The sequence below is a fragment of the Methylobacterium hispanicum genome (genome assembly GCF_022179285.1).
Classification (GTDB): domain Bacteria; phylum Pseudomonadota; class Alphaproteobacteria; order Rhizobiales; family Beijerinckiaceae; genus Methylobacterium; species Methylobacterium hispanicum.
Map to the genome: position 1 here is coordinate 55,173 of NZ_BPQO01000011.1, position 55,372 is coordinate 110,544.

At 67.4% G+C, this 55,372-nt stretch carries 57 protein-coding genes and 1 tRNA gene (1 of these 58 running past the window's edge); 35 read left to right on the top strand and 23 right to left on the bottom strand.

Going from position 1 to position 55,372, the window contains the following annotated elements; translation table 11 throughout:
* Positions 1-97: 97 nt before the first annotated feature.
* The 3 genes from MFF56_RS14215 to MFF56_RS14225 all read left to right on the top strand — a co-directional run bounded on the left by MFF56_RS14215 (position 98) and on the right by MFF56_RS14225 (position 3,028).
* Positions 98-1,120: a zinc-binding dehydrogenase gene (locus tag MFF56_RS14215; protein WP_108038936.1), complete on the top strand. Its 1,023-nt coding sequence runs from the start codon at positions 98-100 to the stop codon at positions 1,118-1,120.
* A gap of 92 nt (positions 1,121-1,212) precedes the next feature.
* Positions 1,213-2,250 (top strand): lipid A biosynthesis lauroyl acyltransferase, encoded by a 1,038-nt coding sequence (locus MFF56_RS14220; RefSeq protein WP_238230186.1) that lies wholly within the window; start codon positions 1,213-1,215, stop codon positions 2,248-2,250.
* Between the two features lie 4 nt (positions 2,251-2,254).
* On the top strand, positions 2,255-3,028 hold the full coding sequence (locus tag MFF56_RS14225; protein WP_108038932.1) for a DUF1223 domain-containing protein: 774 nt from the start codon (positions 2,255-2,257) through the stop codon (positions 3,026-3,028).
* Between the two features lie 167 nt (positions 3,029-3,195).
* Here the strand turns inward: MFF56_RS14225 and MFF56_RS14230 are convergent, their stop codons facing one another.
* The 4 genes from MFF56_RS14230 to MFF56_RS14245 all read right to left on the bottom strand — a co-directional run bounded on the left by MFF56_RS14230 (position 3,196) and on the right by MFF56_RS14245 (position 7,936).
* The gene (locus tag MFF56_RS14230) at positions 3,196-4,071 is read right to left on the bottom strand and encodes an outer membrane protein (protein ID WP_238230187.1); all 876 of its coding nucleotides are present in this window, start codon (positions 4,069-4,071) and stop codon (positions 3,196-3,198) included.
* A gap of 395 nt (positions 4,072-4,466) precedes the next feature.
* On the bottom strand, positions 4,467-5,762 hold the full coding sequence (locus tag MFF56_RS14235; RefSeq protein ID WP_108038928.1) for an aminopeptidase: 1,296 nt from the start codon (positions 5,760-5,762) through the stop codon (positions 4,467-4,469).
* 108 nt (positions 5,763-5,870) lie between these two features.
* Positions 5,871-6,164 (bottom strand): DUF2218 domain-containing protein, encoded by a 294-nt coding sequence (locus MFF56_RS14240; protein WP_056468938.1) that lies wholly within the window; start codon positions 6,162-6,164, stop codon positions 5,871-5,873.
* A 233-nt stretch (positions 6,165-6,397) separates the two neighbouring features.
* A complete protein-coding gene (locus MFF56_RS14245; protein ID WP_238230188.1) occupies positions 6,398-7,936 on the bottom strand; it encodes an FAD-binding oxidoreductase in 1,539 nt (512 codons plus the stop codon).
* 147 nt (positions 7,937-8,083) lie between these two features.
* Between MFF56_RS14245 and MFF56_RS14250 the strand changes: the two genes are divergently transcribed.
* From MFF56_RS14250 to MFF56_RS14285, 8 genes are all read left to right on the top strand, one after another.
* A complete protein-coding gene (locus tag MFF56_RS14250; RefSeq protein ID WP_238230189.1) occupies positions 8,084-8,782 on the top strand; it encodes a fumarylacetoacetate hydrolase family protein in 699 nt (232 codons plus the stop codon).
* Between the two features lie 5 nt (positions 8,783-8,787).
* The gene (locus MFF56_RS14255; RefSeq protein ID WP_238230190.1) at positions 8,788-9,264 is read left to right on the top strand and encodes an NUDIX domain-containing protein; all 477 of its coding nucleotides are present in this window, start codon (positions 8,788-8,790) and stop codon (positions 9,262-9,264) included.
* A 135-nt stretch (positions 9,265-9,399) separates the two neighbouring features.
* Positions 9,400-9,474: transfer RNA gene (locus tag MFF56_RS14260), tRNA-Gly, on the top strand.
* A gap of 1,155 nt (positions 9,475-10,629) precedes the next feature.
* Positions 10,630-10,968: a hypothetical protein gene (locus MFF56_RS14265; RefSeq protein WP_051975900.1), complete on the top strand. Its 339-nt coding sequence runs from the start codon at positions 10,630-10,632 to the stop codon at positions 10,966-10,968.
* Complete coding sequence (locus tag MFF56_RS14270) at positions 10,965-11,339, top strand: helix-turn-helix domain-containing protein (protein ID WP_043378444.1); 375 nt, start codon at positions 10,965-10,967, stop codon at positions 11,337-11,339. Before MFF56_RS14265 ends, MFF56_RS14270 begins: the two co-directional genes overlap by 4 nt.
* Before the next feature lie 3 nt (positions 11,340-11,342).
* Entirely contained in the window at positions 11,343-12,356 is a 1,014-nt protein-coding gene (locus tag MFF56_RS14275; protein ID WP_081948541.1) for an ImmA/IrrE family metallo-endopeptidase, read from the top strand.
* The gene (locus MFF56_RS14280) at positions 12,353-13,039 is read left to right on the top strand and encodes a C1 family peptidase (RefSeq protein ID WP_043378441.1); all 687 of its coding nucleotides are present in this window, start codon (positions 12,353-12,355) and stop codon (positions 13,037-13,039) included. Before MFF56_RS14275 ends, MFF56_RS14280 begins: the two co-directional genes overlap by 4 nt.
* Positions 13,040-13,070: 31 nt before the next feature.
* Entirely contained in the window at positions 13,071-13,793 is a 723-nt protein-coding gene (locus MFF56_RS14285; RefSeq protein ID WP_206406839.1) for a hypothetical protein, read from the top strand.
* A gap of 102 nt (positions 13,794-13,895) precedes the next feature.
* On the opposite strand, the gene MFF56_RS14290 is transcribed toward MFF56_RS14285, so the two are convergent.
* From MFF56_RS14290 to MFF56_RS14300, 3 genes are all read right to left on the bottom strand, one after another.
* Positions 13,896-14,462 carry a uracil-DNA glycosylase gene (locus tag MFF56_RS14290; protein ID WP_230365902.1) on the bottom strand — a complete coding sequence of 189 codons (567 nt, stop codon included), beginning with the start codon at positions 14,460-14,462 and terminating at the stop codon, positions 13,896-13,898.
* A gap of 107 nt (positions 14,463-14,569) precedes the next feature.
* A complete protein-coding gene (locus tag MFF56_RS14295) occupies positions 14,570-15,724 on the bottom strand; it encodes a nucleoside triphosphate pyrophosphohydrolase family protein (protein ID WP_230365903.1) in 1,155 nt (384 codons plus the stop codon).
* Between the two features lie 173 nt (positions 15,725-15,897).
* Positions 15,898-16,140 (bottom strand): helix-turn-helix domain-containing protein, encoded by a 243-nt coding sequence (locus MFF56_RS14300; RefSeq protein WP_043378430.1) that lies wholly within the window; start codon positions 16,138-16,140, stop codon positions 15,898-15,900.
* A 122-nt stretch (positions 16,141-16,262) separates the two neighbouring features.
* Here MFF56_RS14300 and MFF56_RS14305 point away from each other — a divergent pair, with 122 nt between their 5' ends.
* From MFF56_RS14305 to MFF56_RS14325, 5 genes are all read left to right on the top strand, one after another.
* Positions 16,263-16,778, top strand: a complete 516-nt coding sequence (locus tag MFF56_RS14305) for a metallophosphoesterase (protein WP_043378427.1) — start codon at positions 16,263-16,265, stop codon at positions 16,776-16,778.
* A 149-nt stretch (positions 16,779-16,927) separates the two neighbouring features.
* On the top strand, positions 16,928-17,950 hold the full coding sequence (locus tag MFF56_RS14310; protein ID WP_043378424.1) for an IS110 family RNA-guided transposase: 1,023 nt from the start codon (positions 16,928-16,930) through the stop codon (positions 17,948-17,950).
* Between the two features lie 1,043 nt (positions 17,951-18,993).
* Entirely contained in the window at positions 18,994-19,914 is a 921-nt protein-coding gene (locus MFF56_RS14315) for a restriction endonuclease (RefSeq protein WP_043378421.1), read from the top strand.
* 53 nt (positions 19,915-19,967) lie between these two features.
* A complete protein-coding gene (locus MFF56_RS14320) occupies positions 19,968-21,752 on the top strand; it encodes an ATP-dependent nuclease (RefSeq protein WP_043378416.1) in 1,785 nt (594 codons plus the stop codon).
* Positions 21,718-23,547, top strand: coding sequence for an ATP-dependent helicase (locus tag MFF56_RS14325; RefSeq protein WP_043378413.1), 1,830 nt, complete (start codon positions 21,718-21,720; stop codon positions 23,545-23,547). The genes MFF56_RS14320 and MFF56_RS14325 overlap by 35 nt, the downstream gene beginning before the upstream one ends.
* Positions 23,548-23,873: 326 nt before the next feature.
* Here MFF56_RS14325 and MFF56_RS14330 read toward each other — a convergent pair whose 3' ends face one another.
* Both MFF56_RS14330 and MFF56_RS14335 read right to left on the bottom strand, forming a co-directional pair.
* Positions 23,874-24,317 (bottom strand): TetR/AcrR family transcriptional regulator C-terminal domain-containing protein, encoded by a 444-nt coding sequence (locus MFF56_RS14330; protein ID WP_051975898.1) that lies wholly within the window; start codon positions 24,315-24,317, stop codon positions 23,874-23,876.
* A gap of 470 nt (positions 24,318-24,787) precedes the next feature.
* Complete coding sequence (locus MFF56_RS14335) at positions 24,788-25,366, bottom strand: helix-turn-helix domain-containing protein (RefSeq protein WP_179239979.1); 579 nt, start codon at positions 25,364-25,366, stop codon at positions 24,788-24,790.
* Here MFF56_RS14335 and MFF56_RS14340 point away from each other — a divergent pair.
* From MFF56_RS14340 to MFF56_RS14385, 10 genes are all read left to right on the top strand, one after another.
* Complete coding sequence (locus MFF56_RS14340; protein WP_043378410.1) at positions 25,350-25,778, top strand: hypothetical protein; 429 nt, start codon at positions 25,350-25,352, stop codon at positions 25,776-25,778. The two genes, MFF56_RS14335 and MFF56_RS14340, sit on opposite strands and share 17 nt — an antisense overlap.
* 163 nt (positions 25,779-25,941) lie before the next feature.
* On the top strand, positions 25,942-26,676 hold the full coding sequence (locus MFF56_RS14345; RefSeq protein ID WP_043378406.1) for a hypothetical protein: 735 nt from the start codon (positions 25,942-25,944) through the stop codon (positions 26,674-26,676).
* Entirely contained in the window at positions 26,673-28,718 is a 2,046-nt protein-coding gene (locus MFF56_RS14350; protein WP_051975897.1) for an AAA family ATPase, read from the top strand. Before MFF56_RS14345 ends, MFF56_RS14350 begins: the two co-directional genes overlap by 4 nt.
* 272 nt (positions 28,719-28,990) lie before the next feature.
* Positions 28,991-29,758, top strand: a complete 768-nt coding sequence (locus MFF56_RS14355) for a GIY-YIG nuclease family protein (RefSeq protein WP_139239451.1) — start codon at positions 28,991-28,993, stop codon at positions 29,756-29,758.
* Between the two features lie 630 nt (positions 29,759-30,388).
* Positions 30,389-31,795 carry a tyrosine-type recombinase/integrase gene (locus tag MFF56_RS14360; RefSeq protein WP_081948537.1) on the top strand — a complete coding sequence of 469 codons (1,407 nt, stop codon included), beginning with the start codon at positions 30,389-30,391 and terminating at the stop codon, positions 31,793-31,795.
* A complete protein-coding gene (locus MFF56_RS14365) occupies positions 31,792-32,547 on the top strand; it encodes a tyrosine-type recombinase/integrase (protein WP_158713260.1) in 756 nt (251 codons plus the stop codon). Before MFF56_RS14360 ends, MFF56_RS14365 begins: the two co-directional genes overlap by 4 nt.
* A gap of 328 nt (positions 32,548-32,875) precedes the next feature.
* Positions 32,876-33,196 carry a DUF6634 family protein gene (locus MFF56_RS14370; protein ID WP_081948535.1) on the top strand — a complete coding sequence of 107 codons (321 nt, stop codon included), beginning with the start codon at positions 32,876-32,878 and terminating at the stop codon, positions 33,194-33,196.
* 498 nt (positions 33,197-33,694) lie between these two features.
* A complete protein-coding gene (locus tag MFF56_RS14375; RefSeq protein WP_238230191.1) occupies positions 33,695-34,717 on the top strand; it encodes a hypothetical protein in 1,023 nt (340 codons plus the stop codon).
* A gap of 362 nt (positions 34,718-35,079) precedes the next feature.
* Positions 35,080-36,102: a class I SAM-dependent methyltransferase gene (locus MFF56_RS14380; protein WP_238230192.1), complete on the top strand. Its 1,023-nt coding sequence runs from the start codon at positions 35,080-35,082 to the stop codon at positions 36,100-36,102.
* Between the two features lie 110 nt (positions 36,103-36,212).
* Complete coding sequence (locus MFF56_RS14385) at positions 36,213-37,385, top strand: hypothetical protein (RefSeq protein WP_238230193.1); 1,173 nt, start codon at positions 36,213-36,215, stop codon at positions 37,383-37,385.
* Between the two features lie 6 nt (positions 37,386-37,391).
* Here MFF56_RS14385 and MFF56_RS14390 read toward each other — a convergent pair whose 3' ends face one another.
* The 6 genes from MFF56_RS14390 to MFF56_RS14415 form a co-directional block, all read right to left on the bottom strand.
* Positions 37,392-37,541: a hypothetical protein gene (locus MFF56_RS14390; protein WP_238230194.1), complete on the bottom strand. Its 150-nt coding sequence runs from the start codon at positions 37,539-37,541 to the stop codon at positions 37,392-37,394.
* Between the two features lie 360 nt (positions 37,542-37,901).
* Complete coding sequence (locus MFF56_RS14395) at positions 37,902-38,438, bottom strand: hypothetical protein (protein WP_238230195.1); 537 nt, start codon at positions 38,436-38,438, stop codon at positions 37,902-37,904.
* Between the two features lie 24 nt (positions 38,439-38,462).
* Entirely contained in the window at positions 38,463-38,870 is a 408-nt protein-coding gene (locus MFF56_RS14400; RefSeq protein ID WP_238230196.1) for a hypothetical protein, read from the bottom strand.
* 108 nt (positions 38,871-38,978) lie between these two features.
* Positions 38,979-39,599: an acyl-homoserine-lactone synthase gene (locus MFF56_RS14405; RefSeq protein ID WP_238230197.1), complete on the bottom strand. Its 621-nt coding sequence runs from the start codon at positions 39,597-39,599 to the stop codon at positions 38,979-38,981.
* 163 nt (positions 39,600-39,762) lie between these two features.
* Entirely contained in the window at positions 39,763-40,500 is a 738-nt protein-coding gene (locus MFF56_RS14410; protein WP_238230198.1) for a helix-turn-helix transcriptional regulator, read from the bottom strand.
* 145 nt (positions 40,501-40,645) lie between these two features.
* The gene (locus tag MFF56_RS14415) at positions 40,646-41,239 is read right to left on the bottom strand and encodes a hypothetical protein (protein ID WP_238230199.1); all 594 of its coding nucleotides are present in this window, start codon (positions 41,237-41,239) and stop codon (positions 40,646-40,648) included.
* A 158-nt stretch (positions 41,240-41,397) separates the two neighbouring features.
* Here MFF56_RS14415 and MFF56_RS14420 point away from each other — a divergent pair, with 158 nt between their 5' ends.
* Entirely contained in the window at positions 41,398-41,655 is a 258-nt protein-coding gene (locus MFF56_RS14420; protein WP_238230200.1) for a hypothetical protein, read from the top strand.
* A 4-nt stretch (positions 41,656-41,659) separates the two neighbouring features.
* Here MFF56_RS14420 and ctrA read toward each other — a convergent pair whose 3' ends face one another.
* The 7 genes from ctrA to MFF56_RS14455 form a co-directional block, all read right to left on the bottom strand.
* The gene (gene ctrA / locus MFF56_RS14425) at positions 41,660-42,355 is read right to left on the bottom strand and encodes a response regulator transcription factor CtrA (RefSeq protein ID WP_238230201.1); all 696 of its coding nucleotides are present in this window, start codon (positions 42,353-42,355) and stop codon (positions 41,660-41,662) included.
* Positions 42,356-42,459: 104 nt separating this feature from the next.
* Complete coding sequence (locus MFF56_RS14430; RefSeq protein ID WP_238230202.1) at positions 42,460-44,097, bottom strand: hypothetical protein; 1,638 nt, start codon at positions 44,095-44,097, stop codon at positions 42,460-42,462.
* A 178-nt stretch (positions 44,098-44,275) separates the two neighbouring features.
* The gene (locus tag MFF56_RS14435) at positions 44,276-45,940 is read right to left on the bottom strand and encodes a hypothetical protein (protein WP_238230203.1); all 1,665 of its coding nucleotides are present in this window, start codon (positions 45,938-45,940) and stop codon (positions 44,276-44,278) included.
* A gap of 55 nt (positions 45,941-45,995) precedes the next feature.
* Entirely contained in the window at positions 45,996-46,229 is a 234-nt protein-coding gene (locus MFF56_RS14440) for a hypothetical protein (RefSeq protein ID WP_238230204.1), read from the bottom strand.
* Between the two features lie 154 nt (positions 46,230-46,383).
* Positions 46,384-46,782: a hypothetical protein gene (locus tag MFF56_RS14445; protein WP_238230205.1), complete on the bottom strand. Its 399-nt coding sequence runs from the start codon at positions 46,780-46,782 to the stop codon at positions 46,384-46,386.
* 110 nt (positions 46,783-46,892) lie between these two features.
* Positions 46,893-47,522, bottom strand: a complete 630-nt coding sequence (locus MFF56_RS14450; protein ID WP_238230206.1) for a hypothetical protein — start codon at positions 47,520-47,522, stop codon at positions 46,893-46,895.
* Between the two features lie 12 nt (positions 47,523-47,534).
* A complete protein-coding gene (locus MFF56_RS14455; protein WP_238230207.1) occupies positions 47,535-47,822 on the bottom strand; it encodes a hypothetical protein in 288 nt (95 codons plus the stop codon).
* 135 nt (positions 47,823-47,957) lie between these two features.
* Here MFF56_RS14455 and MFF56_RS14460 point away from each other — a divergent pair, with 135 nt between their 5' ends.
* From MFF56_RS14460 to MFF56_RS14490, 8 genes are all read left to right on the top strand, one after another.
* On the top strand, positions 47,958-48,764 hold the full coding sequence (locus tag MFF56_RS14460) for a DUF7693 family protein (protein ID WP_238230208.1): 807 nt from the start codon (positions 47,958-47,960) through the stop codon (positions 48,762-48,764).
* Between the two features lie 108 nt (positions 48,765-48,872).
* Positions 48,873-49,280 carry a DUF4031 domain-containing protein gene (locus MFF56_RS14465; RefSeq protein WP_238230209.1) on the top strand — a complete coding sequence of 136 codons (408 nt, stop codon included), beginning with the start codon at positions 48,873-48,875 and terminating at the stop codon, positions 49,278-49,280.
* A 190-nt stretch (positions 49,281-49,470) separates the two neighbouring features.
* Entirely contained in the window at positions 49,471-49,785 is a 315-nt protein-coding gene (locus tag MFF56_RS14470; protein WP_238230210.1) for an SWIB/MDM2 domain-containing protein, read from the top strand.
* Positions 49,786-50,426: 641 nt separating this feature from the next.
* Positions 50,427-51,041, top strand: a complete 615-nt coding sequence (locus MFF56_RS14475; RefSeq protein WP_238230211.1) for a hypothetical protein — start codon at positions 50,427-50,429, stop codon at positions 51,039-51,041.
* A 167-nt stretch (positions 51,042-51,208) separates the two neighbouring features.
* Positions 51,209-51,493: a zinc ribbon domain-containing protein gene (locus MFF56_RS32295; RefSeq protein ID WP_373324080.1), complete on the top strand. Its 285-nt coding sequence runs from the start codon at positions 51,209-51,211 to the stop codon at positions 51,491-51,493.
* A 72-nt stretch (positions 51,494-51,565) separates the two neighbouring features.
* Complete coding sequence (locus MFF56_RS14480) at positions 51,566-51,979, top strand: hypothetical protein (RefSeq protein ID WP_238230212.1); 414 nt, start codon at positions 51,566-51,568, stop codon at positions 51,977-51,979.
* 3 nt (positions 51,980-51,982) lie between these two features.
* Positions 51,983-53,896: a hypothetical protein gene (locus MFF56_RS14485; protein ID WP_238230213.1), complete on the top strand. Its 1,914-nt coding sequence runs from the start codon at positions 51,983-51,985 to the stop codon at positions 53,894-53,896.
* A complete protein-coding gene (locus MFF56_RS14490; RefSeq protein WP_238230214.1) occupies positions 53,893-54,933 on the top strand; it encodes a hypothetical protein in 1,041 nt (346 codons plus the stop codon). Before MFF56_RS14485 ends, MFF56_RS14490 begins: the two co-directional genes overlap by 4 nt.
* Positions 54,934-54,945: 12 nt before the next feature.
* Here the strand turns inward: MFF56_RS14490 and MFF56_RS14495 are convergent, their stop codons facing one another.
* Positions 54,946-55,372 carry the 3' portion of a hypothetical protein gene (locus MFF56_RS14495; protein WP_238230215.1) on the bottom strand. 536 nt of this gene lie beyond the right edge of the window, so 427 of the gene's 963 nt are visible here — the last part of the coding sequence; its start codon lies beyond the right edge, outside the window; its stop codon occupies positions 54,946-54,948.

The following is a 55,372-nucleotide window of genomic DNA, read 5'->3' on the forward strand; positions in this document are numbered from 1 at the left end:
GGGTTGATGCCTGGTCCCGCGGAGGCTAGCGAGGGGCGCATGAACGCCCAGTCCCCGCGGGGGCATCCGCGGCGCCCCGCGAACGGAAGCGAACCCCATGCAATCCCTCCAGCTCCACGGTGACCGCGACCTGCGCCTCGAGGATGTCGCGGAGCCCGCGGCCCCCGGCCCCGGCGAGGTCCAGATCCGCGTGCGCGCGGTGGGCCTGAACTTCATCGACGTCTGGGGCTTCCGCGGCATGGCCTTCGCCAAGCGCAAGCTGCCCCTGGCGGTCGGGGCCGAGGCCTCGGGCGAGATCGTCTGCGTCGGGGAGGGCGTCACGGGCCTGGCCGCGGGCGACCGGGTGGCGATGTACGGCGCCCAGACCTGCGGCCGGTGCAAGGCCTGTCGGGACGGCCGCGACAACCTCTGCGAGGACGTCTCCGGCGTGATGGGCTTCCACATCGACGGGTTCGCCCGCGAGCGGGTGACGATGCCGGCGCGCCTCGTCATCAGGATGCCGGACGGCGTCAGCTTCACCGATGCGGCCTGCGCCCCCGTGGCCTTCGGCACCGTGCAGCACATGCTGTTCGACAATGCCCGCCTGGAGCCGGGCGAGAGCATTCTCGTCCATGCCGGCGGGTCGGGCATTGGCACGGCGGCGATCAAGATGGCCAAGGCCATCGGCTGCACGGTCTTTACCACGGTGGGCGACGACGCCAAGGGCGAGAAGGCCAAGGCGCTCGGGGCCGACCACGTCATCAACTACCGCGAGGAGCGCTTCGAGGGCGAGGTCCGCCGCCTGACCAAGCGCAAGGGCGTCGACGTAGTCTTCGAGCATGTCGGCCCCGACACCTGGAACGGCTCGCTCCTCTGCCTCAAGCGCGGGGGACGGCTCGTCACCTGCGGCTCCACCTCGGGCGTCTCGACCAGCATGAACCTGATGCAGCTGTTCCAACAACAGTACCGCATCACCGGCTCGTTCGGCTGCTCGATGGCCAATATCCGCGACGCCATGGCCAAGATGGCCCAAGGCATCACTCCCGTGGTGGACACGGTTCTACCGTTGGCCGATTTCGCGCAGGGGCTGGAGCGCCTGGAATCCCGGAAGGTGTTCGGCAAGATTCTCGTGACGCTCTGAGTTGCAGCGCATGCGGGTGCCCTCCCGGGCTAAAATGAATTATGCCAGGGGCCAGGGTCGTCGCCGGAACGCCCCGCGTCACGGGATTCGTTTTGCTTCGCCTTGCCCTCGTCCTGAAGCGTAACCTGCCGCGGCTGGCCGGCCTCGCCATGATTCCCCTGATCCGGGGGCTGTTCTGGCTGGCGCGCCTCCTCGGCGCCGAGCGGGCAAGCCGGGTCGGCGGCTGGATCACCCGGACGATCGGTCCCTTCCTGCCGGCGCACCGCATCGCGACGGCCAACCTGCGCGCGGCCTTCCCCGAGCGGGACGAGGCCGCGATCCATGCCCTCGCCCTCGAAGCCTGGGACAATCTCGGCCGGACGGGCGCGGAATACGCCCATCTCCACACGCTGTTCGATCTCGACCCGGCGGATCTCTCGGCCAGCGGCCGGATCACGGTGGCGGGCGAGACCCATTTCGCCGACCTGCGCGACGACGGGAAACCGGGCCTGATCTTCTCCGCCCACCTGGCGAACTGGGAATTGCCGGCGATCTGCGCGGCCCAGTTCGGCCTCGACGCCACCGCGATCTTCCGCCCGCCCAACGACGCGGCCTCCGCGCGCCTCGTCCAGGAGGTCAGGCGCCAGACCATGGGCGGCCTGGCGGCGGCCGGGCAGGGCGCGGTCTTCGCCATGCAGGGCGTGGTGGAGCGCGGCGGCCATCTCGGCCAGCTCATCGACCAGCATTTCACCCGGGGCGTCGTGGTGGAGTTCTTCGGCAAGCCGGTGCTGGTCAATCCGCTCCTGGGCAAGCTCGCCCGCCACTACGAATGTCCCGTCCACGGCGCCCGGGTGGTCCGCCGCGACGGCACGCGCTTCCACCTCGAGCTCACCCCACCCCTCGACCTGCCGCGGGACGCCTCCGGCGCCATCGACGTGCAGGGGGCGATGCAGGCGATGACCCGGGTGATCGAGGGCTGGATCCGGGAGAATCCCGGCCAGTGGCTCTGGATGCACCGGCGCTGGCGTCCCGCGATGCTGCCGAAGCCCAAGCCCGCGCCGGCCCCGGCTCCGTGCACGGCGGCCCCGGCCGGCGCGCCGGAGGATCGAGCGACCGTGATGACGGGGAATGATCGGGCGACGGTATCCTGACCCCATGAGTCGCGCCGCCCCGTCCCTTCCGCGCCGAACCGTCGGCCTGCGCCTCGCCCTCCTGGTCGCCGCCGGCGCCCTGTTGGCCGGTGCGACCCAGGTCCGGGCGGGCGAGCGCACCCCGGTGGTGATCGAGCTCTACACGAGCCAGGGCTGCGCCTCCTGCCAGCCGGCCTCGCGGGTGCTCGGGGAGTTCTCCCGGGAGCCCGGCGTGATCGCCCTGACCTTCCCGATCACCTACTGGGACTATCTCGGCTGGAAGGATGCCTATGCCCAGCCCGCCTTCACGGCGCGGCAGCGGGCCTACGCCTCCCTGCGCGGCGAGCGCCAGGTCTTCACGCCCCAGGCCATCGTCAACGGCGAGCCCTCAATGATCCGCTCGGATCGCAACTCCCTGGAACGGGCCCTGCGCCGGGCCCGGGCGACCAGCCCGATCCAGGTGCCGATCCGGAGCTGGGAGGAGGGCGATCGGATCTGCGTCGATGTCGGCGCGAGCACGGGGCCGGACGCCAAGGCCGAACTCTGGCTGCTGCCGGTGATGCGCCGGCGGCGCATCGCCATCGGCGGCGGCGAGAACAAGGGACAGGTGTTCGACTACATCAACGTCGTGCGCGGGATGCATCGCATCGGCCCCTGGACGGGCCATGCGGCCCACTTCGAGGTGCCCCGCCACGCCGCCCAGGTCGCCGATGCCGATTCCTACGTCGTCGTGCTCCAGGGCGGCAACGAGGGCCGTCCCACCCGCATCCTCGGCGCCGCCAAGGCACCGGGCTTCTAAAAGGCACCGGGCTTCTAAAAGGCACCGGGCTTCTAAAAGGCACTGGTCTTCTGACGCGTGCCAGGCTTCTGGCGGCGCCCCGGGATCGCTCCCGGGGCACCGTTTGACCGAGCGGCCAGTCTGATCGGGCTGGGGAGGCTCAGGCCAAAAGCGGGTCCGGCGACGGCTCAGTACGTCCCGAACTTGTAGTTCAGGCCGGCGCGGACGACGGCGAACTCGTCGGAGCGTCGGCTGGCATAGCCGGTCGTGGCTGCATAACCCGTGCCGGAAACGCTGTACTGGGCGCCCGTCGAGTTCGAATAGGCGAACACGCCGTTGGTGCTGTTGCGGTCGAGGCTGACGTAGAGGCCCTCGACCTTCACGGTCACGGCGGAAGACTTGAAGAAGTTCAGGAACGAGTCGGTGGGCAGGGCGTACTCGATGCCGCCGCCCGCGGCCCAGCCCGTGCGGAACGTGTCGCTGCTGCTGTTGGGCAAGCCGAAGCTGGAGCCGCCCCCGCCGCCATAGGCGAAGCCGCCGGTGCCGTAGACCAGGGTCCGGTCGAAGGCGTAGCCGAGGCGGCCGCGCACGGTGCCGAAATAATCGAGGTTCGAGAGGCCGTTCGGATTGACGAAGGTCAGGTCCGCGTTGGGCGTGCCGACGAAGGACGCCGTGTTGCGGTTGGCGCCGAAGCCGAGATACTGCGCATCCGCCTCGACGCCGACCACCACGCCGGAGCCCGGCGTGAACTGGTAGTTGTAGCCGATCTGGCCGCCCCCGGTGAAGCCGTTGTTGGCGTTGCGGTTGCTGAAGGCCACGAGGCCCGGATCGGCGCCGTTGGCGATGACGCCCGAGGCGGCCGTCGTGCCGATCACGGTGGCACCGCTGCTGCTGTTGGCATCGAAGCCGTAGCCGGCGTTGAGACCCGCATAGAACCCGGTCCAGCTGAAGACCGGAACCGTGGTGAAGACCGGCGGCGCGACGCGGCGCGGAAGGTCGGCGGCGGAGGCCGCGCCGGCGAGCAGGACAGCCATCGGGCCGGCCAGGAGAAGGGGCTTGGTCATGAGATCCTCGTTGTCTCCCTGGGGAGATGGCGAACCCGAACGACGGTTCCAACCCGCAGACCGGTGCCGGACACCCCGGGCGGAAACCCGCGGGTGCCCGGGCGTCTCCGAGACGAGGCCGGTCCCGATCTCCGCATCCGTGCGCCGGCAGACACGGGTGCAAGGGAATCGGGCGGTCGTCTGCGCCTGCCGAACCCGCCCGAGGGCGGCGGCAGATCTGTACGGACGTCCGTTCGAATGTCCGTGGCCGGTGCGACCACGTCCGGACCATGCGTGGGAAAATTACCCACGTCAATTCGAGAGCCGTCATGCGCGTGCGCCTCCACACGGGGGAGGGGGCGCGCGAACGGATGGCGTGTCGGCTCAGGCCAGCGGGCGACGCCGCGGCAAGGACGTCAGTCGACCCACTCGCCGGCGCGCATCACCGGGACCGCCCGGCCCTCGGCGGAGAGCCCGTCGACGTCGATCCGGTCGGAGCCGATCATCCAGTCGATGTGGATCAGGCTGCGGTTGGCGCCCCGGGCCGCGAGGTCGTCCTCGCTGTAGTCCGCGCCGCCGTTGCGGAAGCACTTGCTGTAGGCTTGGCCCAGGGCGATGTGGCTCGCGGCGTTCTCGTCGTAGAGGGTGTTGTAGAACAGGAGTCCCGAGGCGGAGATCGCCGAAGAGGCCGGTACCAGGGCGACCTCCCCGAGGCGGCGCGCGCCCTCGTCCGTCTCCAGCACCTTGGCGAGCACGTCGCCGCCGGTGCGGGCCTTGGCCTCGACGATGCGGCCTCCCTCGAAGCGCACCTGGATGCCGTCGATCAGGGTGCCCTGGTAGGAGAGCGGCTTGGTGCTGGTGACGGTGCCGTCCACCCGGTCCTTGTGCGGGGTGGTGAACACCTCCTCGGTGGGGATGTTGGCGTTGCAGACGATGCCGCTGCGGGAGGCCGAGGCGCCGCCGCACCACTCGTGGTCGTCGGCGAGGCCCACGGTGAGGTCCGTGCCGGGCCCGAAGAAGCGCAGGGCCGCGAAGCGATGGGTGTTGAGCGCGTCCATCCGGGCGTGCAGGGCGGCGTTGTGCGCCTCCCAGGCCGCCACCGGGTCGGGGCCGTCCACCCGGGAGGCCGCGAAGATCGCGTCCCACAGGCGGGACACGGCCTCGGCCTCCGGCAGGTCGGGAAACACCGTGCGGGCCCAGGGCGTCGTCGCCGCCGAGACGATGGTCCAGTTGGTGGAGAAGTTGGCGATGAGTTCCAGGGCGGGGACGTAGGCCTTCGACCGGGCCCGGTTGGCGCGGGCCACCTTGGCCGAATCCTGGCCGGCCAGGAGGGAAGGATCGTCACCCGCGATGGCGAGACGGGCCGCGCCGTTGCGGTAGGCCTCGGCCATGCCGCTGTAGAGCCAACCGGCGGCGGTGTCGAAGGCCGCCTCGGGGGCGTGGGTGAAGCGCGCCAGGGTGGCGGCGTCGTCCGTGTAGAAGGTGGTGACCAGGGAGGCTCCGGCCTTGTAGGCCTGCTCGGTGATGCGGCGGGCCAGCGGCACCGTCTCCAGGGGCGCGGTGATCACGAGTTCCTGCCCGGGTCGGAGACCCAGGCCGACCTTCACGGCGACTTCGGCAAGGCGCTCCAGGCGCTCGGCATGCTGCGCCTCATACGGCGACGCGGCCCCGGTCGGTGTGGACCCAGCAATTGTCTGCGCGATCCCGTCCATGCCTGTCTCCCGATGCTGCCTTCAGCGACGTGCGCTCAAGATCAGGTCTCGGGACGGCAGGTCAACCCTCGGCGGACGCAGGCCTGGCGGCCCGACCGCGGCGGGAACTCAGGCGGCGCGGGACCAGGTGATCTCGCCGAGGTTCTCGCGGAAGGCGAAGCGCAGGAGATGGTCGGAGACCACGTTCTCCAGGCGCGTCAGGGCGGCCGGATCGGGCGTCGCGACCCGCATCAGCAGGGCGTCGGGACCCGCCTCGAAAGTGCAGACCCGGTCCTCGCCGAAGGGGACGCGGCCGGCATCCTCGGTGGCTTCCACCGGAAACTTGTGGCTCCAGTGGCGGCAGAGCTGCTTGAGGTAGCGGCTCGCCTCGGCCGTCGGGACTCTCGCCTGGGAAGTCGGCATCGAACGTGTCTCCTGCTCAGTCTTCGATCGCGACGGCTGATCTGTTCTCTCTCAAGAGAGGGCGGAAGGGTTAAGACCGGGCTAACCCACCGCACTGCAACCAGCCATCCGCCGTTGTCGTGCAACCTCTTCCGCCCGCAGCGGAGCCGATTTATGGCGCATTGCCGTCGACAATCTGGCAAGGCTTTGTGCGGCGCACAACAACAATCCGGCGGGGGCCGGTCCGGTTCCGACTAAATTTTTGTTGAGGCTTCGGAAACGCCGCACGACGCCGCCGCGCCGGCGCCCCCGTCGGGCAGGACCTTGCCCGAGTTGAGGACCTTGCCCGGGTTGAGGACCTTGCCCGGGTTGAGGACCTTGCCCGGGTTGAGGACCTTGCCCGGGTTCAGGATGTTTCCCGGGTCCAGGGCGGCCTTGAGGCTGCGCATCAGGTCGAGGGCCACGGGATCGGCGTAGCGCGCGAGCTCGTCGCGCTTCAGCAGGCCCACGCCGTGCTCGGCCGCGATCGAGCCGTCGAGCCCGGCGACGATGTCGTGGACGATCCGGTTGAAGCGCTCCCAGGCAGCGAGGAACGCGGCGCGGTCCATGCCCACGGGCTGGCTCAGGTTGAAGTGAATGTTGCCGTCGCCGAAATGCCCGAAGGCGCAGACCCGCAGGCCGGGCATCGCCGCCTCGCAGGCGCGCGTCGCCTCGGCCAGGAAGGCGGGCAGGCGGGAGAGCGGCACCGAGACATCGTGCTTGATCGAGGCGCCCTCGGCCTTCTGCACCTCGGATAGGCTCTCCCGCAGGTCCCAGAAGGCGTTCGCCTGCGCCTCGCTCGCCGCCAGGGCCGCGTCCGCGAGGAGGCCCGCTGCCTGCGCCCGGGCGAGCAGCCCCTCCATCAGGGTGCCGGCCTCCTCGTCGGAGCGGGTGGTGGAGACCTCCACCAGGGCGTAGGCCGCGTGCGCCCCGGCCAGGGGCCGCCGGGCCCCGGCCCGGTGGCGCAGCACGATCTCCAGGCCGAAGGGTACGATGTACTCGAAGGCGGTGAGGGCCGGGCCGGCCTCCGCCCGCAGGGTCCGGAACAGGGCGAGGGCGGCCTCGGCCGAGGCGAGGCCGACGAAGGCCACAGCCCGCGAGACCGGCCGGGGATAGAGCTTCAGCACTGCCGCGGTGATCAGCCCGAGGGTCCCCTCCGAACCGAGGAACAGGTGCTTGAGGTCGTAGCCCGCATTGTCCTTGCGCAGGCCCTTCAGCCCGTTCCAGACCCGGCCGTCGGCCAGCACCACCTCCAGTCCGAGGACGAGGTCCCGGGCGTTGCCGTAGGCGAGGACCGCCGTGCCGCCCGCATTGGTGGAGAGGTTGCCGCCGATGCGGCAGGAGCCTTCGGAGGCCAGGGAGAGCGGGAACAGCATTCCGGCCTCCGAGGCGGCGGCCTGCACGTCGGCCAGCACCATCCCGGCCTCCACCGTGATGCTGGCATTGACGGGATCGACCGCCCGCAGGCGGTTCAGGCGCGCCAGGGAGAGGACGATGCCCCCCTGCGGCAGGCCGCCGCCGACATGCCCGGTATTGCCACCCTGCGCCACCACCGGCACCCCCGCCTCGGCACAGGCGCGCACCACGAAGGCGACCCCCTCGGTATCGGCGGGCCGCACCACCGCGTGGGTGTGGCCGCGGCGCAATCCTCGGGTCTCGGTGAGGTGGGGGGCGAGGTCGACCGGATCGGTGAGGACGTGGGCGGCGCCGAGATGCGCGGCGAGGTGTGCCAGCAGGCGGGAAGGATCGGTCACCACGGCACTCGCAACGGCAGGCCTCGGCACGCGGCGGGATGGCGCGGCTTGGCCTGCCGCCTATGATAGGGATGGCGCGGCGTCCTGTGCAGGGCGAGCGACCGGGCGCCGCGCCGCATCCGCCCAGAAACGAGGTTGGAGAGACCCATGCTGTCCGTGATCCCGAACCCGCCCCGCATCGCCCTTCCGATCGTCGGCAGCGACGACCTCTTCCCGGTCCGCCGGGTCTACTGCGTCGGCCGCAACTATGCCGCCCATGCCCGCGAGATGGGCAAGGACCCCGATCGCGAGCCGCCGTTCTTCTTCATGAAACCCGCCGACACCCTGCAGATCGTGACCGGCACGGAAGCGGTGGACCATCCCTACCCGCCGCGCACCGAGAACTACCATTTCGAGGTCGAGATGGTGGCGGCCCTCGGCCTGGGCGGCCGCGACATCCCGGAAGCCTCCGCCCTCGACCACGTCTACGGCTACGCCGTCGGCCTCGATATGACCCGGCGCGACGTCCAGGACGAGGCCAAGCGCCTGGCGCGCCCCTGGGACCTCGCCAAGTCCGCCGACGCCTCGGCGCCAATCGGGCCGCTGCACCCGGCCTCGGCCATCGGCCACCCGGTCCAGGGCGCCGTCACCCTGGCGGTGGACGCGGGCGAGCGCCAGCGCGGCGACCTCTCCGAGATGATCTGGTCGATCCCCGAGCAGGTCGCTCTGCTCTCGACCTATTTCGAGCTGCACCCGGGCGACCTCATCTTCACCGGCACGCCCTCGGGCGTCGGCGCCGTCCGGCGCGGCGAGACGATGACGGCCGCCATCGACGGCCTCGGCGCCATCCGCCTGCGCGTCGTCTGAACCGCATGCTCCTGCAACGCCCCTGGATGCGGCGCCTGATCCACTACGGCGCCCTGGCGACGCGCGGCATGACCCTGGGCGTGCGCGGCGTCGCCATCGACGCCGCGGGCCGGGTCTGCCTCGTCCGCCACACCTACGTGTCGGGCTGGCACCTGCCCGGCGGCGGCATCGAGGCAGGCGAGAGCGCGGTGGTGGCCATGGCCCGGGAGTTCCGCGAGGAGGCCGAGATCGTCGTCGATCCCGGCCACTCCCTGCGGCTGCACGGCTTCTACCACAGCCGCGCGGGGGCCGGGCGCGACCACGTCGCCCTCTACGTGGCGGCCGCCTTCGCGGTGCGGGCACCGAAGCAGCCCGACCGCGAGATCGCCGCCTGCGGCTTCTTCCCCCTCGATGCGCTGCCGGCCGAGACCACAGCCGCCACCCGCGCGCGCCTGCGTGAAATCCGCGAGGGCCTGCCTCCGTCCGCGCAGTGGCAGCCCTGAGGGACGGTGCGATGCCGGCAAACGGCCGACGTGGCGAGCGCCTGGATTCAGCGCTTGCAACGCCCGGCGGAATGGTGTTTAGAGACGCCGTCCGGGGCCGCCGGCGGGTCTTTCCCACCAGCGGCGCGGTTGTGAGCGGGTGTAGCTCAGGGGTAGAGCACAACCTTGCCAAGGTTGGGGTCGAGGGTTCGAATCCCTTCGCCCGCTCCAAAACTTCAATTATTGCAAGTACTTGCAGGATCGTTGCAACACCTCACCCCGGCGTTGCAGCTTTCCAGGCAGCACCAAGGCGGCACCGGGTATGCCACGCTGCGGGACCCGCGTGTGGGTCCGCTCCCGAAGGAATGGGCAAGCGACGGCTCACTCCGATTTTCCGGTTTCGGCCGCGCTGGATCTCCCGACGCCTTAGGCGCCTTCGTAGCTCGATCTCGACCTAGGTGCGGGACACGGGACCTGCGCATTCCTTCCGACCTGCTCAGAAATCCACTGCCTTCGGTCCAGGCGGGTGTGCCGCTCGTCGATCGGCGATATCCAGGGTCGGAGGCGTTCGACGTTCCAGACGTCGTCCGCGGCTATGCCGATCCAGGGTACGCTGGTTCCTTCGGTGCTCCGCGGTCCATGCGGGCGCCTCCTCCGCCCGACGGCGAACGCGGTTCAAAAGTGGGCCGGTGCTTCCTATGCACTCGACACGGGCACATCGGCGGCCGAGATCGCGCGCCGGGCGCGGTCACTCGGTGGGACATCGAGGAGGTCCTGCCGTTCTTACGCGCACGAGGTCGCCGTCGGCCCACGAAAAAATCGAAACACCCTTTTGATGGGGGTGCCTTCTCGGCTCACGTGCGGATCGGGTCGATCCACCAACGGGCCGAAGCGTCGCACGGCGTCCTTCGCCCGCATCCGGATCTCGCATCGCGTATCGACCTGCCGCTCGTCGCGAGGCGGGCCGGGTGTGCGATGCGTCGCCTGAGGCAGCACCGTCGACCGAGATCGGTCGTCGTGCCATCGCCGCGGTCAGCAGGGCGGGACACGGCGCGACCAGTTGCAGGGCCGCGTGGCGTTCTAGTCCCGAGGCCGGATGATCGCGGGTTCGGCACGTCGGGTGACTGATCCGTTCGGGCTTGGGTCCGGCGTCTTCCTTGTCCGTAACTTCCTCGGCAACCTATCGCGAGGCCATGGAAGGTACGGATCGGCGTCGTGCCACCGGTCCGAAATCGGATGCGGCATTTCCGATACGCTTGGCCGCGATCGGTCGTCCAACGCTTTTGCAGGGCGTCCGCAGCCGTTTCAGGTCGCATCCTGATCGCCGCTTGCATGTCGAAAAATTCGACATTATTGTTCTTGGAAAGTCACGGATTTCGACAGGCCATGACGCTCGCCACGTTCCCCGCTCCATCCGTGTCGTCCTTCCCGACGGCCGAAGTCGAGAAGTGCCTACGCGACGAGCTGATCGAGGCGGTCAAATCGGAGGCGGCCGTGAAAGGCGACGCCCTGCCGCCCACGCCGGCGGCGATCGCCACGACGAAGTTTCAGATCGACTCCCTGGTGGTCGTCTCGCTGCTCACGGCGGTCGAAAGTGTCGTCGGCTGCAACCTGCCGGATACCGTCGTACGCGCGGGTGGCTTCACGTCGGTGGAGCAGGCGTTGGAACAGCTTGTTCCACGGATCGAGAAGCACTGGGCCAAGATCAACGGAGTGAAGACGTGAACCAAGCCTCGAGCCCTCCGGGCAGCGACGAGGAGGAACGCAGGAAGCTGGGCGATCGGCTGAAAGAGGCCAGGAAGTATCTCGGTCTGAAGCAGGAGGAGGTGGCGAACTACCTCAAGATCCCGCGCACTGCCTTGACCGATATCGAGAGTGGCCAGCGCCGTGTGGAAGCCATCGAGCTGACGCGTTTGGCCAGACTCTACCGCCAACCTGTGGGCTACTTCACCGGAGAAGACGAGGCCTCCTCACAACTGCCGATCGACGTCGCCCACTTGGCGCGGCAGGCGGCGGCGCTCTCGGAGAAGGACAGAGAGGAGCTCGGTCGCTTCGCGGAGTACCTGCGGGTCAGAGCGCGGCCGGATCGAGGCTGAGCGATGGTCGCGACAACCTACGCAGGAGCGGTCCGGGCCGGTACACAGGCCGCCGCGCGGCTTCATCGGGATCTCGGCATACGATCACGGGTCGAAGCGCATGGGGGCAATGTCGACGTATTCGGATCGATCGGAGCGCTCGACCTGCCACTCCTTCTGCGTCCTCTGCAGGGACTCCTCGGAGCCTATCTGAACGATCCGGCTCCGGGAATCCTCGTGACCACACAGCGCGCCATGAGCATCCAGCGCTTCACGGCAGCCCACGAGCTCGGGCACTTCTCCCTTGGGCACGAGCCCAGTCTCGACGACGAGGGAATTCTGCGGCGCATGCCGATGGCTGGTGAGAGGGCGCCGAAATTCCAGGAGGTCGAAGCGGATGCCTTCGCGGTCGAGTTCATGATGCCGCGTTGGCTCTTCTTCGCACACGCATCGCGTCAGGGCTGGACGGCGAGGGACTTCGTCCGACCCGATCGCGTCTACCAGCTTTCTCTGCGTCTGGGCGCCAGCTACGCGGCGACCTGCTACACGCTCGCGAGGCATCGTCTGATCACCTCCGGACACGTCGACGCGCTCCTCGAGACGAAACCGCGGGAACTCAAGGCCGAGCTTCTGGATCCCTACCGCCCAGACGACTATCGAGGCGACGTCTGGCTTCTCACGGAACGCGACGCCGGAACCCGCATCGATGGAAGCCGCAACGACATCTTCGTGCTCCGCCTGAAGGAGCACAGCGGCGGCGGATATCTGTGGGACATCGATCAGCTCAAAGACAGCGGCTTCGCGATCGTCGGGGACGAATTGTCGGAGCCACCCGAAGACAGCGTCGGCGACAACGTGCTTCGGCGCGTCACGGCCGCGCCGCCGGACGACTTCCGCGGACTGATCGAACTCGCCGAGTTTCGGCCCTGGGATCCCGACGCGCTCCTAACCAAATTGGACGTCGAGATGGACCTGACCGGCCCCGAGGAGGAAGGCCTCTCTCGTGCCGAGCGGCGGAGCTTGCTTGAGGCGGCATGAGCGGCGTCGAGGTTTTCGTAGACCTGCGGCCGCGCTTCGGTCATGCGCGCGATCAGGGCCCCCGGCCGACCTGTCTCGCGTTTGCTGCGAGCGACACCCATGCCGGGGTTCGGCCCGGATGGCTCCCCCTTTCGTCCGAGTACGCGTTTCATCGGGCTCAGACGCGCATGGGTTTCGGTCCGGATGAAGGAGCGACGCTGGCGTCCATGCTGGACGTACTGCGTGAGGACGGGCAGCCGGAGGAGGGCGGTTGGCCCTACCTTCCGGCGACGCCGGTCGATGCTGCGTCCTGGGTCCCGCCGGGCGACGTCGGCCTTCTGTTCAGACGCGGATCCGAACGTCGCCCGGTCGCCTTCGACATCATCGTGGGCGAGATCGAGCGCGGCCAGCCGGTCATCGTCCTGATCCAGCTTTCCCGCTCCTTCTTTCGACCGGATGCGGACGGCATGATCCATCCCGCCACCGGCGAAACGCCGGAGCCGCAGCGCCGTCACGCCGTGGTCGCCGTCGGCCACGGAAAGGCCGGCGGCCATCGTGCGATCCTGGTGCGGAACAGCTGGGGCGCGAAGTGGGGCAAGCGAGGCCACGCTTGGCTCACCGAGACGTTTATCGCCCCGCGCATCTACGCTGCCGCGAAACTGACGGAGGATGTCGTTGTATCTCCCGATCCCCCAGCAGCCTGACTGCATCAGCGCTTGGCGCGAGGCCGTACGGATGGTCGAAGCGCAGCCGAGCCACTGCGCCTACAACGTCGTCCTCGACATCGCGGACCCGACGAGGAACACGACGCTGCAGGATCCAGGCGTCGCTCTGGTCGATGACTTCCTCCGCCAACAGGGTCAACAGGCGGTCGGGACCGTGGCGAACACGATCTTCCCTGCCAGTCTTTACCACCGATACGGTGCCCCGGCCTTCTTCGACGTCTTCCAGGAACGGGTGTTGAGAAGGGTTCGGCGCAACGAGCGGTGGTCTGGCTACTACTTCGAGCGGATGATCGACGTTTCGGTGCCGGAAGGGAAGAGCCCGAATCAGCTTTGGGATATCGTCGGACGGATCAACGACAAAAAAGTCAAATCCCTCAACAAATTCGAGCTTCCATTGTTCGATGCGGCACGCGACGTCGACAATTCACCCTACGGAGGACAATGTCTCAGCTTCCTGAGTTTCAAGGTGGTGCCCGGAGCGAAGAACAGCGGAAAGAAGCTTGGGCTTACGGCGATGTATCGTAACCACTTCTACGTTGAAAAATTGCTCGGAAACCTCATCGGCCTTGGGCGTCTGATGGATTTCGTCTGCCGTGAGACGGGCCTCGATCTCGGCGAACTCACGATCGTCTCCACGCGTGCTGAGGTCGATTTGCCGAAGGGCACCCGTCGCAACGACATCAAGACCCTTCTAAGCCGAGTCCGGGATGCCGGCCAGAAATACGCGGCCTGACCGATGCCGGATCGAGGGGGCGCCGCGACCACGTTCGTCCCGTCGCCGCCGATCGTCTCGGACGGAGTCGCCGGAGCCCTTCCGCAAGGCCCGCATGCGTGTTCAGAAGGGCAGGCTCGCAGGCGTCGGCCGCTCCTTGGTCGTCTGGGCGACACCGTAGAGCGAATGCACGCCAGAGATGAACTCCGCCTGTCCGCCGTAGCTCGGGTGGCGGACGACTGAGAGCGGGATGTCGATACCAGAAAGAGCCAGAGCCGCATCGCGCCCGATCGCGACGATGCGCTTGGGCGCGACCATCGCGATCAAGGCCTCCATGAGGCACCACGTGGCGTCGCGCTCGGCGCGGGTGTGGCATCGGTTCGAGAACGGGTTCTTCGGCTCGTGTGGGTGGAGCGGGAAGACGTTCCATAGGATCGCAGGCTCGCCTATCCGGGCGAGAACACGCCAGATGATCGCCGCGGTGCGCTCGGCGACGACGGGACCGCGGGTGGCGCGCTTGAGGTCGATGCCGCCCATAAGGGCGCCGGCCGGCTCGAGATGGACCTCGTCCGTCAGGGGCAATCCGGTCCGGCGGCCGCCGCGATATCCGAGGTCGCGGGCGATCCAGATCGTATCGACGTTGGCGTCGAGCGCCGCTTCCAGGCAGCGCGTGAGATTGCGTCGACGCACGGTGGCGGCATCGGCGCGATCATGTTCCGGGCAGACGTCTCCGTACGGATTGAAGACCGAGGGCAGCCGAACTTCGGCGAGCGCTGCAGCGAAGGATGCGGGCGTTCTCAAAGCAGGTGCTCGATCGAGAGGCGGTGGTTGACCATGTCGATGTGGATACGCCCGCGCCGATGTTCGCGCAGGAAGCGGAAAGCCGCATAGCCCTGAAGAATGGCTTCTTCCCACATCCAAAGCGGGCAGCGCTCCGCCTCGTAGCCCGCCGCGAACTGGCGGACGTGCTTCAGGAGGTCGAACGGGATGTCGCCGGGCCGAGCGCCGGCGAACAATTCCAGGTCCACTGCCTGCCCGAAGATCCAGGTCGTGATCCCCTCCTCGATCAGGATCGCCCGTGCGCCGTCCTGCGCTTCGTCCACTTTCGGCGCGCTCTTGCGCTTCACCCGGAGCAGGGCCCGGACGACCGGCGACCAGCCGAGCACGGCGACGTAGGCGTAGTGGAAGACGTCGTGGAAGCGGTAGTCGTCCTGAAGCATGGCGTTGTCCGTCAGCCGGTCGCCGATGTTGATGCCGTTGCAACGCTGGTAGACGAATTTGCGCTCGCGGACGTCGCGCTCGAAGATGTCGACGTACAGGTCTCGCGGCAGCTGCTCCGCCGGATCGGACTGCGCATCGAGGGGCACCGGATAGATGCGCTCGTGCGGCCACCTGTCGAAGATCTTCTCCAGGTTCTTCACTGCCGCCGCCTCGAGCGTCACTCCCGCTTCGGTGGCGGCCTCGACCAGGGACCGTGTGATCGATCTCAACCGATCCGCAAGCAGATCGCCTTGTCCGAGCCGCTCCTCGTGCTGGTCGGCGAGCAGCACACCGACCTCGCTGGCAAGCTGGAGAAGCGTCCTTTCGAAAGCCGCGTTCGGCGCGTCCTGATGCGGCATGATCGCGGGCTGGAGGGATGCGAAGGTCGCCGCACCGGTCTGGGTCGGGCTTGCGAAGATCTCCTCCAATCGGAGTCCGCCGCGTGAAGCGACCGCGGTCACGTACCAGAGGACATCGCCGAGTTCTTCGACGACGGCGCTGGCGTATCCGAGATACGAGGCCCGATCACGTTGCTTCTTTTTGACTTCGCTGAGAAGGCTGCCCGTTTCCCCGAAGAGCCCGAGCAGAGGGAACGCCAGCGAGCCACCGTCGCTTCGCTGGTCGGTGGACGAGGCGAGCGAGGCGTAGCCTGCGATCGTGAGAGGTGAGAATTCATCCATCGGCGCAGTCATGGAGAGGATCCTAGCCGTGCGGCCGTAGCCTGTCGCCAGCTACAATGACGGAATCCGCGATGGGCGCTGGTGCCGTCGCAGCGACCGTCGCAATCGATACGATCGCTGCAAACCCGAGCCGCCCTTCGCCGGCCTGGGGTTCCTCGACGAGGATTGGTCGGGCTGAACCGACGTCAGGGGGAGATCGCGCGAACTGCCTTCAGGACCACCGTCGCGTCGATTTCCAACGCGTCCGCGATCTCGAGAAACTCGACCAGATCGATCCGCCTTCCCCCTCCTTCGATCGCGGCGACGACCGATTGATATCGGCCAAGTCGCGAGGCGAGCTCGCTTTGAGTCAGGCCTGATCGCTCACGAGCTTCGACGAGCAGTTCGATCAATCTTCGATGACGTGCGCTTCTGAGGGTCTTGGGCATTGGCCCGTCGGCGGGATCGAGAAAGCCGACCAGCCAGCTAGACCGGATGGAAGATTATCAGAAAATCTGGTTTTCTAAGTGGGCGCCGATCGCGACTCAGCAGGCGCATGGGGGAGGGAGCCATGACCCTCTGGTTCACGGCAGATCACCATTTCGGCCACGCCAACATCATCCGCTTCTGCCATCGTCCATTCGCCGACGTGGCCGAGATGGACGAGGCGATGATCGAACGCTGGAACGCCGTCGTCGAGGACCGCGACGAAGTCTGGCATCTGGGCGACTTCGCCTACCGCTGTGGTCCCAATCGGCAGGCGGAGATCTTCGGTCGCCTACACGGTCGGGCGATCCATCTGGTGCGCGGCAACCACGACCGTGGAAGAACCCTGGCGCTGCCTTGGGCTTCGGTGCAGCACTACGCCGAGATCGACGCGAATGGCCGCCTGCTGGTCCTGTTCCATTACGCATTGCGCGGGTGGAGGGGATCCCGCCGCGGATCTCTGGCTTTGCATGGACATAGCCACGGAGCCTTGCCGAACCTGCCAGCCACCTGCGACGTCGGAGTGGACGTTTGGAATTTCAGGCCGGTTTCGTTGCCCGAAATTCTCCGGAAGATCGAATCCGCTTCGCCACCTTCGTGAGGCGGCGCGGGTGCACGTGGAGCCGCTCTCCGGCCGATCTCGCGGTCGAAGCGGGTCCTTGCCGTTCCCGGGAGCGTTGGGGTGGACGCCCCCTGACGGCATCGGCGTGCCAGAGTGGAGGTGTTGTGACACCACTGCAGGAGGCGTCCATGGGCGAGGTTAGCACGGTCGGAATCGATCTGGCCAAATCGGTTTTCCAAGTTCACGGCTCCGGTCCGAGTGGCGCAGTCGTGTTCCGCAAGAAGCTGCGGCGTGATCAGGTGCTGGCGTTCTTCTCGACACTTCCGCGATGCGTGGTCGCGATGGAGGCGTGCGCCAGTGCTCATTACTGGGCGCGCGAGATAGCCGTGGCAGGTCACGACACGCGGCTCATCCCACCAGCCTACGTGAAGCCGTTTGTGAAGCGGCAGAAGAACGACATGGCCGACGCGGAAGCGATTTGCGAGGCGGCGCAGCGCCCGACGATGCGGTTCGTCCAGGGCAAGAGCGCGCAGGCTCAAGCTGCGGCAGTGGTGTTCCGTACGCGCGACCTGCTCGTGCGTCAGCGGACCCAGTTGATCAACGCGCTGCGCGGGCACCTCACCGAGTTTGGATACGTCGTTCGCCAGGGGGCCGGGCACGTTGGCCAGCTCGTCGCGATCGTCCGCGACCCCACATCTGACGTTCCGGCCGAGGCACGGCCGGTCCTGGCCGTCATCGCGGACAGCCTGCAAGCGCTCCAAGCGCAGATCGCGCGCCTCGACCGCGCGATCGCCCAGCGTGCGAAGGACGATGCCGTGGCTAAGCGGCTGATGACGGTACCGGGTATCGGCCCGGTGGTCGCGACCGCACTGGTGGCACTGGCACCGGCCGCCAGTACCTTCCGCCGCGGGCGCGACTTTGCGGCCTGGCTCGGCCTCGTCCCGCGGCAGCACTCCAGCGGCGGCAAGGAGCGGCTGGGGCGAACGACTAAGATGGGCGAGCGCAGCTTGCGACGGTTGCTGATCCTGGGCGCGAGTTCTGCGACCAAGGTCGCGGCGCGCGCTCCCGACAAAGCTGGGGCGTGGTTGGCCGGTATGCTGTCGCGCAAGCCGCGCATGCTGATCACCGTCGCCCTGGCGAACAAGATGGCGAGGATCGTCTGGGCGTTGATGGCCCGCGGCGGCTCCTACAGAGCTCCGGCCACGGCGTGACCGCCACGGCCTGAGGCGTCAGGGAGGCAGGGAAGGTCAGGCGAGAGGTATGGCGCAACGGTCAGAAGACGGGGTCGGGAAAACCAGTGAACGTCCAAGCGCCTCGAGCGCGCCAAAGCGACTTGGACCCGATCCGCGATCTCCATACAGGCCAGCAGCCGTGAGGATGGCTGCATCGAAAGGCCGGACACACGGAAGCACCTGAACCTGCGCGCACAGATCTCTCAAACACCCCCTTGAATCCGATGGGGCGTCCACACACGGACGTTCAGGCGCATCTTGCCAACTCGCGTAGCCGGCGCATCCAGCGAGTTCGTTGGCGCAGTATGCTAGTTTGTCGCCGCGAGGTCGGGTCCATTGTGATGAGGCGCTGGCACACGAGATCGAAGTGGCAGGTGTCGCGAACTCCGAGCTGCATTGGCCGTATAGCGCGAACTGAACACCTTTCGTCATCGGTGCGGGCCGAATTCGGAGCCTGTGCCACTCCGCCGTGTCTCGCGATTTCTGCCCCCTCATCGCGAGACGTCGGGCAGGGACCGGGCCGGAAATCTTTTCGGAGGCTGACAGCGCCCGGTCCGTTGTCGGATTTTGACAATCCGCTTTCCCGACTTCCGCTGGTAGCCGGGCCGGCCGATGAACTGCGCGGTACCGAACGCGTGGCCCTGCCGCTCGCGCGATCTCATGCGAGGCGAGGCAGTCCGAAGGCAGGTTCGGAGCGGCTCATGCATTCCACGCAGAAATCCGGAGAGCGGTAGAACGCGCCTCGCTCGACCAGGCTTCCGGGATGTACGTCGGAGCGGGCGCCGCCCGTCGGGAGGCGGAAGCGACACTCCTTGTGCACCGCTCGCGTCGGAGGCTCGCTTCGGGGTCTCGAACCCTTTGCGCCGCAAGCTCGTCAGGTTACGCGGTGTGCCACCCGAATCCGCGTCTGCGGCCGAAGCGCGTCGCCCGGCCGTTCGCACAGGCTCGGACGCAGCAAGGAGGTCCCGCGAACAGCGCGGAACGGAGCAGGGCTGCACACGAACATGCGGATAGTCGAACGGATGGAGCAGCTTCGACCAATCGAACTAATTCTCGTCGACGAGCTGTTCGGCATGAGCTCGGGCTACGTGGTTGATTTTACCAACAACACTTTCGCGGATTTCTTCAACCGGGAGGTCGGGGTCGATATCGATGATGGCGCCTACGCGATCTATGGCGGCAGCAAGGGTAAACGCCTCCGCGCATTCTTGACGGTCGGGCAACCGCGGGCGATCGTAAGAGCACTGGCCGCGTTATGGGAATACTGTGAGACGAAGCGAGTCGCTAGCCAGCAGATCGAGATGGCCGTCGATGCACATCGGCGTCTAAGCCTAATCGTGGAGCGATTGGGCGGACCTCTACTTCCAGATTACGAAATCGTTCGGAGCGGCGTCGATCCGAATCCGCCGAACACTCGGAAAGCACTACGTTCGAACGAGCAGGAGTTGCGACGACTTGAGGAGCGCTTTCTTGCTCTTCACGAATTGTCGGATGATCCTCAGGCCCGAGGGCGCCATTTCGAGCGGCTACTTACGGACCTCTACAACGCATGGGACATGGATGCGCGCGGAGGTTTCACCGTTGTCGGCGAGCAGATCGACGGTTCGTTCCAGTTGAATGGCAACACGTATCTGCTCGAGGCGAAGTGGCACCGCGTGAAGACCGACGCCAGTACTTTGCGCGGTTTTCAAGGTAAGGTGAACGAACGTCCGAAATGGACGCGCGGTCTTTTCGTTAGCTTCGCGGGATTCACCGAAGTCGGTCTGCAGGCGTTCACAGTCAGGAAGATCATTCTCGCAGACGGAATGGATATCTACGAAGCGCTGGCCCGGCGCCTCTCGATCCCGGATATCATCGCAGCAAAGATCAGGCACGCGTCGGAAACCCGAAGGTATTTCAAGCGGGTCCGTGGTCTTTTCCTATTGTGGAAGCGACTGCTCTAGGTTACTGATCTTACTCTTGAATTATTTCACTTTAGAGAATCGGATCTAAGCGGATGCTGTTGAGTAATTTCAGCATAAGAAATTTCAGAAATTTTCTACAGGTCGATATCCCTCTCTCGGGAAACATCGTTATCCTGGGGGAAAACCGCATCGGAAAGAGCAATCTCCTGTTCGCGATACGCTTGGTTCTCGATCCTACGCTTCCGGACTCGGCGCGTCAGCTCAAGATGTCGGACTTCTGGGATGGTGCGGCGCCCGACTACGGCAGTCCGATCGAAATCCATCTGGATTTCGCGGAATTCACGACCGATTTCGGTCTGCTCGCCTTATTGACGGAGTATCGTGTCGCCGGCGATCCGACGATTGCGCGACTCAGCTACATCTTCCGGAAGAAGGCCGACGTCGCTGGAATTCCGCAGTCGAGCGACGACTTCGAATTTGTCGTGTTCGGCGGCGGCGAGGAGTCCCGGCCGGTGCCCAGCAAGGTTCGACGCCGGATCGCAATCGACGTGCTCGACGCGTTGCGCGATGCCGAAGGGCATCTCGGCACATGGAGAGGTTCGCCACTGCGCCCCCTTCTTGAGGACGCGATTTCGAGCGTGACCCGCGAGGATCTCGCCGCGGTCGCGGCCGATCTCGACAAGGCCACGAAGACGCTGGAGGCGTTTCCGACGATCAAGGTGCTGGAGAACGAGCTGCGCGCCGGCATCCTTCATCTCTCCGGCGAAGCGCATGATATCGATCCACGTCTGGGATTCGCGCCGTCCGACCCGCTGCGACTGTTCCGGGCGATCGCGATGTTCATCGACGGCGGCAAGCGCGGCATCGCGGAGGCGAGTCTTGGATCAGCCAACGTCGCCCTGCTGGCGTTGAAGCTGGCCGAATTCGCATGGCGCCGGAGGAAGAACGAGCGCAACTTCTCCCTGCTGTGCATCGAGGAACCGGAGGCGCACCTTCACCCGCAGCTGCAGCGGTCCGTCTTCAAGAAGCTGTTCGCTTCTGCGGATGCCGCACAGGCATTGATCGTCACCAGCCATTCCCCGACGCTCGCCGCGGTCACGCCGCTGCGGTCGATCATCCAGCTGAAAGGACGGAACCGGTCGACGCAGGCATTCTCCCTTGCCAACCTGCCGGTGACGTCCGACGAGTTGGACGATCTCGAGAACTACCTCGATGCCACGCGAGCGGAGCTGCTCTTCGCCCGCGGCGTGATATTCGTCGAAGGCGACGCCGAGGAGGCGCTGGTTCCCGTGTTCGCCTCGGCTCTCGGACAAGTATTGGATGATCTCGGCATCACGGTGTGCAACGTCGCCGGCACGAACTTCGGTCCATACGTCAAGCTCGCCGAAGCTCTGGGCATGCCCTACGCGGTGATTACCGACTGGGATCCTTTGGATGGTGCCAAACAACCGCTCGGAAAAAAGCGTGTGATCGATCTCTGGAGCGATGTGCTGAAGGTGCGTGGGCAGCCGCCCATCCATCCCGCGCAGCGGACAGCGTGGGAGGCGCTCCAGTTCGTGTCGTTCGCATCGACCTGGGCCGGTGCCGGCATCTTTCTCAACGAGCAGACATTTGAAGTCTCCGTCGCGAATACGCCGTCGCTGCTGAAGCCTCTCCTCGACATCCTCGATGAGCAGGGCTTCGGATCCACCCGAAGCACCCGCATAGCGAACTGGAGGGCAGGCTCGGCCCCCGTCGACGCGTCGCAGCTGCTGGCCATGGTGGCGGACATCGGTAAAGGCCGGCTGAGCGCGAAGCTCGCGAAAAAGGCGGTTGGTCTGGCTCCACCCGACTACATCACCGATGCAATCCGCTTCGTGGCCGGCCGTGTCCAGTAGTCGGTTGCTTCTTCAGGCGCTCGAGGAACTCGCCGCGAATCCGGAGCAGTCGGCGGCCGTACGCGAGACCGGGCATTGCGTGGTGCTGGCGGGCCCAGGCAGCGGAAAGACCAAGACGCTGACTACCGCAATGGCGCGCGCGCTGGCGGAGGACGTGGTTGAACCACGCGGCGTGGCATGCATCACCTACAACAACGAATGCGCGATTGAGCTCGAAATGCGGCTGGCGCGCCTCGGCATGGAAGCTGGCGACCGCGTCTTCGTCGGTACGGTTCACGGCTTTGCGCTTAGCCAGGTGATCGCGCCGTACGCCCGATGCGTGCCGATCGGACTGCCCGCCGATTTCCGGGTCGCGAAGCGCGCCGAGATGCGCGCGTCGGTGGAAGCCGCCTACGCGGTCGCGATCGCCGGCACGGACGACCCTCATCGCCGATGGAGCTTCGCCTCGGAGAAGCGTCGTCGGGACGTGGATCGCACCCGACCGGAGTGGCGGGGACGCAATCCGGAGCTCGCGATGTTCATCGAAGCATACGAGTTCAAGCTTCGGCAGCAAGGCTTGATCGATTTCGATGACATGCCACTACTGGCCTATCGCATGATCAAGGAGCATGACTGGATACGCGACGCGCTTCGCGCCCGCTTTCCCATCCTGTTCGTCGACGAATATCAGGATCTCGGCCATGCACTGCACGAGCTCGTTCTCCTGTCGTGCTTCGGCGGAGGCATCCGATTGTTCGCGGTCGGCGACGCGGACCAGTCGATATATGGTTTCACGGGAGCGAACCCGGAACTGCTCGAGGGCCTGACCGAACGACCGGATGTGCGAACGATCAGATTGCGCTTCAACTATCGGTCCGGCAGGAAGATCGTCCGCGCCTCCCTAGGCGCGTTGGGCGAGGAGCGCGATTACCGGGAACGTGCAGGCGCGCCCGAAGGCGAGCTCACCTTCTGGTCGACGACCCAGGGCCTCGATATGCAAGCGCGGGCGATCGCCGAGACGGTTGTTCCCAAGCTCGTGGAAAAAGGCATTCCGCTCGACGAAATCGCCGTGCTGTACCGAGCCGCATACCTCGGCGACAAAGTCGCGGACGCCCTGAAGCAAGCCGACATTCCCTTCGTGCGGACGGATGGAAATGCGCTCGTACGACGTAGCTCGCGTCTCGCTCGCTTCATCGAGGACTGTGCGCGCTGGGTCGTCGGGGGCTGGCGGGATGCGGACCCGCGATACAGTCGTCTGATCTATCGAGCATCGCTGCTCGTCTTCGGCAGGCACGCCACCGCCGATGAAGAGCGATTTCTGTCGGAGCAACTCATCGGCTTCCTTCAATCGACGATAGGACATGTCGACGGCACGCATGCTTGGCTGCAACGCTTCGATCGCGAGCTGATATCCTCTTGGCGGTCAATTGGCCGTAATTCGGAGCAGGAGTGGGATGTCTGCGTCGAGATGATCGCCAACACCGATCCGGCTTCGAGTCTCGATATGCCGCTCGGCCATTTCGCCGGCCGCGTGGGCGGAACCGGTCGCGTCAATCTGAGCACGTTGCACAGCGTCAAGGGAAGGGAGTTCGATGCCGTAGTCATGTATGGCGTGAATGCACGAGACTTTCCCAGTGAACGCGACAAAAGGACCGCCGGAGCCCTGCGTGAGACTCGCCGCCTGTTCTATGTGGGAGTTACCCGACCACGGAAAGAGCTTGGGTTGATATTTCAAGAAAATCAACAATCACCCTGGGTGAACGAACTATACCAGAGGAGTAAAGCCGATGACTCGGACGCGGGAGTTGGTCTCTGAAGGATCTGACGAATTGTACCGGTCCTCACCGTTCCGATCGGCTGTCTGGATTCCTGCCGAAAGCATGAGCTGCACCGGACCGGCCTCCGGATTGTCTCGCCGCGCCTGAGGCCGCGCGAGCAACGGGCAACGAACTCCGCCGACAGCCCAGACCTCGACCGCGCCGCGTACCCTGCATGCCGCCCCGCGTGCAGAGGCCGAGATCACCACGAACGCCGACCTTTAACGTTTGTCGACACGGCTCGGGTCGATTTGTTCGCGCGAAGCTTGAAACCCGTCGATACGGGCTGGCGGTCAGATCGGAACCGGCTCACGAACGCGACTGTTCACGTCGGTTCCGCCTGGGACGGAACTCCGGCTCGTCGCGGCCGTCCCTGTCGCTGCGGGCGAACGCCCGCGAGAAAGAGCGCGACGGCTGCCCGACAGCGCTTCTCCTGCGCCTCCGGGTCGCCCTGGATGCCGTACAGCGCCTGCTTGGAACTGCGTCCGGGCACAAGGTTGAGGAACAGGTCCGCGGCGATCTCGACGTCGTCGACGGCGATCTGGCCCCGTGCGGCCATGACCTCCAGGAGCGGTGCAACCGCGCGCACGCCACCCAACCATCCTTCCTCGTAGGCGAGCCGCGCGAGGTTGGGAAACTGCAGCGCTTGCGCGACGATGTAGTGCGTGAGCGTGGCCGATCCTGGATCCTGGCTGCAGGCGAGCAGGAACCGGCTCAATTTGTCCAGCACAGCCTTCGCCTCCTGCGGTGCCGCCTTGAGAGCCTGCACTTCGGCCGCAGACGCGATACTTCGGCCTCAAAGGAACATAGCGTTTTCTTTCATATTCACTTTCCGATGCTCGCCGCGGCGGTTGCCCAGCCGGCACGAAATGCGCGGCGTTGATCGGCCGCCGCGCGCGGGATCATGGACGTCCTGCCGTCCTGCACGCACGAAGTCGCCTCCGGTTTATGAAAGGATCGGAGTTGGCCCACAGCGGCGCTGCCCCAGCGTGCGTGCGGATGGGCGGAGGCTCACCGGAGGATCAAAGCGGCGGCTCTCGGCGAATGCCGCCCCCATCCGGAGCTCGCTCGGGGCCCCGCGCGCCCGCCAACCGCGAGGCGGGCACGGTACGAGGGATGTCGTCTGGGGCTGCACCTCAGGCCGAAGCTCCTCGACTGGCCGCTCGCGCAGCCTCAGGCGACACGAGACAGTTCAGAGAGCGGTGAGAAAATTCCGGTGCATTCCACACCGAAATCACCTCAGCCCTTCATCTCGTCGAACCGCGGCTTCGATCCGTGGGCGAACTTCGAAGTTTTGAAAAGCTTGATGCCGACACCGTCGGCGTCGGCGTTCCGGAATTCTATGCCGCCGGCCGAAAGCGTGGCAACCAAACGCTCGAGGGTTTCGGGCTTCGGTGTGCTGGTACCGAGTTCCAGTCCGGCGATACTTCTCTTGGCGACGCCGGAGCGGACGGCGAGCTCCTTCTGTGTCCAGCCGAGCATCGCCCTGGCGCCTCGGATCTGCGAAGCTTCCACTTTGGCCGCGGAAGATACTTGACGCGGACGCATCTCTGGTGCAGCCTGCGAATCGCTGGAAGACGGAGCCGGAACGCCAATTGCGGAAGGCGTCTGTCCAGAAGACCTGATCTTTGGCCGACCTGCAAGTCCGTCGAAATGGGTCCACGCCGTTGCTACGGCGATTCCTTCGATGCTTGTCGAAGACGACGCGCTTCCTTGGCGCCGCAGGCGAGAGGAAGCGACGGCACCCCGAAACTTGGCAGCCTTGTTCCTCCGCTCCTTCGGCGGATCGGGAGATTGTGCCATGTCGAAGTCGTACACCGGATCTGGTGACGCCATCGTCGGCGGCATCCATGACAGCCTGTGTCGCAGCATCCGCATCGCGGGCGAGCGCATCCGATTGGCCCGCGAACTCGAGATCGTCGCGAGATCGCGCGACGACGTCCTGTCCGTCCTTCCCAGGGGGTTGGAGGACATCCAATCCTACAGGAAGCTCGCCGACCACGGCTTGGCGCACGCAACAGTCCGGCGCGCCCAAGGAACTGTGATCGTCCTGGCGGCGGCCGGTCGCGTCTGGCGGCGGCCGGATCTGAGACGTCGGCTGATCGCGGTCAAGCGCGACGCCCGCCGTATCGGCCGACGCGTCGTGCTCGTCACGGGAAGGGGCTTGCTCCGCTTGGCCGGGTGCAGACGCGACCCGCGAAGCCTCTCGCCGTCCCGTTCCCTGGACTGACCCTTTCGTCGTCCTTCGAGCGGCTTGCTTCGATCCTGGCGCGCGAACGCTATCGAACCTTTCCGGACCCGACAGGTGCCTCATGCGGAACGAGAACGTCGTCGTGTTCCCGACCGGACGACCGATGCCACGACTCACGAACGACCGAGGAAGAGTCGCGACCATGGCACGGAAGCTGGCGTCCGCACTTCGGCGCCGGCAGTCCGTATCCGGGCGCCAGCCTCTCTCCATCGAACTTCGCGATCTGACCGGCGTGGCCGACGAGACGGTGGACATGTTGTCGGCTCTCGCCCGAAGCCGGGTCCTCACGCCTGCCACGGCGGCGAGACTAGCGATGCGTCATGCTTTCGAGATCGGGCGCCCCTGGTCGGAAGCCGCCGGTGCGCACGACGCGCGGCCTCACGGCCAGCGATTCATTTTCGCCGGTGACGTGTTCGGGCGCTTCGCGATCAGAATCGAGGACCGGGCGAGCTGTGCCTGGGTGGCTCGGAGCGGGTTCGCCGATCTCGACCTGCTGTGCGGTCTGTGCCCTCCAGAAAGCGGTACGCTTCAGCTGGTGCACAGCCTGGATCCGAACGGCCGTCCTACGATCGATGTGAGCATGGCACGACTTCGGCTCGACGATCAGAGGCGCGCAGACCACGGACAGGATCCATCCGAGAAGCGGCAGGTTGTTTGGGTGGGCGGGCTGCCTCTCTCGGCACAGCGCCGGGCCCTGGCCGTCGCCGGCATCGAGGACGCGCTGCGGCACGGCGGAACGCAGGTTCGAACCGCCGCGCCGTGGTCATGCAACTTTCCAGCCGGGGAGGTGGAGCGCGCACGCGAAGCCCGCCGTCACCTCTTTCTCATCGGAATCGCGTGTCCCGGACTCGTCGGAACGACCGGGGGAACGAGATGAGCGGCCAGGGTCCGATCCCGTCCCTCGGCCGTTCGAAGGGCACGCAGCGGCCCGCGGAAGGCGGGCCGACGACAAGCGTCGCCTTCGCGGAAGATCGCCCGTCAGGCATCCTCGCGATGCTTCGGCTTCTCGACTCTAGCCGTCGAGCGGTCGATGTCGACCCGGACGAGGCCGAGCCGGGTGCCTCTTCGTCCCACCTACCCGACGACCCGGCCGAAATCGCAGCGGCGATCCTGTTCGGTCGCGCCATCGAGCGGGACCCCGCGATACTGGATCGGATCCGGGAGCGCTCGCCGGTACTCATCGTGGATTGCCCCGACGACAGCTGGCTCGAACCGATGACGAACGTCCTCGTACGAGGTTTCGGGTCCGGATCCACGCTATGGAAGCGAACGCCCGGCATGCAGCGAAGTGCCGGCCAGGCGGTGGTCGTGAAGGGGCGGTCCGACGACGTTCGGATCAGAGCCGAGACGCCGGGCGTCGACGTCGGACGAGCGTTTCGGAACTTCCAAGCCTTGATCTGCGTCGCGGCCCCCGGCCGATCACGGCTGCCCTTCGAAGTGGAACGATCGTGGGAGGAGCGGATCCCGCTCGGCCCGCTCGAGCCCGACGATTTGACCATGATTGCAGCCCGGATCGTCGGGTCGGATCCGAAGACGACCGTTCCTGCTTCGATCGCGGCGCGGGTCGACGCGACGGATCTCCGGATCGCGCTGCATGCCTCCCGGGGAGCGGACGGGTCCATCGACCGGCTCAGGGCGATCGTGGAACGCAGAGTTTCGAAGCCGCCGGCCGCTCCTACGCCGCGTCTGTCGCATCTATCGGGTTACGGCGCTGCGGCCGAATGGGGGATCGCTGCAGCGGCAGATCTGGCGGCGTTCGGCAGAGGTGAGCTGCCCTGGGCGGATTGCGAGCCCGGTGCGCTACTGAGCGGCCCGCCGGGCGTCGGCAAGACCATTTTCGCATCGGCACTGGCGAGAGAAGCGGATGTACCTTTCATCGCAGGTTCGTTGGCACAGTGGCAGGCGGAAGGCGAAGCGCACCTTGGGACCACGCTAAAGGCGATGATCGGCTTCTTCCGCGAGGCGCGAAAAATGGCGCCTTGCGTCGCGCTCGTCGACGAGCTCGACTCTTTCGGAGATCGCCGCAAACTCGCGGATTACAACCGCAGCTACGGGGTCCAGGTCATCAACGGCTTCCTGGAATGTCTCGACGGCGATGGCGGCCGGGCCGGCGTGCTGATGATCGGCGCGACCAACGACGCCACTCAGATCGATCCCGCGATCCTGAGAGCGGGACGATTCGATCGGGTGATCGCGATCGCCCGGCCCGCCCTCGAGGAACTGCCCGCCATCCTGCGCCACCATCTCGGATCGGATCTCGTCGCCTCCGATCTTCGGCCCATTGCCCGAAAGGCGTTGGGCGGAACCGGCGCCGACTGCGCCGCCTGGGTGCGGCGCGCCAGAGGCCGGGCCCGCCGCGCCGGACGGCCTCTCGTCGAGAACGATATCCTCGTGGAGATCGCAGGCTCAGCCGGACGCGCACGAGTCGAGGACGAGAGACGGGTGGCGATCCACGAATGCGGGCATGCCGTAGCCGCGCGGTCGCTCGGCCTGTCGATCGGCGATCTGGTCCTGCGCTCGCCCGGACACGGGGGGGGCGGCTACATGGGCTTTGCGCCCCCCGGGGTCGTGACCCGACACGTGCTCCGGAACATGCTCATCGTTCTCATGGCGGGACGTGCGGCCGAGATACTCGCGTTCGGCGACCCTTCCGCCGGAGCCGAGGCGGATCTCCTCGCCGCAACGACGCTCGCGCGCGACATGCACGTCCGCTGGGGTTTGGACCGGCGGCTGTCGGCGGATGGCGGACGCATGGTCGACCCTGCGGTGGGGACTCTCGTCGAGAGGGCGCTGCGGTCGGCGGCGAAGTCCGCGCTGGCCCTCCTGGGGACCCGACGTGAACGACTCCTGGAACTGGCCGAGATGCTCGAATCGCGAAGGTCGCTCGCCTCGGTCGAAGTCGAGGAGTTTCTCCGCTGACGTTCCGATGATCGGCGACGCGACCCGCCGGTCCTCGATGCGGTCGACGACCGGAGGTGCGTCGCCGACCGGTCGGTCCTTCCGATCCAAGTAGCGCGATCGTCGCGACGAACCGATCGCGACTCCCAACATGATGTGCAGGAGGAATCGCGATGCTGGAGAAACGTCCGCGTCCGTTCCGAGGAATGATGGCCGGCACACGGGACGAAGGGTACGTCTCACTCGAGTTCGTCTCATCGGGCGTCGCGCTCCATGCATGTCCGATATGGTCGATGGATCGTCTGCTGGACCTTCCTGCAATGCTTGGTCCCGGCTTGTACATCCTGGTCGGGATGCCGGCACCGCAATCGACGAAGCTCAGAGCTGTAGTCGGCGAATCGGGCATGCTTCAAGAGCGTCTCGCCGCACACGCCGCTGACCCGACGCTCGATTTCGTTTGGGACGCGTGCGTCGCGACCGGGCCGCGCATCATGAACGAGACCGTTCGACTGATCCTCCAGCGCGCGTTCGTCGACGAGATCGCCAACCATGGTTTCGCGACGATTGCGAACAGGCAGGACGCGGAGAGGTTCACGGCCACGGAACACGACATCGCCACGGCGGCGCAGGTGACCGAAGATCTACGCCCGCTCCTCGACATGGCGATGCCGGGACTCGTCGCGGCGGTCGAACCGGTGAAGGCGCCGATCGGCGCGCGTGTGGTCATGGCCCCGCGCGGCCTCGATCCCCTCGGTCTCGTCCGAACCACACATACGATGCGTTGGCGGGGCGCGCTGGCGACCGCGACGATGCGCGGCGGTGAAACCGTGCTTCTGCCCGGCTCGCGGATCGTCGCGGACGTATGCGCGAACACGCAGTGGTTGCGGGAGAAGCGGATCGAACTGATCGGATCCGGCGTCCTCGTGCCCGGCGACGACGCGCGGTACCTCACCGTCGCCGCCTTCGTCACTTTCCGCAGCGCACGCGAAGCGACCGCCTTCGTCACCGGCGGGGCGTCCGCGTCCGCGCGTCTCACCTGGATGCCGATCGATGAACTCTGAAGCTCCCGGCCCGGATCCGGACGCGTTCGGAGGCGACCGGCCTCGGGCCGCAGACCGCGGCCAGCGGCATGAGCGTCCAAGCCGCGGCCGGATCGACGACCGTGCGGATCCTCTTCGACGCCTCGTCGGAAGGCCGGCGGTCGATCAATGGGCCGACGACGAGATCGTGACCCTCGAAGAGGCGCGCGCTCTGTTCTTCCCGAACGGCCCGCTGACGGTCAAATCGCTTCGTTCGGCGGTCCGTCTCGGTCAACTCGCATCCGCTTCGATCGCAGGCAGGCTCTACACGACGCCTTCGGCGGTCCGCTCGCTTCTCGAGCCGCAGCTTCGTCGGGATGCGAAGGACACGTGCGGATCGGCCGAAAGCATGGACGACCGAAGGAGCCCGCGATCGGATCGAGAGGCGGAGGTGCCGTCCGTCGCCCGCCGCCGGGGTCGCAAGCCGAAGCTGCTCCATCGATCCTGGTAAGTCGCGCTGAATCTCTACCGCCGGCTTTTAGAAGTGAGACTATGGTCTCATCAACCAGACTCCAAAGCGAGGTCCGGCGGAGGGAATAGAAGATCTTCCCGTTAACATCTCGAGAACGACTGCACCTTGATGTTCCGCTGACCGAAGCAAGGGATCGGGCCATGGCTGGAAGAAGGAAACAGGCGGGTGCGCGGCTCTGGTTGCGCAAGCGCGACGAACAGGATTCTTCAACGTGGATGTGGTATATCATCGACGGAAAAAATCAGCTCAGTCTGGGCCTGTTCTGGGATCCGCATGACCCCGACGGTACGAAGGCTGATCTTCTGCTTTCCGAGTACAAGGTGGACAAAGCGAAAGGGCCGCGAACGGCGGCGGCGCCATCCAATGCGGATGAGATTCCCCTCGACGACATCCTCGACCACATGGAGGCGTCCAACCCTGAAAAGGCGGGCGCGACGGATGCAGAGATCCGCAATCGCACGAACCTCCTGTTCTGCATTTCCGAACTTCGAAAATACTGGAGCGGAAAGTACCTGTCCGATGTCACGGCGCAATCCAGTGTTGAATACCGCAACATCAGAACGGGTGTGCGCTGGAAGAATCAGACGAAGGAGTCCGATTCTTCCAAGATCCGCGTAACCGGAACACAGTCGGCTCGCAGAGAGCTCGAGGTTTTGAACTCGGCGATCCAGCGCTATGCGCGCGAGAAGAACCTAACCGCGATCAGACAGGCCGAGCTTCCGCCGAAAGCTCAGCCTAGGGACGAGTGGTTGACCTACGACGAGGTCGCCCGCCTCCTCCTAGCGTGCCGTGGGCGTCGTTGGGATCCCGAGGCGGACGACTGGATTCGCGACGCTCGCGGCCGTCTCGTCATCAAGGATCCCTACACACGGCGCCGACGTGCCGGGATCGCCCGTTTCATATTGCTGGCAGCTTGGACCGGAACACGGCACGACTCGGTGCTCCGATTGCGCTGGAAGAAAAACGACTCGGCCGGATACGTTTCAGGCGATCTGAGGACATTGTTTCGCAGAGGTGATCGCGAGGCCGATACCTCGAAAAGCCGCAATCCTTGCAGAATCCCAACATCGCTTCAGGCACATATACGTCGTTGGCAGGAGAACGACGACAAGCGCGATCTTCTGAACATCGTCCATCAGCAAAATGGTACAGGTTACAATGCGTACATTCAAATAACCTTCAAGCAGATCGTCAAAGACGCCGGACTGGACCCCGAGCGCATCACCCCTCATACTCTCCGGCACACTTGCGCGCACTGGATGAAAAACGAGGGGGTGCCGATCTGGGTTGCGGCGGACTACCTCTCGATGACGGTGGAAACTCTCGAGAACGTCTACGGTTCGCATACGCTCGACTCCCACGAGTTGGTCGTGGACGCATTCGCTCATCGAAAGCGGCAGGTGTCGCCGGACCGCCGGAGCAATGCATCCGCAGCTCCCGTCACATTACGGGTGCCGAGCGACCCCGGCAGATCCAATGGTCGTGGTGACAGATGGACGCGCGATTGGCGCATGTCCAAGCGACCGAACCGGCGACGTACGCCATGATCCCGTCGTTCGCGGCTCTGCCGTTCGACAGGGCGACCGCTCTGGCGCTGATCGATCCTGTCGTCCATGCACGACCGGACGTTCCTCCCTCAGCGCAACGCTGTCTTGCGGCTGCTCTGGCCGTCTCCATAGGAACAGGGGCAGGACCGGACGAGCTATGCGCCGTCCACCCTCACGATCTCGGGACAGAAGCCGGCATCGCGACGATCGTGGTCGGTGCGCGCCGCTCGATCCACGGCCGGGACGCCGCCAGAACGGTTCCGCTGCTCAAGCCCGTCCGGAACGTTCTGGAAGCGTACATGCGCGACCGCCGGAAATATGCGACCGGCGGGAACGGCCTGTTCATGTTGTCGGCGAAGCAACCACTTGGCGCGGCCGATCTCAGGACTGCGATCGCGCGCTGCGCTCGGGACAGGTCGCTCGGAAAGGGTGCGCAGATCCGGTCGGCGCGGCTCACCTTCGCCGCGGCACTCATGCGGGCCCAGGCGACCGAGGATCTCGTCGCCTACCTGACTGCGCGCGGCGGACGGGCCCGACGCTCGAGAGAGGAGTTCTATCTGCGGCAGAGGTCGCCGCACTTCGTACTGCGCCTGCTCAATCGGCATCACGTCTTCGGCGCCCGTTACGACGAAGTCGCAGGTTCGGCGGCGGCTCGGTCGGTCGGCGAAGCTCCGGTATCTCGGTCCGGGGACGATCCGGATTCCGTTCCGGCTCCCGGGCTGTCGACCTGGAAGGTCGGGACTCAACGATGAAAGGCGATCTCCGGCGAGGCGGTCGGTTTCGAAGCCGCCCGGAAGTCCGTGTCGCCGAAGGCGATCGGCAGTCGCACGCCGGGATCCGGCGCTGGCTTCGGACGGGACCGCTCGGTGACGTCGTTCGAGCCGCGATCAAAGGAATCGCGCCCGTGCGAGTTTCGGGCGCGCGCGGGAGGATCGGGGCCCAGTTGCCGCACGATCCGTCCCGACGACGGCCGACGATGGCCGATGTCGCATCGCCGCGTTCGGAGGCGCGATCCTGCCGACCTCGATGCGCTCTGTCGCCCCCCATCCGACCACGGTGTCGGAACGAAGGACATCGATCATGTCGGTCCTGCACAAGGGTCCTGGCCCTTTTCCCGAACTCGCCCGCATCGCTGCCCGCCATCGTCGGTTGGCGGAGGATCTCGAACGCATCGCCGGCGGCCACCATCCCGGTGCCGACGATTTGAGGGATGCGCCACTCCTGATGGAATGGAGGCTTCGCTTGGCTCCCGCGCCACACCTCGTCGGCATCGTGCTCGGTCATCCTGTCATACCGGACGGAGAACTCTGCAGAACCAGCGAACTGTTCACGCTCGAACCGGACTTGGGTTACGCGCGCACGAGGTCGAGGTTCTACAGGCTGGGAGAAAGGGCCAACTGAACTCCGCTAGGCGGCGCGACGATCGTGGCTGCAGGTCGCTCCTGGCCGGTTCTCCTGCCGGCCTTGCCGGCGGCTTCCGGAAGCCGGCTGTTTGCATCTCGGGTCGGACGCCTGGGGATCCCGATTCCCTTCTCCGTGCGGGCCCACGTCGCCTGCGAACGCGTGGGCAGCCCAGCGTGGTCGGCTCGGCCGAGACCGTTGCCGATCGGAAGCCGGACGGCGCCGCGCCCGGCACCCGCCGCCGAATCGCGAATTGCGCGAACGAGGCTCCGGGCACGACGTCCGACGCGAAGTGGCGATTGCTGCCGCATAGAATGGCCGGCGCTTCATGAGGCTTCGATGGTTCCGTCGCGGATGAGATACGGGGAGGCGGCGCACGCTCAGGTTGGGCGCCCCGTCCGATCGGGCCGCATGGGGCTTAAGTGCCGTCGCCCGTCCGCCCGGCCGCGCCACTCCTTCGGATCGCGCGGCCGGACGTCGATCGGACGCGGGCCGAGGTTGCCGGCCCGCGTACGCACGAACGGGGCATCCAATTGCCAAAACCATTGCCAAAACCCATTTTTCGGCTCGGTTCCGCTCTGCGTGATCGCGATCTACCTCATGGGGCCAACTTTCCTGGACATTGATATGGCGAGAGCTGGGGACCTTCTAGGTCTCGACAGAAAGTCCACCGAAATGTTCCGCGATCTGGGGCGCGGGAACTTCATGGCCCTCGGGCCAGCATTATACCGGCGCCCGACTCAGGTCAACGTTGCCTCCGTGGAGACACGCGCCCTGGGCACGACTCCGAAGCTTACCCCGCCCCCGACCGAAGTCTCGGACGAGGAGCGCGAGGCGATGCTCGCGCCTGTTCCGATCAGCGCGCCGCGTCCGGCCGCGGAGCGCCGCGCGGCGATGCCGCCACCCCCCTCCGTGAACGACATGCTGGCATCCATCGCGGAGCGCCGGTCCGCGGGCGAGGAAGTCGCGGAGGCGCCGGCGATGCCACCCGAGGAGCGGGAGGGTCTCTTGCGCGAGATCGTCCAGGCGATCGTCGCCAACCCCGACAACGCCTTCGCGGACGATTCCAAGCTCTTCAACGAGTTCTCCTACGCATGCCGGTTCCGTCGCGTGCCGGGCAACGCGAACAGGGACGAGTTCAAACGTCTACTGGCCATGGCCAAGGCGGGTGCGGACGCGATGGACGCCACCGACGAGCGCTGGCAGCAGGCGCTGGCAGCCGCCGAGGGCGTGCCGCTGGAGGACCGCGCGATCTTCCTGCTTTTCGCCAAGGCCGCCATGAACCGCGCCCCGTGCCCGCCCGATGCGACGGTTGCACGGATCTCCGGTACGCGGTCGGCCGGCCGCGCCCGAGGCCTCATCTCGTTCCTCGAGCGGAAGGGCCACGTCGCGGTCCGGAGCGGCTTCAGGAACCTGCGCACCATCGCGATACCCGCGCTCGGGTGGGAAACCGCGCCGGGCGACCCGAATGCCCCGGACCTCGTCGAGATGGAGGAGCCGCAGCTCGCAGCCGCGGAGTAGACGAGGCCCGAGCAAGACCACGAGGCCCCTCCGGCGCCGAGAGGCGAGGCTGGAAGGCGGCCGGTGCAGAGGGCTCGGATTCGCGACCCGTCGCGACCCGTGAGAAGCGGATCGTCCCAGCGTCCGATCCCCTGCCGCGGTTCCTCGGGGGGGGTGGGCAAGTCCGCAGCGGATCGCGGTTCCTTCACGAGCCCTGCGCGGCGGCCTTCATGGTTAATCATTCCTTTACGCCTTGGCGGGATCCTTAACGTCGAGTAAATCGGAAGGAGCGCATTCCAACTGCGCGTTCCTTCCGGAGAACTCCCATGGTCGGTTCGTCCCAACCGCTCCTTCGTTCGCGCACCAGCAGGATGTCGACGCCTGTGCCGTCGGTGCTCCCGGGGTCCGCCGCCCCGCCGCCCGTCGTGCTGCCGATTCCTTCGGAACGCGTCCTGACCGAAGGAGAGATCGTCATCCGCAACGACCTCTTCACCATGCTCGACGGCTTCGCGCACGACGTCGGACCGCGGGGCCACACGGCGGTCGCGCGCGATGTGTTGCACGCTCTCGGCGGCTTCCGGAGCCGGATCGGCGAAGAGGCTTGGCTCGCCAGCGGGGTGCCGTTGGCCCGGGAGCACGCCATCTTCGGCATCCTCCAGGAGGATCCGATCACGAGCCATTCCTTCACCCGGCCGCGCGGCTATCCGGGCGACGCCGGCCTGCTCGACCTCATGTACGGACACGAGGCCGTCTCGGCCAGAGTGGCTTCGGCATCCGAGATCGGGCGGGCGATCAACGCCTACACGGTCAATGCCGACATGTGCGAGTCGGTCCGGCTCCGCCGCGGGATCCTCGCCGGCGCCATCGACGACGCGGCGGCCCGTCGCCCAGGCGCCTCGGTCCTCGTCGTCGCCTGCGGCCATCTCCGCGAGGCCGAGGTGAGCGTCGCGCTCCGCGAGGGCCGCATCGGCCGTCTGCTCGCCACCGACCAGGACGAGAACAGCCTCGCCGTCGTCGCGGGCTACGCCAAGACGATCTCGCCCGCCGTCGAGCCGATGAAGCTCAGCGTACGCGACTTCATCTCGGGCAAGCGCGCGCTCGGTACCTTCGACCTCGTCTACGCGGCGGGCCTCTACGACTACCTCGACGACCGCATCTCGGCGCGCCTGACCCGCAAGCTCTTCGCCCTGCTCAACCCGGGCGGCCGCGCCATCGTGGCGAACTTCCTCGGCGGCCGGGTCGAGACCGCGTACATGGAAGCCTACATGAACTGGAGCCTCATCTACCGCACCCGCGAGCAGATCGAAGGCTTCGCCGCCGAGATCTCGGAGGTTGACGTCGCTTCCCGTCGGTACTTCGAGGACGCGGTCTCCTGCGTCGGCTACCTGGAGCTCGAACGCGCCTGAGCGTTCGGCAGGGGACGGGGGCGTCGGCGCGGATGCGCCGACGCCGGATCCAGTGCACAAACGTCGCACGATCCGGAGTCCCGTCCATGATTCTGCGCCCGACATCCCTCATGACGATCACTGCTGCCCTCGCGGCGGTTCCGGCCTTGGCGCAGTCCCCGAACCCGCATCCGACCACCGTCGTGGGCGTGGTGAGGACGGGCACCTCCGATTCCGCCATCGGCAAGTACTCCTTCGCGACGCGCGGCCCGGTCGCCGACAAGGTGTTCGCGGCCTGCAAGATGGACGACCTCTGCGATCTGACCGGCAGGGTCAGCGGCGAGACGCTCGTCGGGGTCGCCAGGATCACCCGGGTCCAGGACTTCGCCGGCCCGAAGGACCCGCTCCAATGGGTCTACTCCCGTTTCAAGGGCGGCGAAGGCGACTTCTGGCTTGAGAACGACGATCTCGGCCGCCTGTTCACGCCCAAGCTGACCGACCTCCTCCTGCGCTCCCGCCGCGCATCCGAGATCCTGCAGAGCGAGAGCGTCGGTGCGAGCCCGTGGATCGGGGCTCAGGAGTGGGACATCCGGGGCGTGAAGATCGAAGTCGACGACGTCGGGCCGGGCCGCGCCCTCGGGATCGTGACGTTCCGGAACTTCGTCGAGGAGAAGCCGAAGCCGCGCTCCACCACCTTCGACCTCGTCCGCACGCCCGAGGGCTGGCGCATCGACGACGTCCAGTTCCCCCGGGAATCCGCCTCCGCCCGGTTCAAGAGCCTGCGCATGTCGGAGATGCTCAAGGTCGAGATCGCCGAGGGGGACAAGGAGCTGCGGGACAAGAACGCCAAGGCCGCCGCGTCCGGCAGTCTGTGCGGGCTCGGAGAGGGAGAGGTGTTCACCTGCTCGGCGGGAGCCAAGCAGTACTCGATCTGCACCTCCGGGCAGAAGTTCGAGAAGCCGCATTCCTGGATCGAGTACCGGTCCGGCACGCCGGCCAAGCTGGATCTGGCCCACAGGAGCGTGAAGCCCGGGACCGGCGGCAGCTTCTACGGGAGCGCCACCCTGTTGGCGAAGGGCGAGCTCTCGTACGTGCGCTTCTCCCGGGAGGGCTACGACTACGTGGCGTTCGAGGACGAAAGCACCCGCCCCCAGCGTTCCGGCGTCGTCGTCCGGAAGGGCGACCGGAAGATCGCGGAGATCGTCTGCACGGGGGGCAAGAGCGGCACGATGCCGACGGCTGCAGGTGAGTTGCCCTCGAACCTCGTCGTCTCCGTACCCTTCGACGACGACCTGCTGCGGTAGCCGCGATCAGAACAGCGCGGGCAGCACGCGCCACGCGAGGGCGAGGCCCACGAGAGCCAGCAACGGTACGCCGCTGGCGAAGGCCGTGACCGGATCCAGCGCGAGACGGCGCCACGCAGGCGCCGCGACGAGGCCGCCTGGGCGAGAGACGTCCATGCAGTGGGGCAGCCGGAACGCGAGCCCTACCCCGTTTCGGCTCGCCGACCCAGGACGAGGCGACGTGGCGGTCGCAAGTCGTCGATCGCCGTGCGGCGCGCGCCATCGCGATGAAGACCGCCGCGCGCGGTGCGGTGGCGTTCGGTTCCTTCCCTGCATCATCGGGCACGTCCCCGTCGACGCGGGCGGGCTTGGGCCGCCGCGTCCCTGACTTCGTGATCGACAGACGCATGGCGGAGGCCTTCCTCGGAGGCGACCCTTCTAGCCCGCCGACGGCGATCCGACGATTCACGTAACGTTCGCGAGGTGCTCCGGTGGGTGCCTATCAGCCATCGGTGTTGCACGGACGCGACGAGGCCGTCAGCCGCCGGAACGCTGGGTGGCCTGCTGCGCCACGCGGAAGCCGAACTCGAGCAGAAGCATGTCCGCCAATTTGCGCATCATGGCCGTGCCTTCGGGCAATTCGGCGATGAGGTGGTGGAGAGCCATGCATGTCCTGGCTGCGTGTTCGAGCGGCGTGTCGCCTGCTTCGGGAGCGGCGTCCGGGGTGAGATCGACGATGACGCCGATGCCGCGCATGCACCCGTCCCGATCCGCCTCGAACCGCCCGCGCTCGGCGAGACGACGCTCGCCAGCGTCGGTCCGGACCGTGTACTCGACCTGGTGCCTGCCTCCGTTCAAGCCCGCGCCGACGAGCGCCGCCGCCAGCGAGAGCCTGTCCTTCGGCTCCATCCGGAGCGTCAGCACCTGCGCATCGAGGTCCAGGCCGCCCAGCTCGGCGTCGTCCAGGAGGAGCGCGGCGGCCGCAGCGTCGAGAACGATGCGGTCGCCGCGCCGCTCCCACGTACCTGCGTAACCTGCGGCCTCCAGGGCTTCACCCAATCGTTCCTCCGACATGTTCCGCCTCCTGCTGACGTAGGCTCAGGGTACCGGCGCCCCGTGGGCATGCCCGTCGCTCGGAGCGGCGATCCGCTCCCAGGCGATCCCGGGCCTGTCGGTCGGGCGATAGAGGCCGCCGAAGCGCTCCACGAGGCTTCTGACGGTTTGGCGTGCGCAGCCGTGATCGGCGATCCGCACGAAGGTCCTCGGCCCTTCGATGAGATCGCCCGTCTCCGCGACCGCCAGCTCTCCCGTCGCGCATTGCAGGCCGCGCAGCGCATGCGTCACGGGCTCCTGGAACACGACGAGAGCCCGTCCCGGCTCGGCGCCGTGACGGACGCGGATCGGTCCCATCCCCGGCATCCCACCCAGGATCTCGGCGAGCCGGTCGGGCTCGACGGTCCCTTCGACGATCCCCATGGACCAATGGTGGAGGTAATGCCGGACCATGGCTCGCGTTCGCGGGAAGGGATGGGTGGAAAGGAACGCGCGGGTCCTGCGCCGATCCGGCCAAGTCCGGTCCGACCGGATGCGCGGCAGCCGGTCGGCGGGCACGGATCAGGCGGCGCGGGCGAAGTGCCGCGGCAGGATGGCGTGTCCGCGCAGGCCGGCATGCCGGCGGACGCTGGCGAGGCTGTCCTCGGAGATCGGGACCTTCACGGCGATCGTGGGCTGTCCCTCGATCATCTGGGGAAGGCCGAGAGGCTTCGTGGTGAAGCCCACGCTGTGCACACGCGGCAGCCACCACGTCTCGGCCACCGCCGTGACGGTCTCGATCCCCTCGTCGAGGCAGTACTGCTGCATGGCCGCGAGGAGCCTGCAGTCCGTACGGCCGTAGCGCCGCTCCTTCACGACGAAGTAGCGGGTCCACTCCCGGACGTCCGGGCCGGAAGGGATCCCGCGGCTGACGTGGACGAGATGAGGGAAGACCTCCGAGATCATGTGGGGCCGGGTGGTCGGGTAGAGCCTCTGGCCTCCGACGAGCTTGCTGCCGTCGACGGCCAGCAGGTACACCGCGTGCTCGTCGTCGTAGGCGTCGACGTCGCGGCCGTCCGGCTTCCTGAGGGCCTCCCAGCCCTTCTCGCCGACGAAGATGTCGTGGCGGACCCGGTGGTGGAGCTCGATCAGGTCCGCATAGCGGGTGCGGTTCGCGTTCGTGATGACGTGGATGTCGGTCATTGCGCCGGGCTCGGTTCCAACTTCTGAGCCGGAAGCTACCGTCCGCAGCGCGCGTGTCGTTATTGCAGTTTCCTACAGGGTTTCCCTCTGGTCATGTGGCCGACCGGCCACGTTTCGTTGGCGGGTGTCGAAAGAGCGGCGCGCGGTCGGGGCCGCGGCTCCGTCAGACCCGGATGAACTTCGATTGCATCGCCCGGACGACCGCCTGCGTCCGGTTGGCCGCGCCGAGCTTGTGGGTGGCGTTGACGGCGTGGGCCAGGGCCGTCCGCTCCGTGATGTGCATGAGTTCGGCCGTGTCCCGCGAGGATTTGCCGAGCGCGGCCCAGGTGAGGACCTCCTGCTCGCGCTGGGTGAGCGGATTCGACGACGGGCGGCCTGGGCGGCGCCCGATCCGCCGCGCGCGCTCGAAGGCGTACATGGCGATCATGTGCACGGCAGGCTTCGTACGGCCGGAGAGATCGGGGGAGCGGCCGCTCATCGAGAAGCAGGCCTCGCACCCCTCGGGTCCATGGATCGGGACGCTGAACCCCTGGACCATGCCGAAGTCGTTGGCGCGCTGCATGACCTCGACCGCGCCAGGCTCGATCTCGGCGTCGAAGGGGGCCTCCTCCCACTGGAAGGGGGACGTCGTCGCCCGGCAGTTCCGGAACACGGGGTCCGCGTACATGTAGTTGTGTCCGGCATAGTGCTCGAACCAGCCTGCCGGCAGCCGCTCGATCAGCAGAACCTGCTCCAGGAGATCGTTCGGATTCGGAATTCCAGTGATCACGAAATGCTCGAAACCGAACTCTGCCAGTATCCGTGCCACGGAGGCGGATACCTGATCCTGGTCGTGGCAGTCGTCGAGGCCTTCCACGAAATCCAGGGCGCGCGCCGCGCAATCGTCGTAGACCCCGCTCACAGCGACCCCTTCGGAAGGCGACGGAGAAGCCGGTCTCCGACGACGCAGTTCCCGTCTATACACTCTCTGGTTGTGTCGTGCACGTTCATGAGGGTCTCCTAGACGCATGGCGCCGCGGCGTCATCCCCTTCGGGCGGCCCGGCGGTCATGGATCACGTCCGTGTCTCCCCGCGCCCGCACCCAGGTCGATGCCGATCTCGGAGGCGCCCGCCGCCGCGACGGCTTCGCACGCCTCCAGCAGCGCGACCGGACAGCGGATGCCGACCGCGACGCGACGGACCGCCTCGTCCTCCATCCCCGGGAAGCACGTCGCGTCGTACGCAAGGATGCGCCGGAGGGCCGCGTTCTCCGCGTCCCGCGTGGCCGGGGCCGCGAAGGCGAACGCGGACATCGGCAGGCCGATTCCAGGATTGAAGATCTTCCAGGTCGTCATGGCGCCCGCGATGCGGCGTGCCATGGCGGGCTTCGGGGACGACGGCTCCGCCCGATCGCGTTCGGCGGCCCAGGTCTCGACGAGGGCGGGAGCCTGCGGGTCGCGCGCCAGGAGGACGAAGCTCGGCTCGCCGGGAAGCGGCACGCAGCACTCGCCCTCGCGGACGACCTCGCGCAATGCGGCCTCGATCCCTTCGACGAGTTGCGGGCGGACTTCTTCGGGCAAAAGATGCACGAAGCCCGCGACGACCGCCTCCGCCCGCCGCCGTATGGCATCGCCGCCTGCAGGAGAGGAACTGGACGTCACGGGCGCGCTCCTTCGTCGTCACCTGCGAGCTAGCACGGGGCCGGCGGGTACGCACGCCGAAGTCGGGTCGTTCCTTCAGACATGGTTGCGGAACGCTCTGGCGTCTTGCGCCGCCGCAGCCGAAACCCGGGACGGAATGCTGGAAAGGGATGGCGGCAATGCGCAACGCCTACGTCGCAGGTTTCGAAGCGACCTCGGACGATCTGATCGAGGTCCTCCGGGAGGCCGGCAGGGACGTCGGGTTCGACGAAGCCGACGCGCTGTTCGAGACGCACGTCGCGCCGCGGCTGGCGGAGGTCGGCGCCCGCGCGGTCGACGGAGGCGATGATCTCGAAGCCCAGACGGGCGCGGCCCGGCTGGCGATCGGAGAGATCCTGAAGGAGGCGGGCGTTCCGGCGGACGCGCCCCGACCCTGACGCCTCAGGCGACCCTCGCCTCGAGGGCGGGATTGCGGACCACGTAGCCGCGCCCCCAGACCGTCTCGATCCAGTTCTGGCCGCCGGAGGCGTTGGCGAGCTTCTTGCGCAGCTTGCAGATGAAGACGTCGATGATCTTCAGCTCGGGCTCGTCCATGCCCCCGTAGAGGTGGTTGAGGAACATCTCCTTGGTCAGCGTCGTGCCCTGGCGGAGCATCAGGAGTTCCAGCATCTGGTACTCCTTGCCCGTCACGTGCACCCTGTTCCCGGAGACCTCCACGGTCTTGGCATCCAGGTTGACGCTCAGGTCGCCCACCGTGACGACGGACTGGGCATGCCCCTTCGAGCGCCGCACGATCGCGTTGATGCGGGCGACGAGCTCGTCCTTGTGGAACGGTTTCACGACGTAGTCGTCGGCGCCCTGCCCGAGGCCTTTGACCTTGTCCTCGATGCCGCCCATGCCGGAGAGGATGAGGACCGGCGTCTCGACCCTCGCGACGCGGATCCGCCGGAGCACGTCGTAGCCGGTCATGTCGGGCAGGCCGAGATCCAGCAGAATGATGTCGTAGTCGTAGAGCTTGGCGAGATCGACCCCTTCCTCGCCCGTGTCGGTGGTGTAGGGGACGATCGACTCCGACCGGAGCATGAGTTCGATGCTTTGGGCGACGTTCGGGTCGTCCTCGATCAGAAGCGCCCGCATCCTCGTCTCCGGTGGTCGGCGTAGCGGACGTATGCACGTCCGAGTGACCACAGGGTAAAGCGGACCGGTTAACCGTCGGTTGCCCGGCCGGGCCGCGGGATCGGCTACGGACGAAACCGCCGGCGGAGCGACGGCTTCGGCGGGCGGCCCGGTCCGGAGGCGGCGGGTGCCGGCATCGCCTTGGACTGCGGCGCGCGCGCGGACTTGATCTCGCCCGCGAGCGCGGCGGCGGCCCGTCGACGCGAGAGGACGAGATCCTCCGTTTCCCTGATCGAGTTCTTTCGGATCGACACGCCGTCGGCGGAGAGCCGGGAGAAGACGCGGCCGAGTTCCGTCGACGCGAGCAGGGGAGAGACCGTGCAGCGGATGTCGATGGCGGTGCCCGAATGCGCGTCCGCGAGGCGGGGAAGATCCGTCGCGGTGGCATCCTCGACGGATCTGGCCAGAAGCGCCTCCACCGCGGCGCCCGTCTCGCCGGGGACGAGGTGGAGGCCGACGATCTCGACCGCGTAGGAGAACCGGCCCCGGCCCGCCACGAGCCTTCGTTCGACCACCGCCATTCCGGCCGGCGCCACGAGGTGGGCCTCCAGCCCCCGTCCCACGATGTGGACCGTGCGGGCGAACAGGGGATCGGCCCGCAGGGTGACCGCGCCGGCGAGATCGGGCCTGCCGCACAGGCAGAGCAGATCGGCCGCGGCGTCCTCCTCGACCGTCACGCGATGCCATTCGGTTCGGGGGACCCGCTCGCCGTCGACGAGCTTGTGCCAGCCCGGCTCGTCGGCGGCACCGAGCGCGTCCTCGTCCGGCGCGGGCCAGAAGAGGTCGGCGGTCGAGGAGATCAACCCGAAGGGACTGGCGGGCAGGTCCTCGCGAGCCAGCATCTCGCGCCCGAACTTCCCGAGGTCGGCTCCCGACAGCACCGTGGCCTGCACGATGCACAGGGCGATCTCCTCGATCATCCTGGCCACGACCGCCGCACGCCCACGATGGTCGAGGTCCGCCGAGAGCGCGGCGGCCGCGGAGCGCAGCGCTTCGGGCGAGGCGGCGGTCTCGGCGGAGAAGAGCGTCTTCACCGCTCCCAGAGCGCCCTCCGGACCGTCGTCGGGGGCCGCCCTGAGGGCCTGCAGCGAGAGCAGGACGACCGTCAGTGCGGGCCACGCCGGATGGCGGGGCCTGGAGAACAACCCGTGCAGGACGCGACGCAGTTCGGGCAAGGCCGCCGCGACCAGGGCGACTTGCTCGGGCGTGCCGGCGGCCGCGATGGCGCCCCTGGCCATGTCGACCCCCATGTCGGACAGGAGCGCGGGCGACATCGAGACTTCGTCGACGAGGGCGCGACCGAGTTCCGCGAAGCCCCCTTCCCGCGCCAGTGCGACGAGATCCCCGGCATGTCCGGGGCGGAGCGGCATCCAGCCGCGCGAGATGCCGAACGCGGCAGCCACGTCGTCCTCCGACGGGGCCGGTCGGCTGCCCAGGACGGCTCCCAGACGCAGGGACACCGCCATCGCCTTGGATGGATCGCAGGGAAGGGAATAGCACTTCGAGACCGCCTCCGCGGCGGCCTGGACGTTCCAGGTCCCCGGGTTGGCCTCCCAATCCTCGCGGCCGAACCCGGCGGCGAAGACCCTGTCGATCCTGGACTTCATCGGGGCCATGCCGAGGACGGCGGCCGCCGCTTCGCGCAGCGCGGTCTCCGCTCCCTCGCGGGACGGACCCGTCTGGATGCTGGTCGAGGTCTCCACTGGGGCTCCCGCTTCGGCCTGCGGGTAGGGGGGGCGGAGGGGGATCCTCCGACCGGACCGCCGGATCGTCCCCGTCGCGACGGGAGGCTCGGCGCTGTATCTCCGCAGAGCCGGGAAGTTGTTCGTGACGCCCGTCCAAGTCAAGCGGCGAGGAGCTCCTACCGCGGAAGGGCGGGGGTCAACGGTTGGCCGCCCGCACGTACGCCTCGACCGCCGCGAAATGCGGGAGGACGGCGAAGAGATGCTTGACCGGATAGATCGCGGCCTCCGCGCGGATCGGTCCGGATACTGCCGCGATGGGAAGCCACGGCATCGCCCGTGCCGCATCGGCGTCGACGGCACCCACGAAGGACGACGAGGTCAACCGGCTGGTGGACGGCGACAGGGCCAGGAGAGCGGCGAAGACCGCGGCCATGGAAAGCCCGATCCGCAGATGCCGGCCGCGCCGCGAGCGTCCCGCGTTCCCCGGCAGCCGCTGCGCGCGCAGGATCAGGGCGTAGTTCGAAAATTTGAAGACGTGGACCAGGATGCCGAGGAGCGAGAGGAAAAGAGCGACCGGAGGAACCAGGGAAGCCCGGAAGACGTCGCGTCCCAGGGATCCGTTCGTCCGCCCGTCGGCGAACGAGGCGGGATCGCCCACGTAGGCGGCCGAGAGCTTGCGCTGCACGGACTCCGACACCGGACGGTAGACGTTCTTCTCGAATGCGGCGCCCCGAGCGTCGACGGGCAGCATGGGCGTCGAGGCGTCGAGACCGAGAAGCGACTTCATCTTCGCCTGCACGGGCCCCTGGGACGCGAACCGCTCGAACGTGTCGATGTCGCGCGGCAGCGCGCCCTCCGTCCCGAGGGCATCCCGCACCTTGGCGTCGAAGGCGGCCTCGGCGGGCGCGACGGCCTCGCCGAGGACCGCGCGCTTGAAATCGCCTTCGGAGCGCGGATCCTGATCGTCGCCGAGCTTCAGGCCCTTGTAGGCGAGCTTGGCCCGCAGGTTGCGGACTTCCGAGGGCGTGAAGCGCATCGTCTGCTCGGAGACCTTCAGCATGAACTCGCGCCACTCGTTCCAGCGTGCGTCCGCCTGCCTCTCTGCCGGCCCCAGCGCCGCCGTGCGGGCGGCGAGGCCGTCCCGATAGGCGCCGTACGCCTTGCGCAGTTCGACGAGGGCGGGCTCGAACTCCCTCTCCCGGAACCGAGCGGGACCGCCCAGCCGCTCCTCGACGTCGCGCCGCAGGAGTTCGCGAAAGCCCGGAGCCACGGATGCGAGCGCGTGGGGCGCCGCGATGCCGACGAGCGGAGCGGCGGCGGCGAACGCCTTCCACTCGGGACGCGCCAGGGAATCGGCCTCCAGGACCAAGCCGTCGATCCGCGGCTTGGCCGAGAACAGCTCCGTACGCAGGAGCTGCGCGTTGGCGGCGCGCTGCCGGGCGCTCGGCGAGGAAGCGGCGACGACGCCCTCGACGGCATGCCAGACGGCTTGGTGCGCCACGGGAACGACGAGGACGGCCGTCGCGACCAGAGCGAGGACGGTCCGACGCAGATCCGCCAGACCAGCGACGTAGCGGTCGAACAACCACCCCCAGACTACGATGAGGACCGCGAGTGCGGTGAAGATCCGGCCGGTCCATTCCAACCGGTCGACCTGCTCGCGGGTGGCGGCGGAGCCGACCACGTCGAGCACGAGGGAGCCGAAAGGAATCTCGAAGAGGAGGTAGAGGCCGGTGGCCGCCATCATCGCGAGGCAGGCGGTTCTCTGCCTCTCGACGGCTCCCCCGCGGGCTGCGGGCAGAACGGCGGCGGCTTGCGGGCCGAAGCCCCGGAGCTGGGGGGATGCGCTCAGGATCGTCATGGCCCGATCCTACGGCGGCGCCTTTTTAGGTCGGGTGTCGGCGAAACCGAAAATTCTACGGTTCCAACACCGGTTTCAGACGTTCCCGCCCGCCCATCCGAACGAACGCCGACAGAAGGCCCTTGCGGGCGTTGTCGTTGACGGCCCGAAGCGGCGGGATGCGTCCACCGATCCGCACGACTCTGCGGACGATCCTTCTCCGCCGCCGGCGGTCGGCGGCCCGCGAGCACGCGGCACCGATCAGCACGCCCCCGATCGCGGCCACGGGGAGAAGCATCTCGAAGATCATCGTCGTGTCCGGTTTTTGGGAGAAGCGACGCGGACCGAGGAGACCGCGCCGGTTCCTTCGCGGCAGGTGGTGCCCTGCATGGGCAGCGCGAACCCCGGCCGGTCCCGGCTCGGTGGGTGGCGCTCCGGCAGACGGGCCGCCATGCACCGAGCCGTCAGGCCGCCTGAGCGACGCGGCCTCCGTAGGAGAACGCGACCGCGCCGTCGGCCGCGGCGACGACGTCGCGTATCGCGGCGACGAGGTCCACGACGTCGATGCCGCCGCACACGAGCGGACCCTCGAACGGCTTGCCGCCGAGCGACCCGACCACGCCGCCGGCTCCGACGTGCAGGTCGACGACGAAGCGGCGGTTGTTGCGGTCGAAGACCGTGAAGTCGGCAGCGCCGTCGGCGTCGAGGCAGATGCGGGCGAAGTCGCCGTCCGCCAGCCGGACCCCGTAGAGACGCGATCCGTCGGCTGTGCCCTCGAGGCTCGGCCGAAGCGTCACTACGCCGGACGCGATCTCGCGCATCGCGGCGTGGAGGACGGCATGATCGATCGGGTTGACGATCATCGTGGGAAGTCTCCTGAGGGACGGGCGGTTGTCGGACCCGTTCCTTCGATCATGCCTTCGATCCCGGCATCTTGGAAGTGGCTTCGAAGGGGCGCGCCACGCCGCCGCGTTCACGGCGAGGGCGAAGGCGACGTGGCGTGCGCGACGAGGCGGTTCCATTCGGGCTCATCCGTCTCCAGGCCCGCCCCGCCAGCGGCCAGCGCGTGGGAGACCTCGTCGAGAACGGCCTCGCGGGTGTCGTCGGAGAGGTCCGGCCAGTGGGCTATGACGAGATCGACCGTCGAGCCGACGACGTGCGTGCCCCGCCCGACCGCATGGCGGACGTTCGCGAGGACGAGGGCGTCCAGCTGGCCCGCGGCCGGAGCGGCGTCCTGGGCGAGCACGGCGGCCGCGATGTCCTTCACGATCTGCGCCCGCTCGGGCGTGCCCGCCGTCGCAAGCGCCGCGAGCAGATCCTTCTGCTCGGGCGACAGGGTCCCGGCTAGCCGTCGGGCGGCGTTCAGGACGAGGTCGTAGGTGAGTTGATCGCCGGCGGCGGCCAGGGGATGCCGGAGCGGCCTGCGCTCGGCCGCGATCCTCTCGAGATCGGGCTCCCACGCACCGCCGAAGTCGTCTGTGACCTCGGCGTGGGCCGAGCCGTCGACGACTTGGTCCATCACCATGTGGAGGGCTTGCTCCATGTTGGTGGCGATCGTGTCGCCGGTGAACTGGATGTGGAACTGCTTCTCGGGCGGCTGCACGATACGATCTCCTCAGGCCGTGGGAGCGCCGTCGGACGGCGTGCTGCAGGTGTGGACGATGTCCCGGCGGACGGCCTCGACGTCGAAGAGGGCCTGCCCGAGCGCCTTGTCGACTTCGGTGACGTCGTCGTCGCCGAGTGCCGAGAGTTCCCGCCAGAGGAATTCGAACAGCCCGTCGCCCGTGCGGTGCTCCTCGACCGCCTTCGCGACCTCCGCCTCGTCGTCGGGGTCGAGGGGGAGGAGATCGACGTTCGGGTAGCTCTCGAGCAGCCGCTTCTGATACTTGTTGGCCTCGGCCATCGACGTCCGTTCCTTCGGTTCGCGCCGTGCGCCGGCGGGAGCTGCGACGGGACGTTCGGGGACGCTTCCGCAAATGTCGAGGTCGGCGGAAGGGCGATGCGGGAGGCTGCCATGGACGGTGAAGCGGGAGACGGAATGCGTGCCGCGACGGCCGCGGCGCTTCTGCGGCTCCATCGCGGTCTCGATGCCGAATGGCGTCGTCGGCGCATATCCGACGAGGCCTACCGGTTCGGCACGCGACGGGCACGGGATCTCTACCAGGCCGCCCGCAGCCCCGTGCGGGACGACGACGCGCTGCTGACGGAGATCGGGCAGATCATGCCCGCCCTCCTTGCGCTGCCGCGGCCGCCTTCGCCGGAGCTTCCTCCGCTTCCCGCCGGGCAGGTGGCCGTGGGGGAAGTCGTCGCGCTGCTGCGGCGGATCTTGGCAGGTTCGGCCGAGCCCGCGATGGTCGCGCCGCCGCTCGCCTGGAAGCAGCTCTACCACTCCGTCGGCGAATTGCGCGCCGACGGCTGGCTCCTGCGGCTGTTCGTTCGCGACGGAGGACTGAGCTATTGCCAGGGGGTCGTAGCTCCGGACGGCCGCCGGGCGGAGCACGAGGAGATGGACGGGCGGGAAGGCGAGCCCGTCGGGCTTCTCGAAGACGACGAGCAGGAACGCCTATGCGCTCTCGTCGATCGGCTCGACGCGGATCCGGACGCCACGCGGGAGGCGCTGCGGGGTGCGCGGGCCGACACGCCCTTGGAGCGCGAGATGCTGCGCGCCCGCCTCTCGGCGTGGCTCGCCCTGATGGGCGCGTCGGCCGAGGGCGGCCGATGCCGGCCCGAAGAGCAACTCGAACGGCTCCGGACGGGCGACGCGCGTCGGCTCGGCGCGGTCGATCTCGAGTTCCTCTGGGAGGTCGAGGAAATCCTGGCCCGGACGCCTCCCGCCAAGCCGTAGCCGCCGGTTCGGCAGGCCGGGGTCGGCGTCGGTGCGAGGCTCGACGCGGGCTTGTCCAATGCGCCGCGATCCGTTCTCCTGCAGCAGCCCTCCCGAGCGACTGCCTCGATGAAGATCATCACGGTTCCCGCCCCACCCGCGGCCGTCTTCGTCGACGAAGCCGTTCATCCCTGGCGAGGTCGGCTCTGGGCGCACCTCTTCTCGCCGGACTTGGAGGCTCTCCACGCGTTCGCGGACCGGTTGGGATTGCGACGCGACTGGTTCCAGCGCCCGCCGCGGGCGAGCTGGCCTCATTACGACGTCACGGCAGCCAAGAGAGCGCAGGCGATCAGGCTGGGGGCCCTGGCGGCCGACCGGCCGACTACGCTTGAGGTGGCATGGCTCCTCCAAGGCGCCCTGACACCCGCCCGGGAGGCGCGTCTGGCGGCCTACAGGGCCTCGCCGCCATCGGTCTCCGCAGCGTCCGTGCCTGCCGCCGCCCCAGTCCCCGAACAGATCGGCTTTCCGGGGTTCTGAAGGGGGAGCGAGCGTCGACGTGCCCCGTATCGGCCGCGGGGCGTGATTTTCAACCGGATTTCAACCGGAACTTGCATTCTTCGGGATGCCCTGGGGCGGGCGGGGTTGTGCGCGACTCAACGGGTGCTATCTCGGAGCCGCCCGACAGGAAGGCGCTGGTCGCCAACCGTTTCAGGAGAGGAACGAAGCAATGGCCAAAACCGCAGCAGCCTCCAAGAAGGCGGAGACCCCGAAGGCAGCCAAGGCCGAGGCCGGCGCCAAGCCGAACGCCCTGCAGAAGCCTCTGAAGCCCTCGGCGGAACTCGGCGCCATCGTCGGCACCGATCCGTTGCCCCGCGGCGAGGTGGTCAGCAAAGTCTGGGACTACATCAAGAAGCACAACCTCCAGAACCCGGAGAACAAGCGCGAGATCGTCGCCGACGACAAGCTCAAGAAGGTCTTCGGCAAGGACAAGTGCACGATGTTCGAGATGAACAAGCATCTCGCAGCGCATCTTTCCGCCTGAGAAGTGCAGCCCTCGGAGACGTGGCATCCGAGGACACCTTCCATGAGGTAAGTCGAATCAGACGGGATCGAGCATGACGTGCAAGTTCGATCCCCCGGATGCGTTCGCCCGATCCAGGGGTCGCGAGACCGACAACTCGCCCCTGGTCCCCGTGGTCGGGACTTCCGTATGAGCCAACGGACAGCCGTCGAACTGGCGAGCATGCCGCAGATCTCAGGCGGGCGGACAGGGCGCCGGAACGGCCGGGCGCATCCACCTGGCCCCGTCTCTACGTCAGCATCGCATCCCGAACCGAGATCGCCCCGTTCCGCACCGCTCCGGCTCCTCGACCATCGGCACGTTTCGACTCGGCACGAGAGTACGTCGCACGAGGAACGGCCATGCTTGTGGTGGCGTCATCGGAGATCCCTGAAACCGCGGCCTTCGAGGTAGGAGGCTGGGCAGTATGGCTGCCTGGATGATCGGCGGGACGGGGGTACGTGGTAGTCACGAATGTCCTTTGAGAGGCTGCCATCATCCAATTACACCTCTTGCCCCAAGGTTCAGGTCTCAGGCTAAACCCGCAGATGGAACGTGCAGGGCGAATTTCCGAGTGGTAACACTCTTTGACTGGTGATTTAGATCGATAGAGGGAGTAGGCATTGCCACTGGAAGCGGAGCCGGGCGGCGAAGTCGTTTTACCCCAGCAAGTGCGGGCGACATGGATCGCACTGAACGAAATACGACCGTTTGTGAGGCCTGCGCTGAAGGCTATTGATGATTTGAGGGAGAAAGGATTTCCCCCTGAGACAAAGGAAGAATTTCAGGCGCTGCACGCCGCAGTAAGTCGGCTCGACAATCGCCTGGAGATGAATGCTCTTTTGGAAGCGCCAGCGAGTCACCAAGTCATAGTTGCCGATTTTTCATTGCTGGAGTCGATAGCTGCGGCAACTAGATTGCCCTTTTTGGTAAAGATCGCTCTACGGAGGCATGAAACTAGGCAAAAAGCCAAACTCCAAAAAATGCTGGATCTTGAAGCCGCTGTGAAGACGCAAATGGCAGTCAATGCCGTAGACTTGGTGGTTCAGAAATCCAAATCGCTTGAAATAAAAGTTAGGCGTCATCCAAAATTCGATACGCCAACTTTCAAGTGCATTTCCGATAACGTTAAATGCATGGATGGTTATGGCAGTAGATCAGCCATATACAAAGGTTTTTGCGCTTTGGCATTTGGCGCGTGCATTGCTAAGCAACTCATACCATTCACGAAGGGGTGAGCTTGATACATGCCGCGGCAATTCGGACGGTGAAATGACTGGGGTCCTATGATGCCCTCGCTAGACGACCGCGTCACATGTGCATTCTCCAGCCGACCAAGAAGCAGATCCGCAGTTTCGAAGCCCATCGCGCCCTGAAGCCGCGGGCGAGTTCCGCACCATGCCTGATGGTCACGGCTTGCAGGTGGCGATCGTCCCGATTCACGTCGCAGACCTGCGCGACGTGCCGTGTGGTGGGCGCGACAACCCGATGGAGCCAAGCTCCCTTCGTCTGCGTCAGCTGTGGCCGCACCGCACACGCCGTCATCAACGCGTCGGTCAACATCACGCGGCGGTGGAACACGCCGTTGCAGGAAGTGGAGGGTTTGCATCGGCATACCCGCGGAGCGTCGACTGGACGAGGTCTTGCGATCTCCGAAGGTCCTCGTTGCTCACGGCAGGGAAGATGTTGAGAACCATCGAAGGAATGGACCGTTGACGCGCCGGCCTCCGGGTCCGATGCTGTCGGGATGAGGGATTCCCAGATGGCCGTCCAGAGCAGAAGCGACGAACAGAACCGCGCCCTCCTGACGCGGCTCAAGCCCGAGCACGAGACCCTTCGGCGCGCCCACATCCGTTCGGAGGCGGATGCGGAGCGCGCCGCCGCGGAACTCGCCCGGCTCGAGGCTGAAATCCTCGACAAGTACGGCACCACCGACGTCGACGCGCTCCAGAGCCGCATCGAGGCCGGGTGGCGGCGCAACACCGAAGCCGTGGACGCCTACCAAGCCGAGCTGGTCCGCGTCCGCGACGCCGCCGCACGGCTCGAGGCCGAGGACAGGGCGATCGAAGCGATCCTGAGGCAGCCGGGCACCCGCATCGCCGATCTGGGCAGGCTCCTCGACGAGCGCCTCGGCGCCGTATCCGCGCTCGTGGACGACGTCGCCGGAGCGGCCTGAGGCATGCACGCGACGTCCGAACCGGGCGGGCTCTCCGAGCTGCTGCGGACCTGCGCCCGCCTGTGCGCGCGCCGCGACGAACTCGTCGCCCTCGAGGCGGCGACCTGCGGGGAGGTGGCGCTCGCCAAGGGACGCCAGCTGATGCGTCCCGGCATCGAGAGTTTCATCGAGCGGCTGCAGGCCGATGCGCATCGGCGCAACGTCGGCAGCTACGAGGCGCTCCTGTCGCTGATCGCCCGCGAGGTCGTCCCGACCGCGGGGGAGGTCGGGCTCGAGCTCGGCGTGAAGCGCTCCCTGCCCGCCCTCGACATCTTCGTGCGCAAGCCGGAGGGCGGCCGTTCCGACATCTACGAGGATCAGGGCGGCGCCCTGACGAACGCGGTCTCCACGGGGCTGCGCCTGATCGCGGCGGTCAAGTCGGGACGGCGCAAGATCGTCGTGTTCGACGAGACCGACTGCTGGATCAAGCCGGAGCGCGTCCGGAGCTACCTGGAGGTCGTCCACCAGACGGCCCGCGAGCTCTCGCTCCAGACCATCCTGATCTCGCACCACGATCCGGCGTTCCTGCCCGAAGGCGTCCACTTGGCCCGCGTCGAGGGCATCCCCGACAGTCCCGAGGGCGTCCGGATCGAGAACGATCCGCGCCGGCACGCCTGGACCGACGACGAGCCCGGCATGCGCTACATCCGCATGCGGAACGTGCAGTCCCACGTCGACGCGGTGTTGCACCTCTGCCCCGGAGTCACCGGCGTCTGCGGCGACAACAACCTCGGCAAGAGCATCGTGAACCGCGCGTTGCGCGCGGTCTTCCACGGCGAGGGTCGGGAGGGCCTCGTGCGCGATCGGGGGGCCGCGGAGGCCGTGGTCGAGATCGGTCTCGAGCACGGCCGGATCCTGCGGTACGTCCGGCGTCTCAAGGGCAACCCGATCCAGTGCTGGACGCTCCTGGAGCCCGACGGCACCGTCCACGAAGGATGCGACGCAGGCGGCCGCGACGTTCCGGCGTGGGTGGCCGAGAAGGTCGGAATCGCGGACGACGAGCATCATTTCCAGCGCCAGAAGCTCCCTACCTTCCTCCTCGACCGCGGGCCGGCGGACCGGGCCTCCGTCCTCTCGATCGGACGCGAGAGCGAACTCATCCGGGTCATGCAGGACCTCCAGAAGGCGGACGTGACGGCCGACGCCCGGACGGTGCGGGAGGGCGAGCGCACGGTCGCCGCGCTCCGCGAGCGCATCGCGAGGCTCTCGTCCGCACTGGCGCTGGAGGTGGACTGCGCCGCGCTGGTCGGCCGTGCCGAAGCCGTGCAGCGGGAGGCCGAGACGCTCCGCGGGATGGAGCGGGACGCCGCTGCCCTCGTGGCCGCACGAACCAGGTCGGCGGTCCGCTCGGCCGCCGTGGCGGTCCACGCCCGTCTGCCGGAAGCCGACGCGGCGGATGAGGCCCTCGCCGCCCTCGCCGAGACCGCGGCCTGCGACGAAGCCGCGAGATCGATGGCCGGTCTGCGCGCCCGCGCATCGGCCCTGCGGGAGCGGGCGCGCCTTCTCGCGACCCTGCCCGACGACGTCCCGGCGCTGGAAGACGGAAGCGCGTGCGAGGCGCTCGTGCGCGGCATGCTGGCGGCCCGGGTGCGGGCATACCTGACGTCCGTCGGCGCCTGGGTCGGCAGCGGCCTCGCCGAGGCGCCCGAGCTGGGGACCGCGGCCGATGCCGCCGCCGACCTCGAGCGGCTGCGACAGGCCCGCCGGACCGCCCTGGCCGCCCATGAAGATCTCGCGGCGCTGCGGACGAAGCTCGTCGAGAACGAGCGCGCCTGCGCCGCCGCCATCCAGTCGCTCGGGGGACTCTGCCCGACCTGCGGCGCAGGCCTCGGGGACGCGAGCCACTTCCTGGCGCACGACATCGAAGACGCCGCATGACCGCCTGGACCGAACGACTGCCGGTGATCGATGCGGGAGGCCTGCTGTTCATCGGCGACCCCCATCTCGGCTCGACCAAGCCAGGTCGGCGCAAGGACGTCGATTACGGCGCGACGGTGCTCGGCGCCGTCGCCCAGGCGATCGCGATCGCCGACGCCCGCCGGCTCGTCCCCGTCTTCCTGGGCGACATCTACGACCGCCCGTACGTCGAGGACGAGCGCCTGAAGACGCGCCTGACCCGCATCCTGGCCGGGTGCTGGACCACGCCGGTGACCAACACGGGCAACCACGACAAGGCCAACGACATGCTGGAGGATTGCGACAGCCTCGCGCTCCTCGCGGCGGGGGGCACGATCTCGGTCGTCCGCACGAGCGGCCCGGTCTGCGTCTACCGGATCGGCGAACTCCGGGTCGGGCTCGGCGCGACGCCATACGGGCAGACCATTCCCACGGACGTCCGGGACGCCTTCCCCGAGGTGGACACCGTGGTCTGGATCACCCACCACGACGTCGCGCTGGAGGGAGCCTACCCGGGAGCGCTCGTGCCGCACGCGATCGAGGGATGCGCGCTCGTCGTCAACGGCCACATGCACCTGCGCAAGCCGCTCGTCACCTGCGGACCCACCGTCTGGTTCAACACGGGCAACATCACCCAGACCGCGGTCGACGCGCTGGACCACGTTCCGACGGTCTTCGAACTGACGGGGGACTGCGAGATCGTCCCGCACGTCCTCGATCTTCCGACCGGAACGGACCTGTTCGATCTGACCGGCCTGCAGATCGCTCCGGCGAAACCGACCGCCATCGGCGAGCCGATCGCGCGATCGGTCGTCGAGGCCGCGCCGGCGAGCGCGTTCGTCGAGCTTCTGAAGAACCAAGCAACGCTGGAGATGGGCCGGTCGGGAGACGGATCCCTGTTGCGAGAGGCCATCCAGACCCGTTTCGAGGCGGACGACGTCCCACCGGAAGTCCGGGCCGCGATCCTCTCGCTCTGGGCCCGGGCGTCGGACCAGATTGGGGCAACCGCGGGGAACTGAAGGGCGCCCGGACTACGCCCGGGGAACCGGCCCGCTCAAGGACGCGAGCCGCTCCTCCGCCGCCAGGGCGCGCGCATCCAGGCCCTGGGCCACCGTCTCGGACATCGCCGCCCTCCGGACGGCCGCGGCGTCGGCGAGTTCCGCCCGCGCGAGCGTCGTGCAGGCCCAGGCCGAGAAAGCGGCCCGCATCTCGACCGGGAATAGGCGCCGCACGTCCTCCAAGATGGCCTCCGCGGCGGCCATGTTGACCTCGGACCGGGGACGGACCTCATCCCAGCCGCCGCCCTGCGACCACCGGGCGGCGAGATGGAACGCGATCGGGCCGTCGGGGGAGGCCTTCAGGAGCGGAACGCCGACGATCGCGTCGAGGCGCACGACCGGGCCGGCCTGGATCTGCACGGTCACGGGGCCGAACTCCGTGTCGATGGCGGCTCCGAAG

What these genes read in the sequence shown, in the direction of transcription:
- MFF56_RS14215 (WP_108038936.1), top strand. Translation starts at nt 98, where the DNA reads ATGCAATCCCTCCAGCTCCACGGTGACCGCGACCTGCGCCTCGAGGAT.
- MFF56_RS14225 (WP_108038932.1), top strand. Translation starts at nt 2,255, where the DNA reads ATGAGTCGCGCCGCCCCGTCCCTTCCGCGCCGAACCGTCGGCCTGCGC.
- MFF56_RS14230 (WP_238230187.1), bottom strand. Translation starts at nt 4,071, where the DNA reads ATGACCAAGCCCCTTCTCCTGGCCGGCCCGATGGCTGTCCTGCTCGCC.
- MFF56_RS14235 (WP_108038928.1), bottom strand. Translation starts at nt 5,762, where the DNA reads ATGGACGGGATCGCGCAGACAATTGCTGGGTCCACACCGACCGGGGCC.
- MFF56_RS14240 (WP_056468938.1), bottom strand. Translation starts at nt 6,164, where the DNA reads ATGCCGACTTCCCAGGCGAGAGTCCCGACGGCCGAGGCGAGCCGCTAC.
- MFF56_RS14250 (WP_238230189.1), top strand. Translation starts at nt 8,084, where the DNA reads ATGCTGTCCGTGATCCCGAACCCGCCCCGCATCGCCCTTCCGATCGTC.
- MFF56_RS14255 (WP_238230190.1), top strand. Translation starts at nt 8,788, where the DNA reads ATGCTCCTGCAACGCCCCTGGATGCGGCGCCTGATCCACTACGGCGCC.
- MFF56_RS14265 (WP_051975900.1), top strand. Translation starts at nt 10,630, where the DNA reads ATGACGCTCGCCACGTTCCCCGCTCCATCCGTGTCGTCCTTCCCGACG.
- MFF56_RS14275 (WP_081948541.1), top strand. Translation starts at nt 11,343, where the DNA reads ATGGTCGCGACAACCTACGCAGGAGCGGTCCGGGCCGGTACACAGGCC.
- MFF56_RS14280 (WP_043378441.1), top strand. Translation starts at nt 12,353, where the DNA reads ATGAGCGGCGTCGAGGTTTTCGTAGACCTGCGGCCGCGCTTCGGTCAT.
- MFF56_RS14285 (WP_206406839.1), top strand. Translation starts at nt 13,071, where the DNA reads ATGGTCGAAGCGCAGCCGAGCCACTGCGCCTACAACGTCGTCCTCGAC.
- MFF56_RS14295 (WP_230365903.1), bottom strand. Translation starts at nt 15,724, where the DNA reads ATGACTGCGCCGATGGATGAATTCTCACCTCTCACGATCGCAGGCTAC.
- MFF56_RS14300 (WP_043378430.1), bottom strand. Translation starts at nt 16,140, where the DNA reads ATGCCCAAGACCCTCAGAAGCGCACGTCATCGAAGATTGATCGAACTG.
- MFF56_RS14305 (WP_043378427.1), top strand. Translation starts at nt 16,263, where the DNA reads ATGACCCTCTGGTTCACGGCAGATCACCATTTCGGCCACGCCAACATC.
- MFF56_RS14310 (WP_043378424.1), top strand. Translation starts at nt 16,928, where the DNA reads ATGGGCGAGGTTAGCACGGTCGGAATCGATCTGGCCAAATCGGTTTTC.
- MFF56_RS14315 (WP_043378421.1), top strand. Translation starts at nt 18,994, where the DNA reads ATGGAGCAGCTTCGACCAATCGAACTAATTCTCGTCGACGAGCTGTTC.
- MFF56_RS14320 (WP_043378416.1), top strand. Translation starts at nt 19,968, where the DNA reads ATGCTGTTGAGTAATTTCAGCATAAGAAATTTCAGAAATTTTCTACAG.
- MFF56_RS14325 (WP_043378413.1), top strand. Translation starts at nt 21,718, where the DNA reads ATGCAATCCGCTTCGTGGCCGGCCGTGTCCAGTAGTCGGTTGCTTCTT.
- MFF56_RS14340 (WP_043378410.1), top strand. Translation starts at nt 25,350, where the DNA reads ATGTCGAAGTCGTACACCGGATCTGGTGACGCCATCGTCGGCGGCATC.
- MFF56_RS14345 (WP_043378406.1), top strand. Translation starts at nt 25,942, where the DNA reads ATGGCACGGAAGCTGGCGTCCGCACTTCGGCGCCGGCAGTCCGTATCC.
- MFF56_RS14350 (WP_051975897.1), top strand. Translation starts at nt 26,673, where the DNA reads ATGAGCGGCCAGGGTCCGATCCCGTCCCTCGGCCGTTCGAAGGGCACG.
- MFF56_RS14355 (WP_139239451.1), top strand. Translation starts at nt 28,991, where the DNA reads ATGGATCGTCTGCTGGACCTTCCTGCAATGCTTGGTCCCGGCTTGTAC.
- MFF56_RS14360 (WP_081948537.1), top strand. Translation starts at nt 30,389, where the DNA reads ATGGCTGGAAGAAGGAAACAGGCGGGTGCGCGGCTCTGGTTGCGCAAG.
- MFF56_RS14365 (WP_158713260.1), top strand. Translation starts at nt 31,792, where the DNA reads ATGATCCCGTCGTTCGCGGCTCTGCCGTTCGACAGGGCGACCGCTCTG.
- MFF56_RS14370 (WP_081948535.1), top strand. Translation starts at nt 32,876, where the DNA reads ATGTCGGTCCTGCACAAGGGTCCTGGCCCTTTTCCCGAACTCGCCCGC.
- MFF56_RS14385 (WP_238230193.1), top strand. Translation starts at nt 36,213, where the DNA reads ATGACGATCACTGCTGCCCTCGCGGCGGTTCCGGCCTTGGCGCAGTCC.
- MFF56_RS14390 (WP_238230194.1), bottom strand. Translation starts at nt 37,541, where the DNA reads ATGGACGTCTCTCGCCCAGGCGGCCTCGTCGCGGCGCCTGCGTGGCGC.
- MFF56_RS14395 (WP_238230195.1), bottom strand. Translation starts at nt 38,438, where the DNA reads ATGTCGGAGGAACGATTGGGTGAAGCCCTGGAGGCCGCAGGTTACGCA.
- MFF56_RS14400 (WP_238230196.1), bottom strand. Translation starts at nt 38,870, where the DNA reads ATGGTCCGGCATTACCTCCACCATTGGTCCATGGGGATCGTCGAAGGG.
- MFF56_RS14405 (WP_238230197.1), bottom strand. Translation starts at nt 39,599, where the DNA reads ATGACCGACATCCACGTCATCACGAACGCGAACCGCACCCGCTATGCG.
- MFF56_RS14420 (WP_238230200.1), top strand. Translation starts at nt 41,398, where the DNA reads ATGCGCAACGCCTACGTCGCAGGTTTCGAAGCGACCTCGGACGATCTG.
- ctrA (WP_238230201.1), bottom strand. Translation starts at nt 42,355, where the DNA reads ATGCGGGCGCTTCTGATCGAGGACGACCCGAACGTCGCCCAAAGCATC.
- MFF56_RS14435 (WP_238230203.1), bottom strand. Translation starts at nt 45,940, where the DNA reads ATGACGATCCTGAGCGCATCCCCCCAGCTCCGGGGCTTCGGCCCGCAA.
- MFF56_RS14440 (WP_238230204.1), bottom strand. Translation starts at nt 46,229, where the DNA reads ATGATCTTCGAGATGCTTCTCCCCGTGGCCGCGATCGGGGGCGTGCTG.
- MFF56_RS14445 (WP_238230205.1), bottom strand. Translation starts at nt 46,782, where the DNA reads ATGATCGTCAACCCGATCGATCATGCCGTCCTCCACGCCGCGATGCGC.
- MFF56_RS14455 (WP_238230207.1), bottom strand. Translation starts at nt 47,822, where the DNA reads ATGGCCGAGGCCAACAAGTATCAGAAGCGGCTGCTCGAGAGCTACCCG.
- MFF56_RS14460 (WP_238230208.1), top strand. Translation starts at nt 47,958, where the DNA reads ATGCGTGCCGCGACGGCCGCGGCGCTTCTGCGGCTCCATCGCGGTCTC.
- MFF56_RS14465 (WP_238230209.1), top strand. Translation starts at nt 48,873, where the DNA reads ATGAAGATCATCACGGTTCCCGCCCCACCCGCGGCCGTCTTCGTCGAC.
- MFF56_RS14470 (WP_238230210.1), top strand. Translation starts at nt 49,471, where the DNA reads ATGGCCAAAACCGCAGCAGCCTCCAAGAAGGCGGAGACCCCGAAGGCA.
- MFF56_RS32295 (WP_373324080.1), top strand. Translation starts at nt 51,209, where the DNA reads ATGGTCACGGCTTGCAGGTGGCGATCGTCCCGATTCACGTCGCAGACC.
- MFF56_RS14480 (WP_238230212.1), top strand. Translation starts at nt 51,566, where the DNA reads ATGGCCGTCCAGAGCAGAAGCGACGAACAGAACCGCGCCCTCCTGACG.
- MFF56_RS14485 (WP_238230213.1), top strand. Translation starts at nt 51,983, where the DNA reads ATGCACGCGACGTCCGAACCGGGCGGGCTCTCCGAGCTGCTGCGGACC.
- MFF56_RS14490 (WP_238230214.1), top strand. Translation starts at nt 53,893, where the DNA reads ATGACCGCCTGGACCGAACGACTGCCGGTGATCGATGCGGGAGGCCTG.